Below are 55,947 nucleotides of genomic sequence, written 5' to 3' on the forward strand. Positions count from 1 at the left end.
CCACGCGCACATCGACTCGGCCTGGCTGTGGCCGCTGCGCGAGACCGTACGCAAGGTCGCCAGAACCACCTCCAACATGACCGCCCTCCTGGAGGACGAGCCGGACTTCGTCTTCGCCATGTCGCAGGCCCAGCAGTGGGCCTGGGTGAAGGAGCACCGGCCCGAGGTGTGGACCCGGGTGAAGAAGGCCGTCGCCGACGGGCGGTTCGTGCCCACGGGCGGCATGTGGGTGGAGTCGGACACCAACATGCCGGGGTCGGAGGCGATGGCCCGGCAGTTCGTGCACGGCAAGCGGTTCTTCATCGACGAGTTCGGCGTCGACAACGACGAGGCCTGGCTGCCCGACACCTTCGGCTTCGCGGCCGGACTGCCGCAGATCATCAAGGCGGCCGGCTCCAAGTGGCTGCTCACCCAGAAGATCTCCTGGTCGCAGACCAACAAGTTCCCGCACCACACCTTCCAGTGGGAGGGCATCGACGGCACCCGGATCTTCACGCACTTCCCGCCCGTCGACACGTACAACTGCTCCATGAAGGGCAGCGAGATCGCCCACGCGGCGAACAACTTCAAGGACAAGGGAGTCGCCCGGCACTCCCTCGCGCCCACCGGCTGGGGCGACGGAGGAGGCGGCACGACCCGGGAGATGGTCGCCAAGGCGGCCCGGCTCCGGGACCTCGAAGGCTCCGCGACCGTGGTCTGGGAGGCCCCGGAGAAGTTCTTCGAGAAGGCGGAGGCCGAATACCCCAACGCCCCGGTCTGGGTCGGCGAGCTGTACCTGGAACTGCACCGCGCCACCCTCACCAGCCAGGCGAAGACCAAACAGGGCAACCGCCGCAGCGAGCACCTGCTGCGCGAGGCCGAGCTGTGGGCGGCGACCGCGGCGGTCCGGGCCGGCTTCACCTACCCGCACGAGGATCTTGACCGGCTCTGGAAGACGGTCCTGCTCCACCAGTTCCACGACATCCTGCCCGGCTCGTCCATCGCCTGGGTGCACCGCGAGGCCCGGAAGACGTACGACGCGGTCGCCGAGGAACTGAACGGCGTCATCGACGCCGCCCAGCGCGCCCTGGCCGGCGAGGGGACGACCTCCCTCGCCTTCAACTCGGCGCCGCACACCCGCGACGGCGTGCCCGCGGGCGGCGCCCGCACCCCGGCCGTCGGCGGCGAGTGCACGCTCGTGCCGCGCCCGGCCGGCGGCTATGTGATCGACAACGGCCGGCTGCGCATCGAGATCGACGAGCGCGGACTCGTGGTCTCCGCGTTCGATCTCGCCGCCGACCGCGAGACCCTCGCACCCGGCGAGGCCGCCAACCTCCTCCAGATCCACCCGGACTTCCCGAACATGTGGGACGCCTGGGACGTCGACGAGTTCTACCGGAACACCGTCACCGACCTGGTCGACGCCGACGAGGTCGCCCCCGGCGACGACGGCGTCTCGGTCCGGATCGTACGGAGCTTCGGGGCGTCGAAGGTCACCCAGGTGCTGTCGCTGGCGCCGGGGGAGTGGCGGCTCGACATCGACACCGAGGTCGACTGGCACGAGACGGAGAAGTTCCTGAAGATGGCCTTCCCGCTCGACGTGCACGCCGAGCGGTACGCGTCCGAGACGCAGTTCGGGCACTTCTTCCGGCCGACGCACACCAACACGTCCTGGGAGGCCGCCAAGTTCGAGGCCTGCAACCACCGGTTCGTCCACCTGGAGGAGCCCGGCTGGGGTGTCGCCGTCGTCAACGACTCGACGTACGGCCACGACGTGACCCGTACCGTGCGCGACGACGGCGGTACGACCACCACGGTCCGGGTCTCGCTGCTGCGCGCCCCGCGCTTCCCCGACCCCGAGACCGACCAGGGTGTCCACCGCTTCCGGCACGCGCTGGTGCCCGGTGCCGCGATCGGCGACGCGGTGCGCGAGGGCTGGCGGATCAACCTGCCCGAGCGCAAGGTGGTCGGCGGGGCCTCCGAGGTGGCGCCCCTGGTGACCGTCCCGCAGGACGCGGTCGTGGTCACCGCGGTGAAGCTGGCCGACGACGACAGCGGCGACGTCGTCGTCCGCTTCCACGAGTCGCGCGGCGGCCGCAGCCAGGCCACGCTCACGGCGGGCTTCGACGTCGAGTCGGTCACGGTGACGGACCTGTTGGAACGCCCGCTCGCCGACGCCACCGAACCGGAGCGCGACGGCAACCGCCTGACCCTGAAACTCCGCCCCTTCGAACTGGTGACGCTCCGGCTCAAGCGCGCCTGAGACCGGGGCACGGCCCCGTCTTTCAGGGACGTGGGGATGTGGGCGCCCAGCCCTCACCTCCCCGAAGACTCACCACCGTCCGGCCTACGGGCCCGGTTCCAGCCGCTAAGGCAGGAGCTGGGCCCGGAGCCATTCCTCGACCTCACCCACGTGCGCCGCGGCAGCGGCCCGCGCGGCCTCCGGGTCACGCGCGACCAGCGCACGATGGATCGCGGCATGCTCCCGCCGCGTCCGCTCGAACGCCCCCTCCTCCTGATACCCCCGCCACACCCGCGCCCGGAACGTCCGCGAGGACAGCCCGTCCAGGATGGCCGCCATCGTCTCGTTGCCCGCGGCGCCCGCGATGACCCGGTGGAACGCCAGGTCGTGGGAGATGATCTCCTCCGGGTCGTCCGTGGCGTTCATCGCCGTCAAGTGCTTCTCCACCTCGGCCAGCTGGTCCGCCGAGATCCGCGCGGCCGCCAGTGCCGTCGCCGTCGACTCCAGGATCCGGCGTACTTCGAGGAGTTCGACCAGGCGTGGACCGCGGGACAGGTCCGCGACCACCCCGAAGGTCTCCAGCAGGTCACCGGCCTCCAGCTGGGTGACGTAGATCCCGGACCCGTGCCGGGCCTCCAGCACACCGAGGACCGTGAGCGCCCGGATCGCCTCGCGCGTCGAGCTGCGTGAGATGCCCAGCTGCGCGGCCAGCTCGCGCTCGGTGGGCAGGCGGGCGCCGGGGTCGAGGCGGCCCTCGCCGATCATCGCCTTGATCTCGTCGATGGCGCGCTGCGTCACGGTCCCCTTCGGCGGGGCCGCCACCGCCTCGGGCGGGGTCTCGTCCACGCCACGTCCTCCCGTCATCAGGTGCGCCGCAGTCTAACCACTCAGGTGGTCCGACCACTACGCGGCAAAACAGCGAAAAATCGCGACCGAGGGGTGTTGTGGAGGTGAAGTGGTCTGATAAATATGCCTGGCACCTGCTCGATCACGCTCAACGAGGAGCCGATAGATGACCGGCAGAACTGTGCGAAACAGGCGATACGGGAACGGGCGAATCATCTCGCGGGTGACGGGTGCGACGGCGGCAGCCGTCTGCGCCGCCCTCGCGCTCACTGCGTGCGGGAGCACCAAGGACTCCGTCGCTTCCGAGGACTCCGGCGGCAAGGGTGCCGGCGGCGGCAAGGTCGGCGTCATCCTGCCCCTGCTGACCTCGCCGTTCTGGCAGTCCTACAACGACTACGTGCCCAGGATGGCCAAGTCCGAGGACGTCGACGCGCTCAAGACCGTCAACTCCAACAGCGACCCCTCGCAGCAGATCACCGACATCAACAACCAGCTCAACCAGGGCGTGCGGGGCCTCGTCGTGGCGCCCCTGGACAGCGCCGCGATCTCCGCGGGGCTCGACCAGGCCGGACGCAAGGGCGTCCCCGTGGTCGCCGTCGACGTGGCGCCCGAGAAGGGCAAGGTCGCGATGGTCGTCCGCGCCGACAACGTCGCGTACGGCGAGAAGGCCTGCGAGTACCTCGGCGAGCAGATCCCCGCAGGCAAGGTCGTGCAGATCATGGGCGACCTCGCCTCGGTCAACGGCCGCGACCGCTCCGAGGCCTTCCGTACCTGCGTCAAGAAGAAGTACCCGAAGCTGAAGGTCCTGGAGATCCCCGCCAAGTGGGAGTCCGACACCGCGGCCGCCAAGCTGGACACGCTCCTCAACGCCAACCCCGACCTCAAGGGCATCTACATGCAGGCGGGCGGCGTCTACCTCGCGCCCACCCTGCAGACCCTCAAGTCCAAGGGGCTGCTGAAGAAGGCCGGCGAGAAGGGCCACATCTCGATCGTCTCGAACGACGGCATCCCGCAGGAGTACGACGCCATCCGCAAGGGCCAGATCGACGCCACCGTCTCGCAGCCCGCCGACCTCTACGCCAAGTACGGCATGTACTACATCAGGGCCGCGATGGAGGGGAAGACGTTCGAGCCCGGTCCGACCGACCACGACTCGGAGATCGTCGAGCTGCCCGGCGGCATCCTGGAGGACCAGCTGCCCGCCCCGCTGGTCACCGAGGAGAACGTCGACGACCCCGAACTGTGGGGCAACACGGTCGAATGAGCACCCCACGGAGCACCCCACTCGTCGAGGCGCGGGCCGTCGCCAAGCGGTACGGCCCCACCGTCGCCCTCGCCGACGGACGACTCGCCGTGCACGCGGGCGAGTCCCACGCCCTCGTCGGCCGCAACGGCGCGGGCAAGTCCACCCTCGTCACCGTCCTCACCGGCCTCCAGACACCCGACGAGGGCACGGTCCTCTTCGACGGAGAGCCCGCGCCCGCGCCGGCCGACCGCGACGCCTGGCGGCGCAAGGTGGCCTGCGTCTACCAGAAACCCACCGTCGTACCGGAGTTGACGGTCGCCGAGAACCTCTTCATCAACCGGCAGCCGCTCGGCCGCGGCGGCTTCATCAGCTGGCGCCGGCTGATGGGCGAGGCCGCCGAGGTCCTCGACACCTGGGACGTGCGGGTCGACCCGCGGGCGCGGACCGCCGACCTCAAGGTCGAGGACCGCCAAATGGTGGAGATCGCACGGGCGTTGAGCTTCGGCGCCCGGTTCATCGTCCTCGACGAACCGACCGCCCAGCTCGACAGCCGCGAGATCGAGCGCCTCTTCACCCGGATGCGCGCGCTCCAGGAGTCGGGCGTCACCTTCCTGTTCATCTCGCACCACCTCCAGGAGGTGTACGAGGTGTGCCAGACCGTCACGGTCCTGCGGGACGCCCGCTGGATCGTCACGGCGCCGGTGGCCGACCTGCCCAGGGCCGCCCTGGTCGAGGCCATGGCGGGGGAGCCCGTCGCCGCCGTCGAGGAGCGGGCGGCCCGCGGAAAGGCGGACACGGACGCACCCGTCGTCCTCGACGCGCACGGACTCACGTCGGAGGCGTACGAGGGCGTCGACCTGACCGTGCGCGGCGGTGAGGTCGTCGGCCTCGCCGGATCGAGCGGCAGCGGCAAGACGGAGCTGGCCGAGTCCTTCACGGGACTGCACACACCGACCGCGGGAAGCGCCCGACTGGAGGGCAGGAGGCTGCCGTTCGGCGATGTGACGGCGGCTCTGCGAGCCGGTGTCGGCTGCGTACCGCGCGACCGGCACGGCCAGGGCCTCGTCTTCGGCATGACGGTCGGCGACAACGCCACCCTGAGCGTCCTGGACCGCCTCGGCCGGTACGGGTTCGTCGGCACCGACCGCAGACGTGGCGTCGCCGGTGAGCTGATCGAGCGCCTCGACATCCACACCGAGGGGCCCGACCAGCCGGTGTCCGACCTGTCCGGCGGCAACGCCCAGAAGGTCGTCATGGCCCGCGCCCTCGCCTCGGAGCCCAGACTGCTGGTCCTGATCAACCCCACCGCGGGCGTCGACGTGAAGTCCAAGGAGTCCCTGCTCGCCCGCGTGGACTCGGCCCGCGACGACGGCACCGCCGTCCTCGTCGTCTCCGACGAACTCGACGACCTGCGCCGCTGCGACCGTGTCCTCGTCCTCTTCCACGGCCGCGTCGTCGCCGAGCACGCGGCGGGCTGGCGCGACCACGAGCTGATCGCCTCCATCGAAGGAGTGGACCACCATGGCTGACACGAAGGCCCCGTCGGCCTCGGCCGCCACACCCGTGCGGCCACCGAGGAGCAGGGCCGACGCCAAGGCCGTACTCCTGCGCAGGGCCCGCGAACTCGCCCTCGTACCGGCCCTGCTGCTGTTGCTCGTCCTCGGCGCGTTCGTCAACGACGCCTTCCTCACCGAGCAGAACCTGATCTCGGTCCTGGGCGCCTCGGCCGCGCTCGCGATGGTGGTGCTCGCCGAGTCGCTGGTGCTCATCACCGGCAAGTTCGACCTGTCCCTGGAGTCGGTCGTCGGCATCGCGCCCGCCGTCGGCGCGCTGTTGCTGCTGCCCGCCGCCCAGTCCGGCTGGGGCACCGAACTGCCGGCCCCGGTCGCGCTGCTCGCCGTCCTCCTCGTGGGCGCGGTCATCGGCGGGTTCAACGGCGTGCTCGTCGTGAAGTTCAAGCTCAACGCGTTCATCGTGACGCTCGCGATGCTGATCGTCCTGCGCGGTCTGCTGGTCGGCGCGACGAAGGGCAAGACCCTGTTCGGGATGCCCGACGCCTTCTACACGCTCGCCACCACCACGTTCCTCACCGTGCCCGTCTCGGTCTGGCTCGCGGCGGTGTCGTTCGGCGTGGCCGGATTCGTCCTCAAGTACCACCGCTGGGGACGGGCCCTGTACGCGATCGGCGGCAACGCGGACGCGGCGCGCGCGGCCGGTGTCCGGGTCGAGCGCGTGATGCTCGGTGTGTTCGTCGTCGCGGGGACGCTCGCCGCGGTCGGCGGTCTGATGCAGACCGGCTACGTCGGCGCGATCAACGCCAACCAGGGGCAGAACATGATCTTCACGGTGTTCGCCGCCGCGGTGATCGGCGGGATCAGCCTCGACGGAGGCAAGGGCACGATGTTCGGCGCCCTGACGGGCGTCCTCCTTCTGGGGGTGGTGCAGAACCTGCTGACCCTCGCACAGGTGCCGTCGTTCTGGATCCAGGCCATCTACGGCGGGATCATCCTCGTCGCTCTGATGATCGCTCGGGTGACCACCGGCCGTGCGCAGGACTGAGCGTGGCGCGCGCCCGCGGGTGCGCCGTGGCCGGCCGCGCAGTTCCCCGCGCCCCTGACGGGGCCCGACCGAAAGGCACCTCCGTGTCCTCACCCGCCGCCCGCATCACCGCGGTCGACACCTACGACATCCGTTTTCCCACCTCGCGCGAGCTCGACGGGTCCGACGCGATGAATCCGGACCCCGACTACTCGGCCGCGTACGTCGTCCTGCGCACGGACGGCGGCCCGGAGGGGCACGGGTTCACCTTCACCATCGGGCGGGGCAACGAGGTCCAGGTCGCCGCGATCGAGGCACTGCGCCCGCACATCCTGGGGCGGCCGGTCGAGGAGGTGTGCGCGGACCCGGGGTCACTGGCCCGCGACCTGACGGGCGACAGCCAACTGCGCTGGCTGGGGCCCGAGAAGGGCGTGATGCACATGGCGATCGGCGCCGTCGTCAACGCCGTCTGGGACCTGGCCGCCAGACGCGCAGGCAAGCCGCTGTGGCGGCTGCTCGCCGACGCCACCCCCGAATGGCTCGTCTCCCAGGTGGACTTCCGCTACATCGCGGACGTCCTCACCCCCGAGGACGCGCTCCGGCTGCTGCGGCAGGGCAGGGAGGGCCTGGCGGACCGCACCGCCCTGCTGGAGGAGCGCGGCTTCCCCGGCTACACCACCTCGCCCGGCTGGCTGGGCTACTCCGACGAGAAGCTCACCCGGCTGGCCCGCCAGGCCGTCGCCGACGGCTTCACCCAGATCAAGCTGAAGGTCGGCGCGGACCTCGCCGACGACGTACGGCGCTGCCGGGTGGCCCGCGCGGTCGTCGGGCCCGGCATCCGGATCGCCGTCGACGCCAACCAGCGCTGGAACGTGGACGAGGCCATCGAGTGGACCAGGGCGCTGGCCGAGTTCGACCCGTACTGGATCGAGGAGCCCACCAGCCCCGACGACATCCTCGGCCATGCCGCGATCCGCGAGGCGGTCGGGCCGGTCAAGGTCGCCACCGGCGAGCACGTACAGAACCGGATCGTCTTCAAGCAACTGCTCCAGGCGGGCGCCGTCGACATCCTGCAGATCGACGCGGCCCGGGTCGGCGGCGTCAACGAGAACCTCGCGATCCTGCTGCTCGCGGCCGAGTTCGGCGTGCCCGTCTGCCCGCACGCGGGCGGCGTCGGACTGTGCGAACTCGTCCAGCACCTCGCCATGTTCGACTACGTGGCGCTCGCCGGCACGACCGAGAACCGCGTCATCGAGTACGTCGACCATCTGCACGACCACTTCCTCGACCCGGTGGTGATCAGAGAGGGTCGCTACACGGCACCCGGCGCTCCGGGCTTCTCGGCGGCCATGCGGCCGGAGTCCATCGCCGAGTTCACCTTCCCCGACGGCACGTTCTGGGCCGCCGACCTGGCCCGTCAGAAGCAGGACCCGAAGAAGAAGGAGCAGGCGGTATGAGTGACTTCGAGGGGCTCAAGGCCCTGGTGACCGGCGGCGCCTCCGGCATCGGCCGGGCCACCGCGGAACTCCTCGCCGCCCGCGGCGCCCGGGTCGCCGTGCTCGACCTGGATCCCACGAGCGTGCGGGGACCCCTGCTCGGCTACCGGGCGGACGTCACCGACGACGCGTCCGTACGCCGGTCCGTCGCCGCCGCGATCGCCGACCTCGGCGGCCTGGACGTGCTGGTCAACAACGCGGGCATCGGCGCCCAGGGCACCGTCGAGGACAACGACGACGAGAACTGGCACCGCGTCCTGGACGTCAACGTCGTCGGCATGGTCCGCACCACCCGGGCCGCCCTGCCGCACCTGCGGACGTCCTCGCACGCGGCCGTCGTCAACACCTGTTCCATCGCGGCCACCGCGGGCCTGCCGCAGCGCGCCCTGTACTCCGCGTCCAAGGGGGCCGTCCTGTCGCTGACCCTCGCCATGGCCGCCGACCACATCCGCGAGGGCATCCGCGTCAACTGCGTGAACCCCGGTACGGCCGACACCCCCTGGGTCGGCCGGCTCCTGGACGCCGCGCCCGACCCGGCCGCCGAACGGGCCGCGCTCGAGGCCCGCCAGCCCACCGGGCGCCTCGTCACGGCCGACGAGGTCGCGGGCGCCATCGCCTACCTGGCGAGCCCGCTGTCGGGTGCGACCACCGGCACGGCCCTCGCGGTCGACGGCGGGATGCAGGGGCTGCGGCCGCGTCCGACGGGCCGGTGACCGGCGTGCGTACGCGTCCGCTCGGCCGAACGTCCCTCGACGTCACCGCGCTGGCCCTCGGCACCGCCGGTATCGGCAACCTCTACAGCGAGGTCGGTGAGGAACAGGCGCAGGAGACCGTGCACGCCGCCTGGGACGCGGGCGTCCGCTACTTCGACACCGCGCCCCACTACGGCATCGGCCTCTCCGAACGCCGCCTCGGCGCGGCCCTGCGCGGGCGCCCCCGGTCGGCGTACACCCTCTCGACCAAGGTGGGCCGCCGCCTGGAACCCACCGACGCGGGCGGCGACGACCGCGCCGACGGGTTCGCGGTGCCCGCCACGCACCGCAGGGTCTGGGACTTCAGCGCGGACGGGATACGCCGCACCCTCGACGCCAGTCTGCAGCGGCTCGGCCTCGACCGGGTGGACGTCGTCTACCTCCACGACCCCGACGACCACGCCGAAGAGGCCTTCCGCGAGGGATATCCGGCCCTGGAGAAGCTCCGCTCGGAAGGCGTCGTGGGCGCGATAGGCGCCGGCATGAACCAGGCCGGGATGCTCACCCGCTTCGTCCGTGACACGGACGTCGACGTGGTGCTCTGCGCCGGCCGCTACACGCTCCTCGACCAGCGGGCGCTCACCGGTCTGCTGCCGGCCGCTCAGGAGCGCGGCGTGTCCGTCGTCATCGGCGGTGCCTTCAACTCCGGCCTGCTGGCCGACCCGAGGCCGGGAGCCACGTACGACTACACCTCCGCGCCGCCCGAGGTACTGGACCGGGCGCTGGCGCTCAAGGCCGCGGCGGACCGGCACGGCACCACCCTGCGCGCGGCCGCCCTGGCCTTCTGCGCGGCCCACCCGGCGGTCGCGGCCGTCCTCGTGGGAGCCAGGTCGCCCCATGAGCTGCGCGACTGCGCCGAACAGTTCGGGGCGCCCGTGCCCGGGAGCCTCTGGCAGGAACTGCGGGACACGGGCCTGCTGCCCGCCGACGCCCCGGTACCGGGGGAGGAGCCGTCATGAGAGTCGCCCTGCACACCAAGGTCCGCGTGGACCGTGTCGCCGCGTACGAGGCCGCCCACCGGGAGGTTCCCGGGGAACTCACGGACGCGATCCGCGCCGCCGGCGCCACCTCCTGGACGATCTGGCGCAGCGGCCCCGACCTCTTCCACCTCCTGGAGTGCGAGGACTACCCCCGGCTGCTCGCCGAGCTGGAGAGGCTGCCCGTCAACATCGCCTGGCAGTCCCGGATGGCGCAGCTGCTGGACGTGGCGCACGACTACTCGGCCGAGGGCGCGGCGGCCGGGCTGCCGGTCGTCTGGGAGCTCCCGTGAGCGCCGCGACCGCCCCGACCGCGGCGACCGCCGGGACCGGCCCGAGCGGACGCACGGGCACCGTGGACGCCCACCACCACGTCTGGGACCTCTCCGTACGGGACCAGGACTGGCTCATCGGGCCCGAACTGGCGCCGCTCAGAAGGAACTTCACCGTCGCGGACCTGGAACCGCAGGCGCGTGCCGCCGGAGTCTCCCGCACCGTCCTCGTGCAGACGGTCACGGTGGCCGAGGAGACCCCGGAGTTCCTGGCCCTCGCGGCGGCCCACGAGCTGATCGGCGGAGTCGTCGGCTGGACCGACCTGACCCGCCCCGACGTCGCGGACGAGCTGGCCCGGCTGAGGGAGATGCCGGGCGGCCGGTACCTGAAGGGCATCCGTCACCAGGTCCAGAGCGAACCCGACCCCGAGTGGCTGTCGCGCCCGGACGTGCGCCGAGGACTCGCCGCGGTGGCGGCGGCCGGGCTCGTGTACGACCTGGTGGTGCGCCCCCACCAGCTTCCGGCCTGCACCGGGGCGGCGGCCGCCCTGCCCGGTCTCACCTTCGTCCTCGACCACCTGGGCAAGCCGCCCATCGCCTCGGGCACACTGGAGCCATGGGCCCAGGGCGTCACGGCGCTCGCCGCCCTGCCGAACACGGTGTGCAAGCTGTCGGGCATGGTGACGGAGACCGACCTGACGCACCGGCGTTCCGCGGCGTCGCGGCGGCGGGAGCTGAAGCCCTACGCGGACACCGTGCTGGCGGCCTTCGGCCCGGAGCGCCTCCTGGCCGGGTCCGACTGGCCGGTGTGCACGCTGGCGACGACGTACGCCGGAGTGTGGCTCATGGCCGAGGGGCTCACACTCGGACTGAGCGGCCCTGAACGCGCGCAGGTCTTCGGGGGCACCGCCGAGCGCGTCTACCGCCTCTGAGCCCTCGTCCCACGAGTCGAGGATTCGGGTAAACCCTGACAAGGTGGGCTCATGGCTGACCGGGGTGAGAGCGCTGTGTCGCTCCCGGACGACTGGCCCGCCCACCCGGACCCGATCCTGGCGCTCAACCGCATGGGCAGTTTCGACTGGGACCTGGACGCCGGTCTCATGCGCCTCGACGTCCTGGCCCACGAGATCTTCGACCTGCGCCCCGAGGAATTCACCGGCCGTCCGGAAGGCCTGGCCGTGCGGGTGCCTCCGGACGAGAGCCACCGCGTGGACATGCACGTCTCCCAGGCCCTGAAGAACGGCAGCGAGAACTACGGGGCGTACTTCCGGATCCGCCGCCGTGACGGCACCCTGCGCTGGACCCACACCCAGGGCTACATCCAGCGCGACGAGACCGGCCGGCCGCACCGCATCATCGGCATCGTCCGCGACGCGGCCCAGGAGCTGATCGAGGCACAGGACCGCCGTGAGCGGGCCGCCCTGGAGGACGAGGCGCGCCTGCGGCAGACGAACGTCGTGCAGATCACCACGGCGGCCCTCGCGCACGCCCGCACGGTCCAGGACGTCATCGACGTCCTGAAGAACAACCAGGGCGTCACCCATCTGGGGGCCACCAGCCTGGTCATGGGTCTGGTCGAGGCCGGCCGTGTCCGTCTGGTCGCGGAGGGCCCCAAGGGCAGCTTCGTACCCGGCACCCTGGTCACCGGCGTCGGCGAGGAGTACCCGATGAGCGAGGTCGTGCGCACCCTCGCTCCGCGGTTCATCGAGTCGCCGGAGGAGTTCGCCAGGTCGTATCCGCTGCTGTGGCCGCACATCACCGAGCTCGGCATCACCTCGGCGGCCTATCTGCCGCTCATCGCGCAGGCCCGGCCCATCGGGGCCATGGGGCTGCTCTACGACGACCGGCGCGGCTTCTCCGCCCAGGACCGCAACGTCCTCGTCGCACTCGGCAGCAGCATCGCGCAGAGCCTCCAGCGCGCCATGTTCTACGAGCAGGAGAAGGACCTCGCCCAGGGCCTCCAGCAGGCCATGCTGCCGCGTTCGATCCCGGACGTCCCCGGCGCCGAGGTCGCCGTGCGGTACCGCTCGGGCGCCCTCGGCCGGGAGATCGGCGGCGACTGGTACGACGTGATCCCGCTGCCCGGGGGCCGGGTCGGCGCCGTCATCGGGGACGTCCAGGGACACGACACGCACGCGGCCGCCGTCATGGGCCAGCTGCGGATCGTGCTGCGCGCCTACGCGGCCGAGGGCCACACCCCGGCGACCGTCATGGCCCGCGCCTCCGTCTTCCTGCACGAGCTCGACACCGACCGCTTCGCGACCTGTCTGTACGCCGAGGCCGACCTGACCACCGGGGTGGTCCAGGTCGTCCGGGCCGGCCACGTCGACCCGCTGGTCCGTGACACGGACGGCGGCTGCCACCGGCTGCCCGTCGAGGGAGGTCTGCCGCTCGGCCTGTCCGCCGAGTTCGGGAGCCTCGAATACCCGGTCAACACCCTCGAACTCGACCCCGGCCACACGCTGCTCCTGTGCACCGACGGACTGGTCGAACAACCCGGGATCGACCTCGACGAGGGCATGCGGACCCTGCGCGCCCTCGTCGCCACGGGCCCCGACGACGTCCGCGACCTCGCGGACCGGCTCATCGAGGTCGCGGACGAACGCGGTGGCGACGACGACGTGGCGCTGCTCCTGCTGCGCCGGCTGGGCACGGACGCGTGGCGCTCGGGGGAGCGGGTCCAGCAGCACGTCGGGCCCGCGGACCCCGAGGCGCTCACCGAGGCCCGGCACATGGTCCGGGCCGCCGTACGGGCCTGGGGCGCCCGTGCCCGCGCCGACGAGATCGAGCTGGTCGCCGACGAGCTGATCACCAACGCGCTGATGCACACGGAGGGCTCCGCGATCATCACCGTACGGGCCCTCGCGGGGCCCGACCGGCGGCTGCGCGTCGAGGTCGAGGACGCGTCCAGCGCGCTGCCCCGGCGCCGTGAGGCGGGGGAGGCGGGGGTCTCCGGGCGGGGCCTCCTGCTGGTGGACCGGCTCGCGGACGTGTGGGGCGTCGAGGCCCGGGGCGGCGGCAAGTGCGTGTGGTGCGAGTTTCTGGTGCCCGACCGGGAGTGACCGGAGCAGGCGTGACGGGGCAGGGGGACGAGAGGCCTGCGGGGCGCGCCGGTGGCACCCTGGATCCATGCCGGAACTGCCCGAGGTCGAAGCGTTGAAGGACTTCCTGGCCGAACATCTGGTCGGCCACGAGATCGTCCGCGTCCTGCCCGTCGCGATCAGCGTGCTCAAGACGTACGACCCGCCGCCCACCGCCCTGGAGGGCCACGAGGTGGTGGCCGTGCACCGGCACGGCAAGTTCCTGGACCTGGAGACCGCCGACGGTCCCCGCTTCGTCACGCATCTGGCGCGGGCGGGCTGGCTCCACTGGAAGGACCGGCTGCCCGACGGGCCGCCGCGCCCCGGCAAGGGCCCGCTCGCGATGCGTGTGGCCCTGGAGACCGGCGCGGGCTTCGACCTCACCGAGGCAGGCACCCAGAAGCGTCTCGCGGTGTACGTCGTACGGGACCCGATGGAGGTGCCCGGTGTGGCCCGCCTCGGCCCGGACCCGCTGGCCGACGACTTCGACGAGGCGCGCTTCGCCGGGCTCCTGGACGGCGAGCGCAGACAGCTCAAGGGCGCCCTGCGCGACCAGAGCCTGATCGCGGGGGTGGGCAACGCCTACAGCGACGAGATCCTGCACGCCGCGAGGATGTCGCCCTTCAAGCTCGCCGCCACCCTGACCCCGCAGGAGACCCGGCGCCTGTACGAGGCGCTGCGGACCACTCTCGCGGAGGCCGTCGAGCGCTTCCACTCGGTGGCCGCGGGCCGCCTGAAGGCCGAGAAGAAGAGCGGCCTGCGGGTCCACGGGCGGACCGGCGAGCCCTGCCCGGTGTGCGGGGACACGGTCCGCGAGGTGTCCTTCAGCGACTCCTCGCTCCAGTACTGCCCCACCTGCCAGACGGGCGGCAAGCCCCTCGCGGACCGCAGGACGTCCAAGTTCCTGAAGTAGCGGACCTCAGGGCGTCTTGAGCGTGACCAGCCGTTCCCCGGTCGACGTCCGTACCTCGTAGCGGACGATGTCGGAGGGGTGCATCGCGGCGGCGCCCTGCATGCCGTCGGAGGGCGCCGCGGACTTCTTGGGCACCGTCCAGCTCAGGATGACCTGCTCCGAGTCGTCGCGGCCGATCGCCACGAGCTCGCAGGACTGGTCGGCGGAGGCGTTCTTGACCTTCAGGTCCACCTCGCTGCCCCAGGCCCGGTCGAGCGTGGTGACCTCGGCCCACACTCCGGTCCCGGGGTCGGTCGCGGCGACCGAGCTGCTGTCGGAGCTCTCGTCCCCGGCGATGACCGCGATCGCGGGTCCGCCGACGGCGAAGACCACGGCGGCGGCGACCGCGAACAGCCAGCGCCTGCGCCCGCTCCTGCGGGCCGTGACGACATCCTCCAGGAGCCGGTCCAGCAGGCCGGGACCCGCCTGGGTCATGGGGTTCACCGTACGCGGCGTCGCCTGGGCGTAGGCCCGCAACGTCCGTGTGGTGGCGGACAGTTCATGTATCTGAACCGCGCACTGGGGACACTCCATGAGGTGGTCCTCGAAGCGGAAGGCATCCGCCTCGTCCAGCACGCCTAGCGCGTATGCGCCGACGTCGCGGTGGCGTTCCAGCGACCTCATACCAAATCCTCATGCCGTGCCGATGGGTGTGTGTGCGGGGAGTAGCTGCTTGCCCACCGGTACGCAGGAGACCGCCGAATCACTCAAGTCCCGACCGGAAACCAACCAGGAGATTCGGAGCGGTCGGGCTCCCGGATTGGTCGGGGTTGGAAAAAAACTGGTCAGCGGAGCCGGCCGCGGGACCCGGGCACGGGATCGGCCGGAAAAAATCAGAAAAGGTGGATCGCCAGATGCCCGAGCGGCAGACCCAGTTGCCAGGCGGGGGTCCAGACCTTCGGGCCGTCGTCCTCTCCGACGACGGAGCCGCCGCCCGGCACCGCGTCCAGGTCGGGCGCCAGTAACTCGGTCTCCTGCAGCCAGCGCCAGGCCGCCGTCGCCAGATCCGCGTCGGGCGACGGACCGCCCGCCTCGGCGGCCTCGGCCACGAGCCCGGCCATGCGCTCGCTCACCCAGTCCTGCCACGGCTGGTCGTACGCCGTCAGCGACAGCCACGTCTCCAGCTGGGTCACCACCCGGATGCCGGAGAGCTCGCCGGTCGTGTCCGACAGGAAGATGGTGAGCGCCAGGGCGTCGCGCCCGGCGCGGAACTCGAAGGACGTGGGTGGCATCAGGTCGCCGGTCCGCAGCAGTTCGTCGGCGATGTACTCGGCGTACAACCAGGCCATGGGGACGGTGAGTTCACCGCCACCTGTACCGTCCGTGCTCTCTTGACCTCTGTGCAGCATCCCTTCCTGCCTCCTCCGGTGCGTGCGCGTGGCCCGAACCCGGGCCCCACTCGGGAACACGGATGAGGACAGCTGATTGCTCAACCGTGATCCTCAGCAAGGCGCTTTACGGAGGCTTGACCCGGCCCTCGGTTTCACCGCAGGTCGGCCGCGTATCCCGGAAGAACCCGGCGCAGGGCGCGCAGCGCGTAGTACGCGCGGGACTTCACCGTACCGGGCGGGATCCCCAGGGCAGCCGCGGCCTCCGCCACACTCGCCCCCCGGAAATACACCTGCACCAGGACTTCGCGGTGCTCCGGAGTGAGAGTCTTCACAGCCTCCCGCACATCGAGGGTCGCCACGGAGCGTTCCGCGTGGTCGGCCGAGACCCGGGCGCTCTCCAGCACCGCGTCCCCGACCTCGGCCGGGCGTGCCTGCCGGGCCCGTCGGGCGTCGATGGCCAGCCGCCGCGCCACGGTCAGCAGCCAGGGCCGTACGGAGTCGAAGTCGTCGGCGCGCAGAGCCTCGGGATGCTGCCAGGCGCGTACGAATGTCTCCTGCACCAGATCCTCGGCGCGCTGGCGGTCTCCGTCGGAGAGCCTCAGCAACAGGGCGAAGAGCGGTGCTCCGTGCTCCCGCTGCAAATCGGCCAGCTCGTGCTCGGCGGTCGTCCTGCTGGTCATGGTGATGGCGGCCGTCATGGCCGTATGCCAACGCAGGGCGCCCTGCCGGGACAGGGGCACGACACCGCTCGTCGGCAGACGGTCGAACCCGTCGACGAACGGTACGACGAACGGTCAACCGGGACGTAACACTCCGCCTCTGCGTCCCGGCGCACCGCAACGGGCCTGCACCCCGTGGGCGGCAGCCCCTACGGGACCACCGTCACCGGCCAGCGTCCCGCCTTCACCAGCCGGATCGCGACGGAACCGATGATCCGGTGCCCCGCCTGCTCCGAGGCGCCCACCACGACGGCGTCCGCCGTCAGCTCCTCGGCCGCCTGGACGAGCCCGTTGTACGGGTCGCCGCGGAAGGTGTGGAACTCCCAGCGCACATCGAATATGCCCTTGACCTGCTCGGCCGCTTCCTGGATGTCCCGGACCAGCTCCTCGGCGATCTGGTCGGTCGTCTCGGCGACCGGGACCCCGAGCGCCGCACCCGCGGCCATGACCGGCTGCACGTACACCAGGGTCAGCAGAGCCCGCTGCCGCCTGGCCAGCCCTCCGGCATAGGAGGCGGCGCGGAGCGAGGACTCGGAGCCGTCCACACCGACCATGATGACCTTGGGCCCGTCGGTGCCACGTTCGAACTGGTGGGAGTGCTTTTCCGTCACGGCCTGAGGCTATCGGACCCGGCGGATCCGCCCGACCCCGCCGCCGGACCGTCCCACGGATGCTCTCAACGGGTGCTTTCATACGTCCGCACCGGTGGAATCGTGCGGGGGATCGCCACCGCCGGGCGACTGATTAGTCATGAATAAGGATCAGATCATCACGCGGCGCCGGGCGTTGCTCGCCGGTGCCGCCGTCCTGGGCGCGACGGGCACGGCGGGCGCGGTACACCTGTTCACCGGCGACCCGGGCCCCCCGGTCCGCTCCGCGCCCGCTCCCGCCGCCGGGGCCCAGGCGAACGGAGCGCTCCGCAAACCCTCCGCCTTCCGGCTCCAGCCCATCGCCGGCTACGGACCGGCCCGCGCCGCACCGGCGCCCACCCTCGTACGGCACGAGCCGTTCCTGCGGATGTCGGGACGCGGCCGCAGCATGGTGCTGACCTTCGACGACGGCCCCGACCCCCGCTACACCCCGGACATCCTGCGGGTCCTCAAGGCCCACGACGTGCGCGCCATGTTCTTCGTGTGCGGCGAGATGGCCGTCGACAACAAGGACCTGCTGCGCCGGATGTCGGACGAGGGGCACATCGTCGGCAACCACACCTGGTCCCACCCGCTCCTGACCAAGCTGAGCAGGTCCGCGATCCGCTCCCAGATGGAGCGCACCAGCGATGTCGTCGAGGAGGCGTACGGCGAGTGCCCCGGCTGGTTCCGCGCGCCGTACGGGGCCTGGAACCGGGCCACCTTCCAGATCGGCGCCGACCTCGGCATGGAGCCGCTCGCCTGGACCGTCGACACGCTGGACTGGACGACGCCGGGCGTCCGCGCCATCGAGCGCCGGGTGGTCCGCGGCGCGGCGCCGGGGGTCGTGGTCCTCGGGCACGACGCGGGCGGCAACCGCTCGCAGAGCGTGCAGGCGCTGCGCGACTATCTGCCGCGCCTGCTGGACTCCGGCTATCAGCTCACCGTGCCCCGCCGGCGGCCCGCCTAGAAACACGGACCTCCGTGAAATCAGACGGGGGCAGACGGAGGTGGGTGGAGGCAGGAGAAAAGCAGGCCGAACGGAGCGGGGCCCGTGGAATTCCACGGGCCCCGCTCCATTCGGCCGATTCCGTACCGGCTCAGCGGACCTCTACCAGGCGGGCGAACGTGACGACGTTCCCGTCGTAGCCGTTCTGCTTGGAGAAACCGCCTCCGCAGGTGATGACCCGCAATTCGGGGCCACCGGTGTTCCCGTAGACGCGGTCGCCCGGGAAGTTGTTCTTCTCGAACACCTCGACGCCGTAGATCTCGAACACGGCGGTCTTTCCGTCCTTGCGGTCGATCTCGACGCGGTTGCCCTTCTTGAGGGCCCCGAGACCGTAGAAGACGGCGGGCCCCTGCTGGTTGTCGACATGGCCCACGATGACGGCCGTGCCCTTCTCGCCGGGCGAGACCGCGCCCGAGAACCACCCCGCGAGATTCGGGTCCTCCGGGGGCGGCGCGTCCACCCAGCCGTCCATGTCGAGGTCCACCGGCACGGCGGGGGCGTCGACCTGGATCGCCGGGATTCTGACGCGGTCCACCACGGAGAACGACAGGGGAGCGGGCGCGCCGGGCCGGGACCTGTCCACGAAGGCGCTGTCCGCCGCCGCGGCCGTCGCGGGCTGCGGGGGCCCCACGTCGAACTCCCCCGAGCCGTTGCGAATGAGAGCGAGGCCCGTCAGCAGAACAAGAGCTATGACACCCCACGGAGCGCGCTTCCTGGGGCGCTCTTCCTCTTCGGTCAGCTCGGACACGGACATTCGCAAACCCCTCTCGACGCGGCCGTCGCCACGTCCGTCGCGCATACGAGAACGCTAAGCGCACGATGCGCGCGGGGCGACGGGAGAAGCGCGAACGGGTGGTGGACAGGCGTGCCGTGCGCCATCCGAGTCGCCACCGGCAGGAAATTTCTGACGGTGCGTGACCTGCGGCAATATCCGATTGTGTTCCTTTCTGTCGGCGTGTCCCCTCACCAGGACGGACCATTCTCGAAATGCGGCCCTGTGCACGACAACTGAGTGTCTGTCTGGGAGGCGTTCTCTCGCCGATCGACCCGGGGACGTTCCCGGGGGCGCCTTCCGCGGAGGATCACATGCGTAGCACTCGTGCCCTGGCGGTCTCTGTGACAGCGGTCGCCGCCCTCGGACTCATCGCTCCCCAGGCCGTGGCCTGGGACAGCGCCAGCAACATCGTCGCCATGCCCAGCGCCATCGCGCGGGGCGGACAGCTGACCGTGACCGTCGACGGGTGCCCGAGCGGCGGCACCATGACGAGCAGGGCCTTCCCACAGGCGTATCTCTCACCGATCAAGAACCACAGCGAGACGTCGAAGGGGACCGCGACCGTCAACAGCTCGGCCACACCGGGCGCGTACGACATCACGGTCCACTGCCACGGCAGGCCCGCGCTGTCGAAGTCCGCCGCCTTCACCGTCATCGGCGGTGTCCGCGGTGGTCTCGGCGGCAGCAGCTCCATCGGCGCCACGTCGACCGACATGGCGATCGGCGGCGGTCTCGTCGGTCTCGCGCTCGTCGGCGGCGGGGTGTTCTGGATGCGTCGCCGCTCCGAGAGCAGGATCTGAGCCCGCCCCCGGCACACGGGTCCCACCGGCACGGGCGCCTCGCGGGACGGGCGCCACGAAGGCCGGCTCCTCCCTTCGGAGACCGGATCGCACTGGAACGGCCCTTCGGCCCGGACCCTCACGGGTTCCGGGGCGAAGGGCCGTTCCTGGCGCGTCAGCCGCCGTGTTCGCCGGTGCGCCTGCGCGACCAGTGGTACGCCGCGCCGACCGAGCCGGCGATGAGCGCCGCCCCGAGGCCGATCTCGCCCAGGTCGAAGCCGCCGGCGGTGCCGCCGACGCCCGCCTTGACGCCCCGGTGGACGGGGTTGTGCGTCGGATCGTCCGGGCGTCCGCCGGCGATGGTGAGGTCCGTGTGGCCGGATTCGCGCCCGCACCGGAACGTCACCTCGTACACGGCGCCGGGCTTGGCGTCCCAGTCGACGGTGGCCGAGGCCCTGGACTGCCCCTTGTGGAGCGTCACCGTGTCGAAGACCCCGGAGGTGACCTTGGTCTCCGACTTGCAGCCGTTGACCGAGAGCGTGACGCGCCCGCCCGCCGCGATGGTCGAGGGTGTGACGTCGAAGCCGAACGAGGTGATGTTGTGGTTCTCGTCCTCGTCGTCCCCGGCGAAGGCGACGGATGGAGCGAGGGCCAGGGCGGTCATGCCCAGCAGTGCGGCCGAGGCGACGCGTATCGCGCGCATGGTGAGTCCTCCGGGTCCCCGAGGAGCAGCCCGCGGACCTTTTCCGCTGCGCCGTACATGCACCTCGATGTCCGAAACGCTAGGAAGGTGCGGGGCCGGGCGCGATCTCAGTCGCGCGAATGGGGCAACCGAGTGGGCCGAACCGGGGAACGCGTACCCGCGACCGGGGGACGGGCACGGCGTGGCGCCCGCCCCGGAGGGACGGGCGCCCGAGCGGGTCCGTCACTTGCCTGCGTCGGGGAAGTGCGTCAGGAACGGCTCGGTGGTCGCCGCGATCCCTCGGCTGTAGGGCGCGTCGAAGTCCCAGATCAGGAAGAGCAGGAAGGCGATCAGGGAGGCGAACAGGCCCGCCAGGATCACCTCGCGTGGCGTACGGCGGATCTGCAGCGCGAAGATCAGCCCGACGGTCACCGCCGCTCCGATGATCAGCCCGAACCACACGACGCCCGGCATGGTCGGCGACGTCGAGTCGGCGCGGGCGGTGCGCGCGACGTCCACCGCGGTCACCTGGTCGAGGAGGGGCTGGTAGGCCTGGGCCTCGAAGTCCGTCTTCGGCTCGTAGTCGGTGACGTCGTGGCGGATCCGGCTCAGCAGTTCCTCCCCGCGCTCGGTGACGTGGCCGTGGTCGGCCATGGTCTTCCACTCGGTGGTGACGACGTGGCCGACATACGCGTCGACGTCGGCCCGGATGCGGTCACGCACGTCGGGAGGGTAGACGCGGACGCGCTCGGAGATCTCGTGCAGCGCGTGCGCCTCCGCCTGGACGTGGTCCTCGGCGACGCCCCGTGCCTCCCACACGCCGGCGATGGCCAGACCGAGCACGATGGCGTAGACCACGCCGATCATCATCGTCATGTACTCGATGACGTCCGGGGTGTCGGACGGGTCGTCGTCGTCGGCGACCGTGCGGTTCCGTACGTAGGTGACGATGAGGACGACGACAGCGGCAGCCGCCATCGCGAGGGCGAGAACAAGCCATTCCGACAAAGGTTCCTCCAGGGGTCAGCGCGGGCGCAGCGCGGCGGCGGCGAGCACGGCGGGCGCGGTGATGAGCAGGGCGTACGACACCAGGGACTGGCCGCCGCGGGGCGGGGCCTTGTGCGCCTTGACGCGGTAGGGCGGATAACTCACCGGAGCAGGTGAGGGACTCGGCCGCGCACTGGGAGTCGGAGTCGGAGTCGGTGTCGGGGACGGTGCGGGAGGCGCCGGGCGGGGCGCTGCCGTGACCGGCCGAGGCTGCACGGGAGCGGGCGGTGCGACGGCCGGCGGGGCGGGCCGTGGCCGGGGAGGCGGTTTCGGCGCGGGCGTCGGGGTGGGGGTCGGCTCGGGCGGAGGCTTCGGCGGGGGAGGGGGCTTCGGCGTCGGACTGGGGGGCGGCGGAGGCGGCGGAGGGGGCGTGGGCGTCGGGGGCGGGCAGGTGCCCGCCACCGACACCGCGGCGCTCCCACCGGAGCCGGCGGAGGCGTACGCGCACGCGTCGGCGGTCGCGGGGGCCGGTGCGCCGCTCGCCAGCCAGGTCAGGGTCAGCAGCGCCAGCAGCCGTATGCCGAGGGCGAGTCGGAGTGGCGGAGAGGTTCGTCGTGATCCAGGCACGATCGCGATCATCGGCCCTCGGACGCTCATATATATGGGATTGACGGTGTAATTGCCCCGAAGGAGGGACAAGTGGGCTTCATGCCGTTACCGTCCGGCGCCGGACGGCGTTTGGACCCCTTCCTGAGCAGGTCTCCCGGGCGTTACCGGAAAGAAATATGTGCACCCTTTGAACACTCACCGCACCCCCGCCCGTACCTAGGGCCATACGCGGTGCTGAGGAGTGCCGCAACACCTATGCAAACAGCGGGAGTTACCAATGAAGACCTCCTGGCGGAGCGCCTCACTCGTAGCGTCAGCTGCGGCAGTGCTGGTGCTGACGACGGCGTGCGGTCAGGAAGAGGCGGCCGATACCGGCAGCCAGAACGTGGGAGCGGCACCCGCCGCCAACGGCTACGGCACGGCCGGGGCGGGGGCGGCCGAGACGGGTGCCGCCGCCGCTGACGGACAGGGTGCCGTGGCGCAGAGCGCCGGCCAGCTTGCCGTGTCGGACATCGCGAAGCTCGGTGAGGTGGTCACGGACAGCGCGGGCATGACGCTGTACCGCTTCGACAAGGACACGGCCGAGCCGCCGAAGTCGGCCTGTGACGGCGACTGCGCCACGGCCTGGCCGCCGGTGCCGTCCTCCGGTGCCGCGGCTCCGGTGGGTATCGACAAGGCCCTGCTCGGTGAGGTGACCCGTACCGACGGTACGAAGCAGCTGACCATCGACGGCTGGCCGCAGTACCGGTTCGCGAAGGACACCAAGGCCGGTGACGTCAAGGGCCAGGGCGTGGGCGGTACTTGGTACGCGTCGGCCCCCACCGGGAAGAAGGCGTCCGCCGCCGGGAGCGGCGCGGCAGCCGCCGACCTGCCCGGTCTTTCGACCCGTAACGACCCGGAGCTCGGTGAGGTCGTCGTCGACAAGAACGGGATGACGGTCTACCGCTTCGAGAAGGACACCCCGTGGCCGATGAAGTCGGCCTGTGTCGGTGCCTGCCTCACGAAGTGGCCGGTCGTCGAGCCGGTGGACGCCGCCGACACCAAGGGCATCGCCAACAAGAACGACGGCAAGCGCGGCTACGTCGTCCTGAACCGCCCGGACGGACTCAAGCAGCAGAGCATCGACTGCTGGCCGCTCTACACCTTCGCGGGTGACAAGAAGGCCGGCGACACCAACGGGCAGGGCGTCGGCGGCACCTGGTACGCCATCTCCCCGGAGGGCAAGCCGCTCGGCAAGCCGAAGTAGCCCCACGGGACGACCACTTCGTACCGCCACTTCCTCTTCCTGCGTCACTTCGACCTATCGCTTCGTACGGCCACTTCGTACAACCACTTCCCCCGGTGGCTCACCGAGTTGTGAACGCGCCGTACGGAAACCGCCGTTTCGCCCCCTCCGCACCGCACGGAGAGGGCGAAACGGCTTTTTCACATCCGGGGCCACCGCTGTCGTGGCTCTTCGTCACCCTGCGCAGTTCCCGCGGATCTCTTTGGAATGCTTCAGGGTGATTTCGTCAGGCATTCCCTTACGTGAGTGACAGAGGGGCCGGCCTTGAACGGACGGTCAATTTCCGTTTCCACTCGCTCCATTGGCAGGCGATCAGTAGCCTCAGCTCGAACACCGGATCGTCTACGCCTTGGAGAGACAGATGGAGCGTCCCGCCTGGGCCCCGCGCGGCATCGACATCTCGGTGCCCAGTGTGAGCCGGGTCTACGACTACTACCTGGGCGGTTCGCACAACTTCGAGGTCGACCGGGAAGCCGCGCGCAGGGCCATGGAGTTCGTGCCGGGCCTCCCCAAGATCATGCAGGCGAACCGGGCGTTCCTGCGCCGCGCGGTGCGCTTCGCGGCCGAGCAGGGCGTCACCCAGTTCCTGGACATCGGCTCGGGCCTGCCCACCTTCGGGAACGTCCACGAGGTGGCCCAGAGCGCACGCCCCGGCGCACGCGTGCTCTACGTCGACCACGACCCGGTGGCCGTCGCGCACAGCGAGGCGGTCCTGGCCGGCAACGAGGACGCGGACGCCGTCGTCGGCGACCTGCGCAAGCCCCGGGACATCCTCGTGCATCCCCGGCTGCGGGGTCTGATAGACCTGAATCAGCCAGTGGCTCTTCTTCTCGTTGCCATACTTCACTTCGTGGAGGACGAGGACGACCCGTACGGTGCTGTGGCAGAGCTGAGGGACGCGCTGGCGCCCGGCAGTCTGTTCGTCGTCACGCACGCCTCGTACGAGGGGATTCCGGTCCCCCCGGAGCGGGTCCGGGGCATCTCCGACGTCTACAAGGACATCCGAAACCCGCTGATCATGCGCTCGCGCGAAGACATCGCGCGGTTCTTCGAAGGGTACGACATGGTGGAACCCGGACTGGTGCCGATGCCGAACTGGCGGCCCGACCCGGCGTCCGAGGACGAGGATCCCTATTCCTACTCGGGTTTCGCGGGCGTGGGGCGCGCGGCGTGACCGCGGAGCCGGACGGGCCGGAGGACAGACTGCGCAGGTTCGCGACGATCTGGAGCCGGGCGGTCTTCCCGGTGACCGCCACGTCGCTGACCCGGCCGGAGTTCGAGCAGCGCCTGGTGCCGCTCGCCCGGCGGCTCAGCGAGGCGCTGCGGGCCAGGACGTTCGAGGCGGCCGAGGGACAGGCCGTGGGCGCCGCGCTCATCGAGGCGCACTGCACGGAGCCCGAGGCGCTCAGCGCCACCCTCGACTGCGTCGACGCCTACCTGGTGCTCTACTGCGGCGGGGACGGGGCCCAGGACGCCCTGCGCGCCCGCTCCGCACGCCTGCAGCACGCCATGGCCGCCGGGTTCGCCAGGGCGCTGCGGGAGCGGACGCTGGCCGAGCAGGAGACCATCGCACGCGCCGCCCTCCAGGCCCAGGGCATCGTCGCGGACGCGCTGCACGCGACCGAGGCACGCTTCCGCGCGGTCTTCGAGGGCGCGGCGATAGGCATCGGCGTCGCCGACCTCGACGGCAACATCCTCCAGGTGAACAACGCCCTGCTGCGGATGTTCGGCGGCACCGAGCAGCTGATGCGCGGGCGGAACGTCACCGAGTGGACCCACCCCGAGGACGCCCCCCAGGTCTGGCGGCTCTACGAGGAACTGGTGCGCGGCGACCGCGAGCACTACCACGTGGAGAAGGCCTTCTACCGGCCTGACGGAACGGTTCTGTGGACCAACCTCACCGTCTCGCTGCTGCGGGGCGCGGACGGCCGGCCGCAGTTCCAGCTTGCCCTCATGGAGGACACCACCGAGCGCCGGCTGCTCAACCTCCGGCTGCGGTACGAGGCGACGCACGACGCGCTCACCGGGCTGCCCAACCGCACCCTGTTCTTCGAGCGGCTCGACAAGGCACTCTCCGCGGGTGACGGCATGCGCTTCGGCCTCTGCTACCTCGACCTAGACGGCTTCAAGACCATCAACGACAGCCTCGGGCACGCGGCGGGGGACCGGCTGCTCGTCGAGGTCGCGGACCGGCTGCAGTCCTGCGCGACCGCGCCCGGCGAGATGGTGGCCCGGCTCGGCGGTGACGAGTTCGTGGCGCTGACCACCGGGCCCGACACCGAGAGCGAGGTCGACGCGCTCGCCGACCGCATCATGAACGCCCTGATCACCCCGGTCCGTATCGACGGCCGGGAGCTGACGGTCCGCGGCAGCATCGGCATCGTCGAGGGCCCGGCGGGCGAGCGGGGCCCCGCGGAGGTGCTGCGCAGCGCCGACATCACGATGTACCGGGCCAAGTCGGCGGGCGGCAACCGCTACGAGCTCGCGGACGCCGAGGCCGACGCGCGGGCCATCACCCGGCACGGGCTCACCACGGCGCTGCCGGCCGCGCTGGACCGGGGCGAGTTCTTCATCGAGTACCAGCCGCTCGTGCACCTCGGCGACGGCAGTGTGCACGGCGCGGAGGCCCTGGTGCGCTGGCTGCACCCGCAGCACGGGGTGCTCGGGCCCGACCGGTTCATCCCGCTCGCCGAGCACACCGGCCTGATCGTCCCGCTGGGGCGGTGGGTCCTGGAGCAGTCGGTCCGGCAGGCCCGGATCTGGCAGGAACGTCACTCCGGCGCCGGGCCCCTGCGGATCAACGTCAATCTCTCCCCGTGCCAGCTGACCCACCCCGGGCTGGTCTCCGACACGGTCGACATCCTGGAGCGGGTCGGCCTCGAACCGAACTCGCTGTGCCTGGAGGTCACCGAGTCCGCGCTGATCGGCGCCGACGACGATCTCCTCAAGCCGCTGCGGCGGCTCGCGGAGATGGGGGTGGACATCGCGCTCGACGACTTCGGCACGGGGTACTCGAACCTGGCCAATCTGCGGCGCCTGCCGGTGAGCATCCTGAAGCTGGACCGGTCCTTCACGCAGGGCATGCAGCAGTTCCCGGCGGACCCCGTCGACCTGAAGATCGTCGAGGGGATCGTCTCCCTGGCCCACAGCCTGGACCTCGCGGTCACGGTCGAGGGCGTGGAGACGGGGGCGCAGGCGGAGCAGCTGCGGCTGCTGGGCTGTGACACGGCGCAGGGCTGGTACTACGCCCGCCCGGGTCCGCCGGACCGGCTGCACGATCTGGCGCTGGTGGACGCGACGGGGTGATCGAGCGGGGATGCGCGGCCGCGGGCACGTCGTGGCCGAGCGCGCAGTTCCCCGCGCCCCTTTTGGGTGCTGGTGTGCGGGGTGGATCGTTGGTGCGGGTATCTCGTGGCTGGCCGCGCAGTTCCCCGCGCCCCTGAAAGACAGGGCTGCGCCCCTGTCTTTCATCAGCGGGGCGCAGCCCACGCTTTTCAGGGGCGCGGGGAACTGCGCGCTCAGCCCTCACCGGCCCGCACGACACTCCCGGCCCAAGCCCCGCAGAGGGTGTCACCGTTCCAGGAGCATCCGCTGGAACTCCCGTGCCGCTCGCGGCGGAGCCACATCGCTGCGGTGCGCCAGCGCGACGGTCCGGTTCAGTCCGGGCCGAGCCAGCGGCGTCACCCGCAGCCCCCGCCCCACCCGGGTGGCCACCATCCGCGGCACCACGGCCACCCCGAGCCCCGCCCGCACAAACCCCAGCACGGCGTCCATCTCCCCGCCCTCCACCGCGAAATCCGGCTCGAACCCGGCGGAGCGGCACGCCGCGACGGTCAGCTCGCGCAGGTCGTAGCCGTGCCGGAACATCACCAGGCGCTCCCCCTCCAGATCGGGGATGCCCACGGTCCGCCGGCCCCGCCCCGGCGCCGGGGCCTCCGGGGACGACACCACGACCAGGTCCTCCCGCAGCACCTCCACGGTGGTCAGCGCGGGTGACGGCGTGGGCAGCGGCAGGACGACCAGGGCGAGGTCGAGCGCCCCGCGGGCCAGCTCCCGTACGAGGTCGTGCGAGCCGCCTTCCTCGATCAGCAGCCTGATGCCCGGATACCGGTCGTGGAAGGCCCGCAGCACGTCCGGCAGCAGGCCCGTGCACAGACTCGGCGTCGCGCCCAGCCGGATCCGGCCACTGCGCAGCTGGGCCAGCTCCTGCACCTCGTGCCGGGCCGTGTCCGCGTCCGCGAGGATGCGCCGGGCCAGCGGCAGCAGGGCCTCCCCGGCGTCCGTCAGCGTGATGTTCCCGCGCGCCCGGAGGAAGAGGCCGGCTCCCAACTCCCGCTCCAGCGCCTTGATCTGCTGGGAGAGCGACGGCTGGGCCACATGGACCAGCTCGGCGGCCCGGGTGAAGTGCCGGGTCTCGGCGACCGCCACGAAGTACTGGAGCTGTTGGAACTGCATCCGCCCATCGTACGTCCACGATAGGCGTTGCCTATGGAATCGAGCCGTGGCATGTCTTGGACCGATCGTGCCTGGTGGGCCTAGCGTGCTGTCCCATGGCTCTGGCAACGCGGACGGACCGAAAACCGTCCTTGACGCGCACCATGTGGGACTCGTCCGTCGGCAAGAAGACCGTGATGGCCGTCAGCGGCCTGATCATGCTGGCGTACCTGGTCGTCCACATGCTGGGCAACCTCAAGATCTTCTTCGGCTCGGACGACTTCAACCACTACGCGCACTGGCTGCGCACCATCGGTGAGCCCTTCCTGCACTACGAGTGGGCGCTGTGGATCATCCGCGTGGTCCTGGTCGCCGCGGTCGTCGCGCACGCCGTCTCCGCCTACCAGCTCAGCCGCCGTGACATCAGGGCGCGCCCCACCAAGTACGTGCACAAGAAGCCCCGGGCCAGTTACGCGACCCGCACCATGCGCTGGGGCGGGATCATCCTCGGCCTGTTCATCGTCTGGCACATCCTGGACCTGACGACCGGCACCGTGCACCCGGACGGCTTCCAGTCCGGACACCCGTACCAGAACGTGATCGACACCTTCTCCACCTGGTACGGCAGCGTCATCTACATCGTCGCGATGCTCGCGCTCGGCCTGCACATCCGGCACGGCTTCTGGAGCGCGGCACAGACCCTCGGCGTGGGCAGCCGCACCCGCGACCGGGCCTTCAAGACCATCGCCGACGTGCTCGCACTGGTGTTGACGGTGGGGTTCGTCGCCGTACCCGTGGGCGTGATGACCGGAGTGGTGAGCTGACATGACCGCACAAGCCGACACGGCCGCTGGACTCGCCGAGCCCACGACCTACGCCGAGTACACGACCGGAGAGCCGGTCGCCGACACCAAGGCCCCAGGGGGGCCGGTCGACGAGCGGTGGGACACCCGCCGTTTCGAGGCCAAACTGGTCAACCCCGCGAACCGCCGCAAGCACACCGTGATCGTCGTCGGTACCGGGCTCGCGGGCGGCGCCGCCGGGGCCACGCTCGCCGAACAGGGCTACCACGTCGTGCAGTTCTGCTACCAGGACTCACCGCGGCGGGCCCACTCGATCGCCGCGCAGGGCGGTATCAACGCCGCGAAGAACTACCGCAACGACGGTGACTCGGTGCACCGGCTGTTCTACGACACCGTCAAGGGCGGCGACTTCCGGGCGCGGGAGTCGAACGTCCACCGGCTCGCCCAGATCTCGGTGGAGATCATCGACCAGTGCGTGGCCCAGGGCGTGCCCTTCGCCCGTGAGTACGGCGGCCTCCTCGACACCCGTTCCTTCGGCGGCGTCCAGGTGTCCCGCACCTTCTACGCCCGCGGCCAGACGGGCCAGCAACTGCTGCTGGGCGCCTACCAGGCGCTGTCCCGCCAGATCGCGGCCGGCACCGTCGAGATGCACGCCCGCACCGAGATGCTGGACCTGATCGTGGTCGACGGGCGGGCGCGGGGGATCGTGGCCCGCGACCTGATCACCGGGAAGATCGACACCTACTACGCGGACGCCGTCGTCCTGGCGAGCGGCGGGTACGGCAACGTCTTCTACCTGTCGACCAACGCCATGAACTCCAACGCCACCGCCGTCTGGCGGGCGCACCGGCGCGGCGCGTACTTCGCCAACCCCTGCTTCACCCAGATCCACCCCACCTGCATCCCGCGCACCGGCGAGCACCAGTCGAAGCTGACCCTGATGAGCGAGTCGCTGCGCAACGACGGCCGGATCTGGGTCCCGAAGGCCAAGGGCGACGACCGCCCGGCGAACGAGATCCCCGAGGACGAGCGCGACTACTACCTGGAGCGGATCTACCCGGCCTTCGGCAACCTCGTACCGCGTGACATCGCCTCCCGGGCCGCCAAGAACGTCTGCGACGAGGGCCGCGGGGTCGGCCCCGGCGGGCAGGGCGTCTACCTGGACTTCGCCGACGCCATCGGCCGCATGGGCCGCAAGGCCGTCGAGGAGAAGTACGGCAACCTCTTCGACATGTACGCGCGGATCACCGCCGAGGACCCGTACACCGTGCCGATGCGGATCTACCCCGCCGTGCACTACACGATGGGCGGACTCTGGGTCGACTACGACCTCCAGACCACCGTCCCGGGCCTGTTCGCCATCGGCGAGGCCAACTTCTCCGACCACGGGGCGAACCGGCTCGGCGCGTCCGCGCTGATGCAGGGCCTCGCCGACGGCTACTTCGTCCTGCCGTCGACGATCAACGACTACCTCGCCCGCAACCCGCACCACGAGGAGGTCACCGACGAACACGCGGCCGTCCAGGAGGTGCTGGCCGACACCGAGGACCGGCTGCGGCTGCTCCTCGCCGTCGACGGAGACCGCACCCCCGACTCCTTCCACCGCGAACTCGGCGAACTGATGTGGGAGTTCTGCGGCATGGCCCGTACCGAATCGGGGCTGCGCAAGGCCCTGGAGCGCATCCCGCAGATCCGAGCGGAGTTCTGGCGGCGCATCAAGGTCCCCGGCACCGGCGAGGAGTTCAACCAGTCGCTGGAGAAGGCCAACCGGATCGTCGACTACCTGGAACTCGCCGAGCTCATGTGCCTGGACGCACTGCACCGCGACGAGTCCTGCGGCGGCCACTTCCGCGAGGAGTCCCAGACCCCGGACGGCGAGGCGGCCCGCCGGGACGAGGAGTTCACCTACGCGGCCGCCTGGGAGTTCACCGAGACCGGTGACGCGCCCGTCCTGCACAAGGAAGACCTCGTCTTCGAGTACGTCCACCCCACCCAGCGGAGCTACGCATGAAGCTCACCCTGCGCGTCTGGCGGCAGAAGAACGCCGACGCCGACGGAGCGATGTCCACGTACGAAGTGGACGAGATTTCTGAGGACATGTCCTTCCTGGAGATGCTGGACACCCTCAACGAGGAGCTCATCCTCCAGGGCGACGACCCCGTCGCCTTCGACCACGACTGCCGCGAGGGCATCTGCGGCGCGTGCTCGCTCGTCATCAACGGCGACGCGCACGGTCCCGAGCGCACGACCACCTGCCAGCTGCACATGCGGTCCTTCTCGGACGGCGACACGATCGACATCGAGCCGTGGCGCGCCTCGGCCTTCCCGGTCGTCAAGGACCTCGTCGTCGACCGGACCGCCTTCGACCGGATCATCCAGGCCGGCGGATACGTCACCGCGCCGACGGGCGCCGCGCCGGAGGCGCACGCGACGCCGGTGCCGAAGCCGGACGCGGACTTCGCGTTCGAGAACGCCGAGTGCATCGGATGCGGCGCGTGCGTGGCCGCCTGCCCGAACGGTGCCGCGATGCTGTTCACCTCGGCGAAGGTGAACCACCTCAACGTGCTGCCGCAGGGGGCGCCCGAGCGGGAGACGCGGGTGCTCGACATGGTGGCGCAGATGGACGAGGAGGGGTTCGGCGGGTGCACGCTCGCGGGGGAGTGCGCGACCGCCTGCCCCAAGGGGATCCCGCTGATGTCCATCACGGGGATGAACAAGGAGTGGCTGCGAGCCACCCGTAAGGCGGGGAAGCGGTAGCAGTTCCCCGCGCCCCCTACAGACGTTCGCCGAGGGTGCGGACGGGCGGGACCGTCGTGGTGCTCAGCCCCGGTCCCGCCAAGCACCCCTGGCATTCAGCAAGCTCACACCCGGTCTCTCTCCGCGGGTTACTCGCCGGTCAGCCGGCGTCGGAAGAACAGGAACGCACGGACCGGTACGCGACGGTCCGCGCCGCTCCGCCGCATCCGGCCCGTGACCAGGAGAGAGCCATGACCGGCGTTTCCACGCTCGACAGCCCCCCACTGTCGACCGCACCCACCCGCTACACCGTCACCCTCGCCCGCGACGCGTCCGACGTCCGGGACGCGCAGCGACTGCGCCACGACGTCTTCGCCGGGGAGATGGGCGCTCGGCTGGCCACCCTCCGGCCGGGCCTCGACATCGACGCCTTCGACGCGTACTGCGACCACCTGCTCGTGCGCGACACCACGACCGGGCAGGTCGTCGGCACCTACCGGCTGCTGCCGCCCGAGCGCGCCGCGGTCGCCGGACGGCTCTACTCGGAGAGCGAGTTCGACCTCGGACCCCTCGCCGGGATCCGCTCAGGGCTCGTCGAGGTCGGCCGCTCCTGCGTCCACCCGGACCACCGCGACGGCGCCGTCATCGGCCTGATCTGGGCCGGCATCGCCCGCTACATGACCGACGGCGGCCACGAGTGGCTGGCGGGCTGCTGCTCCATACCGCTCGCCGACGGCGGCACGCTCGCCGCGGGCGCCTGGGACCGGGTGCGCGACAAGCACCTGGCGCCCGCGGAGTACCGCGTACGGCCGCTGCTGCCCTGGAGCGCCGAGGGCGTCGCCCGTCCCGACCGCGCCGAACTGCCCGCGCTGCTGCGCGGCTACCTGCGCCTGGGGGCCTGGGTCTGCGCCGAGCCGGCCCACGACCCGGACTTCGGCGTCGCCGACCTGTACGTGCTGCTGTCGATGCGCCGGGTCAACCCGCGCTATCTGCGGCACTTCCTCTCCCTCGTGCCCGCGTGATGAACGCGCCCCGCGCGGCGCTCCTGGGCGCCGTGAAGATCCCACGCCCGCGTCGCGGCGGCGGCGTGCCGGGCCTCACCCGCCCGGCCGCCTCCGGCCCGGCCGCCTCCCGTCGGGCCGGGGCGCCCCCGGCCCCGGCCACCACCGCGGCCGGCGCTCCGGCGAGCGCCTGGCTGCCCAGCGCGCCCTGCACCCCGGGGACCTGCGTGGAGTCCGTGCGGGCGGCCACCGCCGTCCCGCGTGCCGCGCTGCGGCTGGTCTCGCTGCTCGTCGTCGTCGCCACCGGGGTCGTACTGATCCCGGTCGTCGCGCGGGTGCCCGCGGACCGGCGCGAGAGGCTCATCCGGACGTGGTGCCGGACCATCGTGCGCACCGCGGGCGTGGACGTCCGCACCACCGGCGCCGCGCCGCCCACCGGCGGCCTGCTGCTGGTGGCCAACCACATCTCCTGGCTCGACATCCCCCTGCTCGCCGCCGTCCGCCCCGGCCGGATGCTCGCCAAGGCGGAGATCAGGCAGTGGCCCGTGGCCGGGGTGCTCACCGCGAGCAGCGGCGCGCTGTTCATCGAACGCGACCGCCTGCGCGCGCTGCCGGGCACGGTCGCGCGGATCGCCCAGACCCTGCGCGACGGCGCCGCGGTCGTCGTCTTCCCCGAGGGCAGCACCTGGTGCGGGCGCGCCCAGGGCCGGTTCCGCAGGGCCGCCTTCCAGGCCGCCCTCGACGCCGGCGCGGCCGTCCAGCCGGTGCGCCTGCGCTACCGGCACGACGGGGGCGCGGTGAGCACCGCACCCGCGTTCGTGGGCAGCGACTCGCTGCTGACCTCGGTGTGGCGGGTCGTGTCGGCCCGCGGCCTCGTCGCCGAGGTGCACGTGCGGCCGGTGCTCCCGCCGGGCGCGGCCCCCGACCGCCGGGCGCTGGCCCTCGCCGCCGAGACGGCGACCGGGCACCGGCCGCGCGCCCAGGACACGACGTGCGCGAACCCGGAAGCCGCCGCACACCTCTGACGCACCGTCACACACGCGGGGTACCGTCCCCGCATGTATCCCGGAGCGTACGACCCGGCAAGGACGGCCGTCGTCACCGCGGACGGCGGCCGTACCCTCACCTACGGCCAGTTGGAGGACCGCTCGCTGCGGCTCGCGGACCATCTGCGGTCCGCGGGACTGCGCGTGGGCGACCATCTGGCGCTCCTCGCCGACAACGACCCGCGCGTCCTGGAGGTCTACTGGGCGGCCCTGCGCTCCGGCCTGTACCTGACCGTCGTCAACCACCATCTGACCGCCGACGAGGCCGCCTACATCGTCCGCGACTGCGGCGCGCGGGCCCTCATCGTGTCCGCGCCGCTCGCCGGACTCGGCCGGTCCGTACGGGAGTCGGTGCCGGAAGCCGCGCTGCACCTGGACTTCGACGACGGCTCGTACGAACGGGCCCTCGCCGCCGCCTCGCCCCGGCCGCCCGAACACCAGCCGCGCGGCGTCGACATGCTCTACTCGTCCGGCACCACCGGACTGCCCAAGGGCATCGCGCCCACGCTCCCCGACGGCGACGTCCGCGAGGAGATGAGCATGTACCAACTGCTCTTCCAGCCCATGTACGGCTTCGACGAGGACAGCGTCTACCTCTGCCCGGCCCCGCTCTACCACGCCGCGCCCCTGCGCTTCTGCTTCGTGGTCACCGCGACCGGCGGCACGGTCGTCCTCATGGACTCCTTCGACCCGCGAGGGGCGTTGGCGGCGATCGAACGGCACCGGGTCACGCACAGCCAGTGGGTGCCCACCATGTTCGTACGGATGCTGAAGCTGCCGGACGAGGTGCGCGCGGCGTACGACGTGTCGTCGCTGAAGGTCGCCATCCACGCCGCCGCGCCCTGCCCCGTCGAGGTCAAACGGCGGATGATGGACTGGTGGGGGCCCATCCTGTACGAGTACTACTCGGCGACGGAGGCCAACGGGATCACCTTCATCGGGCCCGAGGAATGGCTGCGCAAACCGGGGTCCGTGGGGCGCGGCGGCTTCCTCGGCGAACTGCGGATCTGCGACGACGAGGGCAAGGTGCTGCCCGTCGGCGAGACGGGCACCGTCTACTTCGAGCGCGACGAACTCCCGTTCCGCTACCACCACGACGAGGACCGCACCCGCCAGGCGCAGCACCCCGAGCATCCCCACTGGACGACCACGGGCGACATCGGGCACGTCGACGAGGACGGCTACCTCTTCCTCACCGACCGCAGGGCGTTCACCATCATCTCCGGCGGCGTGAACATCTATCCGCAGGAGATCGAGGACTGTCTGACCCTGCATCCGCAGGTCGCCGACGTCGCGGTGGTCGGGGTACCGGACGCGGAGATGGGCGAGGCGGTCAAGGCGGTCGTCCAGCCCGCCCCCGGCGCCGTGCCCGGACCCGGGCTCGAACGGGAACTCCTCGCGTTCGTCCGCGCCCGCATCGCGCACTACAAGGCGCCCCGCAGTGTGGACTTCACGGACTCGCTGCCCCGTACGCCCACCGGGAAACTGGCCAAGTCGCGCCTCCGGAAAGCCTACTGGCCCTGATCCGGCAGGTCGCCCAGGTGCGCGACCCGCGCCAGCCGCCGGTACGAGTCCAGCAGGGCGTCCCGGTCGTACGTGCTGGTCGTGACCAGGACCTCGTCGGCGCCGGTCTCCTTGATCACCGTCTCCAGCTCGTGCGCGACCTGGTCCTCGGTGCCGGCGATCTGGCCGGTGAGCCCGGACTCGTGGAAGCCGCGCTCCCGGTCGGTCATCGACAGGGCCTCGACGCGCTCGGCGGGCGGCAGCGGCGGGAACGTGCCGTGCGTGCGCGAGTACGCCATCGACCAGGCCTCCGGAAGCAGCAGCCGGCGGGCCTCCTCGGGGGTCGCCGCGACCGCGACCGTGCCCGAGACGACGACGTACGGCTCGCTCGCCCACACCGAGGGCCGGAACGTCTCGCGGTAGTGGTCGACGCCGCGCCGCATCTTCTCGCGGTTCCGGAGGTCGCCGATCACCATCGGCAGGCCGGACCGGGCGGCGATCGTGGCGCCCTCACCCATGGCGAGGACGAACGGCGGCACGGTCAGACCCTCCGCGGGCCGCGCGTGCACCCCGGTCGGGGACGTGCCGCGGAACCAGCCGAGCAGCTCGTCGAGCTGCGCCGCGAAGTCGTCGGCGACGTCCTTGTCCCGGCCCAGCGCTCTGCGTACGCCGTCCGTGAACCCGACGGAGCGGCCCAGGCCCATGTCGATGCGGCCGGGGAACAGCGACTCCAGGACGCCGAACTGCTCGGCCACCACCAGGGGCTGGTGGTTGGGCAGCATCACCCCGCCCGTGCCCACCCGGATCGTGCGCGTCGCGGCGGCGACCGCGGCGGCCAGCACGGTCGGCGCGGAACCGGCCACGCCCGGCACACCGTGGTGCTCCGAGACCCAGACCCGGTGGTAGCCGAGCCCCTCCAGGTCCTGGGCCAGCCGCACGGTGTCCCGCAGCGCCTCGGGGACCGAGTGCCCCTCACGGGTACGGGACCGGTCAAGAACGGAGAATCGAGTCGACGAGATCACAGAGCTCACACCGGTACAACACCCGGCACCCCCCAGGATTCCCACGGCCCCCGAAAGGTCCACCACGTCGGACCGCCCCGTCCCCCGCAGGGCGCGCGGGGAACGGCGCGCCCAGCCACGACGCACCCGCACCTGTCAGGCTGTCCCGGGCCCCGTAAGGGGCGCGGGGAACGGCGCGCTCAGCCACGACATACCCGCACTCGTCGGGCTGTCCCGAGCCCCGTAAGGGGCGCGGGGAACGGCGCGCTCAGCCACAAGGCACCCGCACTTATCGGGCTGTCCCGGGCCCCGCAGGGGGCGCGGGGAACGGCGCGCTCAGCCACAAGGCACCCGCACCTGTCAGGCCGTCCCGAGCCCCGCAGGGAACGGCGGGCCCGGCCAAGGCGCACCTCCGGCCGGACCAGAGGGCCCAGGCCCCCAGATCCGGCCGGCCCGCCGGCAGGCGCCACGCGTCAGGCCGAGTCCTCCAGGCGGAAGCCGACCTTCAGGCCGACCTGGTAGTGCTGGACCTGCCCGTTCTCGATCTGCCCGCGCACCTGGGTGACCTCGAACCAGTCGAGGTTGCGCAGCGTCTGCGAGGCTCGGGCGACCCCGTTGCGGATCGCCTGGTCGATGCCCTCGTGCGAGGTCCCGACGATCTCGGTGACCCGGTAGGTGTGGTCGGACATGCGGGTGGTCCTCTCCGCCGTGGCCCGTGTGCCACGCGTCATTCCACGGTGCCCCAGGAGACGGGGGAGCGCGAGACGTGGCCCCGCGCTCAGCTCAGCTCAGCACCGCTCAGCTCAGCACCGCTCAGCGAACCGTGCTCAGCGACAGCGCGAACCTCCCCTCGGAGTCCGTCCACCAGTGGGTGAGTTCGAGCCCGGCCGCGGCCAGTTCCGCGCGTACGCCCCCCTCGCGGAACTTCGACGACACCTCCGTCCGCATCTCCTCGCCCTCGGCGAACTCGACGGCGAGGTCGAGCGCGGGAATCTTCACGGTCAGCGCGGAACCGGCGCGCAACCGCATCTCGACCCACTCCCGCTCGGCGTTCCACAGGGCGACATGGGTGAACTCGTCGAGGTCGAAGTCCGCGCCCAGCTCACGGTTGACGACGGTCAGCACGTTCTTGTTGAACGCGGCCGTCACCCCGGCCGCGTCGTCGTAGGCCGGGACGAGGACCGACTCGTCCTTCACCAGGTCCGTGCCGAGGAGCAGCGCGTCACCGGGCGACAGCAGGGACCGTACGGACGCCAGGAACGCCGCACGCTCGGCGGGCAGCAGATTGCCGATCGTGCCGCCCAGGAACGCCACGAGCCGCGGCCCGGGGGTGTCCGGCAGGGCGAGACCGCCGGTGAAGTCGGCGATCAGCGCGTGCACGGCGAGCGAGGGCCGCTCGGCGAGCAGCGCCTCACCGGCCTGGGTGAGCGCGCTCTCGCTCACGTCCACCGGCACATAGGTGTGCAGACCGGCCAGCGCGTCGAGCAGATGCCGGGTCTTCTCGGAGGACCCGGAGCCCAGCTCGACCAGCGTGCGGGCCCCGCTCGCCGCGGCGATCTCGGCGGCCCGGACGGCGAGGATCTCGGCCTCGGCGCGGGTGGGGTAGTACTCGGGCAGTGCGGTGATCTTCTCGAACAGCTCGCTGCCGAGCGCGTCGTAGAACCACTTGGGCGGAAGCGTCTTCGGCGAGCGGGTCAGCCCGTGCAGGACATCGGCGCGCAGCGCGGCCTCCGTCGCGTCCTCGGGCAGGGTGCGGGTGACGCGGAACGGACTCACGTACGGGGCTCCTCGGTCGGTGCGGATGCCGGGTGTTCGTCGACGTCCTTGAGCGGGGTGAGCAGGACGTCCGTGCGGCTCGCGGTGAGCAGGGTGCGGTCCGGCACCTCCTGCCAGCGCGGATCGTCGTCGTACGGCTCGGAGGCGACGACGGTGCGCCGGCCCGGTTCGGTCAGGTGCCAGAGCGTGTCGCCCCAGGCGGTGGCGGCGATCACCTCGCCGTCGGTGAGCAGCAGGTTGAGGCGCGAGCCGGGGGCCGCCGCCGCGACGTCGAGGACCGTGTCGGCGAGGGCCTGCCCCGCCTCGTCGCCGCCGCGCAGCCGGCCGAGGACCAGCGCCCAGAGGAGCGCCGAGTCGCAGCGGGCCTCCATCGACAGCAGGTCCGCGGCCGGCAGCGTACGGGAGAGGGGGGCCAGCGAGCGCGGCCAGCCGGCGACCGCGCCGTTGTGGCTGAACAGCCAGGTGCCCGCGGCGAACGGCGCCGCCGCGGCCTCCCCGTCCGCGCCCGACAAGGTCGCGTCACGCACCGCGGCGAGCAGCGCGCCCGAGCGCACCACCCGCGTCAGGTCGGCGTACGACTGGTCGCCCCAGACGGGCCCGGCACGCCGGTACCGCGCGGGCACCGGGTCCCCCGCGGCGTACCAGCCGACCCCGAAACCGTCGGCGTTGACGGTCCCGTGCCGCTGGCGCCGGGGCGCCCACGACTGCCGGTACAGACTGTGCGCCGGGTCCACGAGGAGCCGCCCGAGCGGCTCCTCGGGACCCAGATATGCCAGGTGTCGGCACATCAGACGCTCTCCGGAGCGGCGTCCCGGGCGGTACGGAAACCGGAGAAGATCTGCCGCCGGACCGGATAGTCCCAGTTGCGGAACGTCCCCCGGCAGGCCACCGCGTCCACCGCGAACGAGCCGCCGCGCAGCACCTTGTGCTCCGGGCCGAAGAACACCTCCGAGTACTCCTTGTAGGGGAAGGCGCCGAAGCCCGGGTAGGGGAGGAGATCGCTGGACGTCCACTCCCACACGTCACCGATCAACTGCCGTACGCCGAGCGGTGACTGCCCGGCCGGATAGCTGCCGGCCGGCGCCGGGCGCAGATGGCGCTGGCCGAGGTTGGCGTGCTCGGGCGTGGGGTCGGCGTCGCCCCACGGGTAGCGCGTCGAGCGGCCCGTCTCCGGGTCGTGCCGGGCGGCCTTCTCCCACTCCGCCTCGGAGGGCAGCCGCCGCCCCGCCCAGCGCGCGTACGCGTCGGCCTCGTACCAGCTGACGTGCAGGACGGGCTCGTCGGGCGGTACGGCCTCGGTGGCGCCGAAACGCCGCCGCAGCCACTGCCCGCCGTCGCGGCGCCAGAACAGCGGCGCCTCGATGGAGTGCGCCCGGACGTGGGACCAGCCCTCCGGTGCCCACCAGCGTTCGTCGGTGTAGCCGCCGTCCGCGATGAACGCCTGGTACGCCTCGTTCGTCACCGGGGTGGTGTCGATGAAGAACGGCGGCACCACGCGCGCGTGCGCCGGCCGTTCGTTGTCCAGCGCCCACAGCTCGGTGGACGTGCCCATCGTGAACGGGCCGCCCGGGACCAGCACTTCGGCCGGACCCGGGAACGCGGGCGCGGGCATCGGGTCCGGAGCCGTCAGGGCCACCGGCCCCCTGCGGAGCTGATGGGTGATCAGCATGGTCTCGTCGTGCTGCTGCTCGTGCTGGGCGACCATGCCGAAGGCGAAGCCGGCCTCGGTCAGCGGGGCGCCGGTGCCCTGGAACGCGGTGCTCTCCAGGACGTCGAGCGCCCGTCCGCGTACCTCGGCGGCGTAACTGCGGGCCTCGGCGGGCGGCAGCAGGGGCAGGGACGGCCGTTCGGCGCGCGGGTGCTCGAACGCGTCGTACAGGCCGTCGATGTCGGGCCGCATCGCGGCGCGGCCCGCGACCGTCCGCAGCAGCCACAGCTCCTCCTGGTTGCCGATGTGCGCGAGGTCCCACACCAGCGGGGACATCAGCGGCGAGTGCTGTGCGGTCAGCTCGGGGTCCTCGACACAGGAGGTGAGCAGTGCCGTGCGCTCGCGGGCCCTGAGCAGCGCCGCCAGCGCACGCTTCCTGAGCGTCTCCGGATCGTCGAGCGAGGTGTCCGTACCGGGGTCGGTCATGAGCGGATGTCCTTTTCGTGCAGCAGGTGTTCCGTGCCGTGGAGCGGACGACCCGAGTCGGCGGCGCGGTCGAGCACGTCGTCGGCCGGGCAGCGGCCCCTGGCCACATAGCGGTCGGTGAACTCCGCGACCGCCCTGATGACCTCGGGACCGGCGCCGAGCCGGGGCAGGGCGTCGGCCGCCGCCGCGAAACAGGTGACGGCCGCCTCCCGCAGCTCCGGGTCGGCCAGGCCCGAATGGGCGGCGGTCGTCCACAGCGCGTTGGTCGGAGCGGGCAGCGAGCCGGTCCGCTCGGCGAGCGGCTTCACCGTCCGGTAGGCGGTCTCGGCGGCCTGCGCGTCGTCGAACAGCGCCGCCGTCACGGCCAGGGGCACGATCCAGCCGTCGTCACCCGGCTGCGCGTCGATCATGCGCAGCTCCAGATGGCCGCGCGGGCGCACCGGCGGGAACAGGGTCGTCTGGTGGTAGTCGAGGTCCTCGCGGCCCGGCGGTGTGCCGGACCGGGTCCAGTCGCGGAAACTCATCCCCTCCGGCACCTCCCAGGGTCCGCTGGGCGCCCGTACGCACATCACCGGTGCGTCCAGGACGTGCCGCGCCCAGGCGGTCCGCGGGTCGACGTCGAGAGGCGGGGCGCTCGAGCGGCCCGGATCCATCGCGGCCCACAGGGACTGCCGGGTGGAGCGCCAGCCCGTGGGCCTGCCCCGGGCCATCGGGGAGTGGGCGAACGCGCCGACCAGCACCGCGCCCAGATGGTGGGCCAGCCACCAGCGCCGCCCGAGACCGAGCGGTCCCGGCTCCTCGTGACCGGCGTCCACACAGACCTGGACGGAGGCGGAGGAACACATCATGGCGCGGCCCTCGGGACCGGTGCGGTCGAGACAGGCCTCCATGGCGTCGTAGCGCGGCTCATGGAGGAACCGGGTGGGTTCGTTCCAGGGGTCCTGGCCGAGGCCGCTGAGGGCCAGACCCGACTCGCGCAGTACCGCGCGTACGGCGTCGAGGTCGGCGGAGACGGAGTCGATGCACTCCATCAGGGAGGCGGCGGGTGCGGAGCTGAGCTCCAGCTGGCCGCCCGGTTCGACGGTGAACGCCGAACTCAGGGGCAGGGCCCGCACTGCGGCGTAGGCCGCGTCGCGCTGTTCAGGTGGTACGGGGAGCCGCGGGGAGCGCGGCTCGTGGACAAGCCATTCGAGTTCCACACCGAGGTAGCGGGGCGGTCCGGTCTTGAAGCAGATGCCGCGGACCAGTGCCTCCACTTCGGCCTCGGTGACGGTGGAGCGCCGTGGCTCCGTACAGTCACTCGCCGAATCGGACATGTCGGGATCCTCCTGAGATCTCATCCATGCCGCCGGTCCGGCTTCGGGTGGGCCGGGCCGACAGTCGCTCGTCCCACCCAAGCTTCTTGTGCCCGTTCGCACAAGGGTGCGTATTTACGCTTTTGAGGCCGGGAAACTCCGTTGCGGCGCAGTACCAGGATCGCTCACCATGCGTTCATGAGCACGACGGGGGAGCACGACGCAGGATGTGACAGAAGTATGACGGGGGCGCCGGGGGAGGTCGCGCGGGACGCGATCATGGCACCTACAGGGGTGGCGCCATGAGCGCCCGGCTGCGCGCGATCGCGCGGCGGACGGAGGAGATCGTCGCGGCGGGTTCGTACCGCGCGTCCGACGGGCGCGCGGTGTCGATCGCCGCGGCGGTGGCCGCCGCCCGGGAGGGCACGCGGATGTACGGGCCGGAGCCGGTGGAGCCACCGGGTGCCGGCGCCGGCACCGCTCCCGTGGACACGTCGTTCGAGGTCACGGGCGAGAGCAGCCTGGAAGCGGCGCGCCGGATGGCGCAGGCCGGACCGGTCGCGGTGCTGAACTTCGCGTCGGCCCGTAACCCGGGCGGGGGATACCTGAACGGCGCACAGGCCCAGGAAGAGGCCCTGTGCCGGGCCTCGGCGCTCTACACGTGCGTGGTGGAGGCCAGGGAGTTCTACGACCACCACCGCACACACCGCGACCCCTTCTACACCGATCGGGTGATCCACTCGCCGGCCGTCCCGGTCTTCCGCGACGACCGGGGAGCGTTCCTCGACGAGCCGTACACCGCCGGATTCCTGACCGCCGCCGCACCCAACGCCGGCGTGATCGCGCGCACGGCGCCGGAGCGCACCCCCGAGCTGCCGCGCGCCCTCGCCTCCCGCGCCGAGCGCGTGCTGGAGACGGCCGCGGCCCACGGCTACCGGCGGCTGGTGCTGGGGGCCTGGGGCTGCGGGGTCTTCCGACACGACCCCGCGCAGGTGGCGAGCGCGTTCCACGGGCTCCTGGCGGACGGCGGCCGGTTCTCGGGCTCGTTCGAGCACGTCGTGTTCGGCGTCCTCGACCGCACCGGGGGAGCGGTGGTCAGGGGTGCCTTCGAGCGGACGTTCAGGGCCGCTCAGCGCCAGCCGTAGCGCTCCCGCAGCCGGTGCACCACGAGGTTGAACCGCATCCGGTCCAGCGCGCACGCCTCCCGGCGCATCCCCTGGTCGTGCAGCCGCAGCACGCGGTCCACGTCCACCCACGAGTCGCGTCCGGACCGGTCCCACGGGCCGCTGCCGATCGGCACCCACTCGCGGTCGCCGTCGTGCCGCTTGCTGGACAACTGCACGGCGAGGAACGTACCGGCGGCCTCCCGGGCGACCACCAGCACCGGGCGGTCCTTGCCCCGCCCGTCGTTCTCCTCATAGGGCACCCAGGTCCAGACGATCTCGCCGGGGTCCGGGTCGCCGTCGTGCGCGGGCGAGTACTCGGTCCGTACCCGTCCCACCTTGAGGGCGTCGGCCTCGGTGGTCGCGTAGGGCCCGTATCGCCCAGGAACATCTTGCTCGGCAGAAGCAGTCACGGCGACACGTTAACCCGCGCCCTTCCCCGGCAAGCGCCCGCACCCCTTCCGACCAGGGGCACGGGCCACCGCCTCCTTCCAGAGGCACGGGTGACCGCCTTCTTCGAGGGGCGCGGGCAACCGCGCGCCCAGCCACAGGCGGCCCGCACCCGACCGCTCACCGTCCGTCCTACGACTCCCCGTCCACCGGCACCCGCCGCGAAGCAGCCCCTGGCGCGCCGACCCCGTTCACCGCCGAACCGTCCGTACCCGCCTGCCCGTTCGTGTTCATGGACGCGAGCAACTGCCGGGCCAGCCCGAGCCCCGTCCCACCCATCGTGAGCGCCTTGGCGAACATGTCGGACATCCCCTCGGCACCGTTCAGCAGCACCATGTGCTCCACGTTCCCGAACGCCCCCGCCCCGGCCTTGACGATCTCCGGCCAGTTCTCGGCGAGTTGCTGTGCGACCACGGCCTCCTGGTTCTCGGCCAGCGCGGCCGCCCGCGCCGCGATGGCCTCCGCCTCCGCGAGCCCCTTCGCCCGCGTCGACTCCGCGACGGCGAGCCCCCTGGCCTGCTGGGCGGCGGCCTCCGCCTCACCCGTGGCCCGGGTCGCGGTCGCCGTGGCCGCGCCCCGCGCCTTCGTCGCCTCGGCCTCCGCCCCCGCGGCCGTCGTGACCCGGGTCGCCTCGGCCGCCGCCGCCAGCTCCGTCTCCCTCGCCTTGGCCTGCGCGGCGGAGATCCGGACATCGCGCTCCGCCTCGGCCAGCGTGCGCTTCTCGTACGCCTTCGCGTCCGCGGGCTTGCGGACGTCCGCCTGGAGCTGCTGCTCACGCCGGTGCGCCTCCAGTTCGGAGACCCGCGTCTCCTGGACCACGACCTCCTGGCGGGCCTGCGCGTCGGCGAGCGGCCCGGCCTGCCGTGACGTGGCGGCGGCGTTGTCGCGCTCCGCCTGATAGCCGGCCTGGAGGATCTCGCTGTCCCGGGTCGCCTCCGCCATCCGCGCGGAGGCCTGCTGCTCGGCCTCGGTGGCCCGCCGGTTGGCCTCGGCCTGCGCGATCCGGGCGTCCCGCTGGACGGCCGCCGCGTGCGGCATGGCCAGGTTCTTGATGTAGCCCGTCGGATCCTCGATCTCGTGGATCTGCAGCGAGTCGACGATCAGACCCAGCTTCTCCATCTCCGTACCGCACGCGGCCCGGGTCTGCCCGGTGAGCTTCTCGCGGTCGCGGATCATGTCCTCGACGGTCAGCCCGCCGACGATGGACCGCAGATGACCGGCGAACACGTTGTGCACGCGCTCCGCCATCAGCTTCTGCTGGTCGAGGAAGCGGCGGCCCGCGTTGGCGATCGACACGAAGTCGTCGCCCACCTTGAAGATGACCACGCCCCGCACCTTGAGCGGAATGCCCTGATGGGTCACGCAGTCCACGGACAGCTCGGTCTCGTTGAGGTCGAGCGAGAGTTTGCGCACCGCCTGGACACCCGGCATCACGAGCGTGCCGCGCCCTGTGACGATCCGGAACCCCATGCCTTCCTCAAGGCCCTCGGTGCGGTGTTTCGAACCGGAGATGATCAGAGCTTCGTTGGGCTCAGCGACCCGCCACATGAGCTTGAAGACCACCACGACGAAAATGAGCGCGAGGACCGCTGCCCCCGCCACGACGCCGACGACCATCGGCATTCGCCCCCTGTCGGATGGTGCCCTCTCGGCACCGAACGAAGGGAGTGTGCGCCCGAGCGGACCCGTGGGGACAGAGTCCGACGCGTCCTTGGGACATCCTTGATACGCACGACACGCTCACCTGACACAGCCGTCCCTGACGTGGTCCGTGAGGGGCAGCGGGGTCAACTGTCGTACGCGGGCGACACGTACACCGTCCGGGGCGGCAGGTACTCCACCACCATCACCACCGTGCCCGACTCGATACGGTCCTTCGGGGCGGCGGGGTACGCGAGGAAGTGCTCGGCGCCGCCACGGACCCGGACGATCACCTCGCCGACGAGCCCGGGTCCCACCGTGCCGGTGACCCGCCCCATGAGCCCCACCATCGACGCGTCGTCCATGGCCCCAAGCCTACGGCCCGGCGGCCGGCCACCGTTCGTACCACCGCTGGTCCGCCTCCAGCCGAGCGGCGAGCGAGACGAGGAGCGGCTCGCTGTGCGCGGGGCCGAGGAGTTGCGCGCCCACGGGCAGCGAGCCCTCGACGAACCCGGCGGGCACGTTCACCCCGGGCCAGCCCAGCACGTTCCACGGCCAGGCGTACGGACAGGCGGCGATCATGGCCCGGTCGGTGCCGAAGCCGCTCAGCGGGTGCAGGGCACCGATCAGCGGTGGCGGGGCGGCCGTCGTCGGCGCCAGGACCACGTCGTACGTCCCGAAGAACGCGCCGATCCGCCGGTGCAGCCGTGCCTCGGCGTGCCGGGCCGCCCGCAGCGGGGCACCGCCCAGCAGCCGCCCCAGCCGGGCCGCCGCACGGGTGCGCCGGTCCAGCAGACCGGGGTCCGGCACCTCCCGTACCCGCTCGGCGATACCGGCGGTGGCACGGGGAACGAAGGCCAGTCCGATCTGCCCGTACGGCGGGTCGGCCTCCTCGACCTCGTGCCCGAGCGCGGCCAGCCGCTCCGCGAGGGCGACGACCCGGGCCCGTACGTCGGGGCGCAGCCGCGCGGGCAGCGCCGTGAACGGAGGCTTCAGCGAGAGCGCGATCCGCAGCCGCCCCGGCTCCCGGCCCACCGCGTCCGACACGCACAGCGCGGGCGGTCGGTGCAGATCGCCCGCGTGGCCGCCGCTCGCCGCGTCCAGGAGCAGCGCGGCGTCCGCGACCGTACGGGCCAGCGTGCCGTTGAGCGTGATGCCCTGGAAGGACTCCGGGCGCGGCCAGGTCGAGATCCGGCCGCGCTGCGGCTTGATGCCGATCAGATGGGTCCAGGACGCCGGTATGCGCACCGAGCCCGCCCCGTCCGAGCCGAGCGCGGCGGGGACCAGGCCCGCCGCGACGGCCGCCGCGGAACCGCCGGACGAGCCGCCCGGGGTGTGCCCGGTGTGCCACGGGTTGCGGGTCTCGCCGAAGGCCGGGCCCTCGGTGAAGGGCCACTGTCCCAGCTCGCAGGTGTTGGTCTTGCCGACGATCACGGCGCCGGCCGCCCGCAGCCGGCGCACCGCCTCGCCGTCCTGGGCCGCCGGCGGGAACTCGCCGCGGCAGCCGAAGGCCGTGGGCTCGCCCGCCACGTCCGTGTCGTCCTTGACCGCCACCGGCACCCCGAGCAGCGGCCGGTGTCCGCCTGCCGCCCGCTCCGCGTCCGCGGCGTCGGCCTCGGCGAGCGCCGCCTCGGCGCGCACCAGCCGGAAGGCGTTCAGGGTGCCCTGGGTGGCCTCGATCCGGGCGAGGGCCTCCTCGACGAGCGTCCGCGAGGACACCGTGCCCTCGGCCAGGGCGCGGGCGTGCTCCACGAGCCCTGCGGCACGGTCGGATGTCATGCGGGCCACCTCCGGAAGCACGATGTCTACCGCACGGTAACCTCCGGATGGCCCATGCCGTGGCCGATGCGGCAAGGGAGGATCAACCTCCGTCACGGGAAAGGCGGTTGGCTCCTCGCGCGGGTCGGCGCGGTGTGCGGGGGCTTGCCTTCGAGTGCTCTCCAAGTTCTACCGTCACGGGAGTCGGCGACGGTTCGACGGTGATCACAGGCGACGGAGACGGACATGCGGGTCGGCGTACACATCAACCGGTTCAACCACCCCGGCGGCGCGGCGGCGCTCGGCCCGGAACTGGCCGCGGCGGGTGCCGCCGCCGAAGCCGCGGGTGTGAGCTGGATGTCGGTCATGGACCACTACTTCCAGATGGAGGGCAACGGCGGCGCCGAGGACGCCATGCTGGAGGCCTACACGACCCTCGGCTTCCTCGCGGCCCACACCTCCACCGTCGAGCTCGGAGCGCTGGTGACCGGGGTGACCTACCGCCACCCCGGGCTGCTAGCCAAAATCGCCACCACGCTCGACGTGCTGTCCGGCGGCCGGGGCACGCTGGGGATCGGGGCGGCCTGGTACGACCGTGAGCACGAGGGGCTCGGCGTGCCGTTCCCGGCGCTCGCGGAGCGCTTCGAACGGCTGGAGGAGACGCTGCGGATCTGTCTGCAGATGTGGGACCCACAGGCGAACGGGCCCTTCGAGGGCACGTACTACCGGCTCGCCGAGACCCTCTGCGTACCGGCTCCGGTGAGCGTCCCGCGCCCGCGGATCATGATCGGCGGCAGCGGCGAGAAGAAGACGCTGCGGCTGGTGGCCCGGTACGCGGACGCCTGCAACCTGTTCGCCTCGTCCCCGGCGGAGGTCGGCCACAAGCTGGACGTCCTGCGCGGGCACTGCGACGCCGAGGGCCGTGAGTACGCCGACATCCGCAAGACGATGATCCACTCGGGCGACCCCCGGAGCGCGGCCGAACTCGACGCGTTCACCCGGGACATGGCGGAGTACGCGAAGCTCGGCATCGAGACCGTGATCCTCGCCCCGCGTGTGGACGAGCCCGCCGAGTGGATCGAGCGCGGTGTCGCCCCGGTGGTCGAGCGGCTCGCCGGACTCGGCTGAGCCAGGCGCGGTTCTCGACGGGGGCTACGTGGCCCGGTGGCGCGTCAGCCGGACGAACCGCTCCAGCATCACGGCCACGCCGTCCTCGTCGTTCGACCCGGTGTGGAACCGGGCCGCCCGCTTGACCTCCGGATCCGCGTTGGCCATGGCGTAGGAGCGGCCCACCGCCCCGAGCATGGGCAGGTCGTTGGGCATGTCGCCGAACGCGGCGATGTCCTCGGGGCCCAGGCCGAGTTCGGCGCTCCACGCGGTGAGCGCGCTGGCCTTGGTGACGCCCGGCGCGCTGAACTCGACCAGCGCGAGCCCCGTGGAGTGCGTGGTCTCCGCGTCGGCGCCCGCGGCGAGGTGCGCCCGCTCGTGGAAGTCGCGCAGCGACAGCGTCGGGTGATGGGCGAGGACCTTGAAGACGGGCCGGCCGACGGTCCGCGTGAGCAACTCCTCCGCGCCGCCGATCAGTTCGACCGCCGACTCCCCGTACGACCAGGCGGGGTACGCCTGTTCGTGGCCGAAGTCCTGCTCGTACTCGAAGGCGAAGGACACCCCGGGCACCGCGGCGCGGACCCGTGCCACGAGCGCGGTGAGCGGGTCCTTCGAGAACGGTGACAGCCGTACGGCCGTGCCGTCGGGCGCGTACACGGCGGCGCCGTTGGCGGTGATCGCGAAGTGACGCCCGATGTCGGAGTACAGGACGGGCAGGCTCCGCGGCGGGCGCCCGGTGACCAGCGCGAGCCGGATGCCCGCCGCTTCGGCCGCCGCGAGCGCGGCCGCCGTCCGTGCGGACACGGACCCGTCGCTGCGCAGCAGCGTCCCGTCCAGGTCGGTGGCCACGAGCTTCGGCGCGGTGGCGGGGGCGGACGTCGGCATGGCGGACCGGCACCTTTCGGAGGGTCGGAGGGGTCCGGTGGCGGCGGTACGGCGCCCACCGGGCGGGGTGCCCTGACCGGCCGCAGGGGGCCGGAGCGCTCGGCTCCGGCCCCCTGCCGGTCACCTGCGACGTTGGTACGGGTCGCAGGACGTGAGGAACGTGGCGTGGTCAGGCGGCGACGGGCGCGGTGACCTGGCCGCGCAGCTGCTCGATGACCTCGGTGAGCTGAGCGGTGACCTCGGCGTCGTCGGAGGGGTGCGTCTCGGCGAAGCGGACGACCGAGCCGGGAATGGAGAGCTTGACGTCCTCGAGGACCTTGGCGCCGGCGATGCCCGCGGCCTTACGGGTCTCGTCCTGCGCCCAGACTCCGCCGAACTGGCCGTAGGCGGTGCCGATCACGGCGAGGGGCTTGGCGCTGATGGAGCTGGCGCCGAAGGGCCGGGACAGCCAGTCGATGGCGTTCTTCAGGACGGCCGGGATGGTGCCGTTGTACTCGGGGGAGACGAGCAGCAGGGCGTCGGCGCGGCCCGCGGCCTCACGCAGCAGGGTGGCGGCGGCCGGTACGTCGCCCTCCACGTCGATGTCCTCGTTGTAGAAGGGGATGTCGGCCAGGCCCTCGAACAGCTCGATCTCCGCGCCCTCGGGGGCGAGCTTGACGGCGGCCTCGGCGAGCTGGCGGTTGTGAGAGCCGGCGCGAAGGCTGCCGACGAGCGCGAGGATGCGAACAGACATGGAGAACTCCAATGGGGGTGAAACATTGCCGTTACGATCCGGACCAAGGTCCGTTTACGTTGTATCAGTCAAACGGACCAGGGTCCAGTTTTCTTCCCTGGCGTTACGCTGTCTTCATGTCCGCCTCCCTGCCGCCCTTTCCGAAGCACCTGGAGCCGACCGACGAGCCCGTCCTCCTGGAGCTGACCTCCGGGGCGGACGAGCCCTGCCTGCGCGCCGACGCCGCGCGCAACCGGGCCCGGCTCCTCGAAGCGGCCACCGTCCTGGTCGAGAAGCACGGCGCGGCCGGCGTCACGATGGAGGCGGTGGCCGCGGCGGCCTCGGTCGGCAAGGGAACCGTCTTCCGCCGCTTCGGCGACCGCACCGGGCTGCTGATGGCACTGCTCGACCACTCCGCCAAGCAGCTCCAGGCCGCCCTCCTCAGCGGCCCGCCGCCGCTGGGCCCCGGCGCGCCGCCCGTCGAGCGGCTGGAAGCGTTCGGGCATGCCGTCCTGCGCCAGGCGGTCGACCACCTGGAGCTGCAACTGGCGGCCCAGCCGGAACCGGCCCGCCGTTTCTCGTTCCCGCCCCAGCGCCTGCTCACCAGCCACGCCACCCTGCTGCTGCGGCAGGCGGCACCGGACGCCGACGGTGTCCTCCTCGCCCAGACGCTGATGGGCTACCTCGACCCCGCGCTGATCCACTACCTGACCAAGGAGTGCGGCATGCCGCTGGAGCGCCTCGAAGCGGGCTGGACCGACCTGGTCGCCCGCCTGACCCGTACGGAGCCGCCCCGGACGGGTGCGGAACTGCCCCGGTAGGAAGGCGACTTGGGCCGCGCGGCGCCCCGGGTCCCGCGGAGCCGCAGGTCCGGCGCGCGCGGCGCCCCCGGCCCCGGGTCCGTGCGCGGCTTCTGCGAAGATGCCGTACGTCATGGTGCAGATACAGAAAACATCCGCCCCTGCGTCGCCCGTGCAGCCCTCCGTGCCGACGAGTGCCGATGTGGCCCGTCTTGCGGGTGTGTCACGCGCGACCGTCTCCTACGTCCTCAACAACACCAGTGCCGTCCGGATCAGCGAGCCCACCCGCCGCCGGGTCCACGCGGCGGCCGAGGAACTCGGCTATGTGCCGCACGCCGCGGCCCGCAGCCTGCGCGCCGGGCACAGCCGCATGGTCCTGATGCCCGCCCCTGACGTGCCCGTGGGCCCGCTCTACAGCCAGTTCTTCAACGAACTCCAGTGGGCGCTCAGCCGTCTGGAGTACACCGTCGTGCAGTACGGCGGCCTCGGCCTCCAGGGCGACGAGGCGGCCCGCGCCTGGGCCGAACTGCGCCCGGTCGCCGTACTGGTGCCCGGCGACGGCCTCGGTGCGCGGGGCGTGTCCGTGCTCAAGCGCTCCGGCGCGCGAGCCGTCGTCACCCTCGGCCCCGAACGGGTCGAGGGCGCGCACGCGCTGCTCCTGGACCACCACGGGGTCGGCCGGAGCGCCGGCGAGCACCTGCTGGCCCGGGGCTATCGCCGGGTCGGTGTCCTGGTGCCCGAGGATCCCGGCCTGGAGGTGTTCTCCCGACCCCGGCTCGACGGCGTACGGCAGGCCCTGGCCGGCACGGACGCCACGGTGACCGAGGTGCCGCTCGCCTACGACGAGAAGGCCGCGGCCGACCTCGCGGGGCGCTGGCGCTCCCTCGGCCTGGACTCCGTGTTCGCGTACAACGACGAGTTCGCGATGCTGCTGATGCGCGCACTGCAGGACGAGGGCGTGGGTATACCGCAGGAGACGGCTGTCGTCGGCGCCGACGACCTGATGCTCGGCCGACTGCTGCGGCCCCGGCTGAGCACGGTCCATATCGAGCTCCCGTCGGGGCGGGAACTCGCCGCGCTGGTCGACCGCGCGGTGCGCGAGCCCTTCGGGCAGCCCGAGGTGTACGAAGTACTGGGAGCGAAGGTCGTGCACCGGGAATCGACCTGAGCGTCGCCGGGTGCCGGGACCCGGGTGGCGGGACCCGAACGTCAGGGAGGCGTGTCATGCGGACCACGGTCGGCATCGTCGGCGGGGGCCCGGCCGGGCTCCTGCTGGCCCGCTCACTGCACCGGACGGGGATCGACTGCGTCGTCCTGGAGAGCAGGACCCGCGCGTACGTCGAGCAGCGGCAGCGAGCCGGAATGCTGGAGCAGGGCACGGTGGACGCCCTGCGCGAGTGCGGCGCCGCCGACCGGCTGACGGCCGAGGGGCTGGTCCACCACGGCATCGAACTGCGCTTCGACCGCGAGCGGCACCGCGTCGACTTCCCCGTGCTCACCGGCGGCCGTACGGTCACCGTCTACGCCCAGACGGAGATCGTGAAGGACCTCGTCGCGCTCCAACTCGCCGACGGGCCGCCCCTGTTCTTCGAGGCGAAGGCGCTCGCCGTCGAGAACGCCGCCGAGGAGGCGGGGCGCGGCGCACCCCTCGTACGCTTCGTGCACGAGGGCCGTGAGCAGACGCTGACCTGTGACTACGTGGTCGGCTGCGACGGCTTCCACGGCGTGGCCCGCGATGCCTTCCCGGCCGCCGTCAGTCGCACGTACGCCCACGAGTACCCGTACTCCTGGCTCGGGATCCTGGCCGATGTGCCGCCCTCCTGCGAGGAGCTGATCTACGCGCGCGGTCCGGGAGGCTTCGCGCTGCACAGCATGCGCTCGACCTCCGTGTCACGGCTGTACCTGCAGGTCCCGAACGGCACGAGGGCCGAGGACTGGCCCGACACCCGTATCTGGGACGAACTCGACGCGCGCTTCGCGATCGACGGCGACTGGCGGCTGGAGCGCGGCCCGATCACGGCCAAGTCCGTCACCCCGATGCGCAGCCACGTCCATGAGCCGATGCGCCACGGCCGGCTGTTCCTCGCCGGGGACGCCGCGCACATCGTGCCGCCGACGGGCGCCAAGGGGCTGAACCTCGCGGTGTCCGACGTCCGGGTACTGGCCCGCGGCTTCGCCGAACTGCACCGCTCCGGTTCGACGCGGCTGCTCGACGCGTACTCGCAGGTGTGCCTCGACCGGATCTGGCAGGCGACGCGCTTCTCCTACGAGATGACCACGATGCTCCACACCCGACCGGACGCGTCACCGCACGGGGAGACCTTCGAGGACCGGATCCAGCTGGCCCGGCTGCGCCGGATCACCGAGTCCCGTGCCGCGGCCGCCGAACTGGCCGCCAACTACACGGGACTCCCGCTCGCCGCCGCGGTCGACGACCCGGGCCGAAGCGGCGGCCACTGACCGGCCCGTAGAACCGACGAGCCGGGGGACACCCCTTCCGGGGCACCCCGGTCATCGCTCGTACCGCTCCGGGACTACTCGGCCTTCGCCTGCTCCTCGGCGACGGACTTGCGGACCTCGTCCATGTCGAGCTCCCGGGCCTGGCCGATGACGTCCACCAGCGCGGACTCGGGCAGCGCACCCGGCTGGGCGAAGATCGCCACCTGGTCACGGATGATCATCAGCGTCGGGATCGACTGGATGTTGAAGGCCGCGGCCAGCTCCGGCTGCGCCTCCGTGTCGACCTTGGCGAACACCAGGTCGGAATTGGCCTCCGCCGCCTTCTCGTAGACCGGGGCGAACTGCCGGCACGGGCCGCACCAGGACGCCCAGAAGTCGATCAGGACGAATTCGTTGTCCGTGACCGTCTGGTCGAAGTTCTCCTTGGTGAGCTCCACGGTGCTGCTCATGGCGTTGATTCCCACTTCCTGGGGTCGGTGCGTGGCCGTTGTGCACAACGGCGCCGTCCGGCGCCGTATTCCGCGCACGTACCCGTGTGGCCACGACCCACACCAACGACCAGACTGACCCCATGACGGATACGGAGACCAATGTGTACGACGTGGTGGTGCTGGGCGCCGGGCCCGTGGGCGAGAACGTCGCGGACCGCGCCCGCGCGGCGGGCCTGTCCGCCGCGATCGTGGAGAGCGAGCTCGTCGGCGGCGAGTGCTCGTACTGGGCCTGCATGCCGAGCAAGGCCCTGCTGCGCCCGGTGATCGCCCGTGCGGACGCACGCAGGGTGCCCGGTCTGCGCCAGGCCGTGCAGGGCCCCCTCGACGCGGCCGCGGTCCTGGCCCACCGGGACGAGTACACCTCGCACTGGAAGGACGCCGGCCAGGTCCAGTGGCTGGAGGGCGTCGGGGTCGACCTCTTCCGTGGACACGGCAGGCTCGACGGGACACGCCGGGTCACGGTCGAGGGCCCCGACGGGGAGCGGCACGTGCTGACCGCCCGGCACGCCGTGGCCGTCAGCACCGGGACCCGCGCCGTGCTGCCCGACCTGCCGGGGATCGCCGAGGTCAAGCCCTGGACCAGCCGCGAGGCCACCAGCGCGCAGGCCGTGCCGGGCCGCCTCGTGGTGGTCGGCGGCGGGGTCGTGGGCGTGGAGATGGCCACCGCCTGGCAGGCCCTCGGCTCCCAGGTCACCCTTCTGGTGCGCGGCAAGGGACTGCTGCCCCGGATGGAGCCCTTCGCCGGGGAACTGGTCGCCGAGGCGCTCACGGAGGCGGGCGCCGACGTGCGGACGGGTGCCTCGGTCGCGTCGGTGACCCGGGAGGGCACGACGGTCGTCGTCACGACCTCCACGGGGGAGCGCATCGAGGCCGACGAGATCCTCTTCGCCACCGGCCGCGCCCCGCGCACCGACGACCTCGGGCTGGAGACGGTCGGCCTCACGTCCGGTTCCTGGCTGGAGGTCGACGACAGCTGCCGGGTCACGGGCAGCGACTGGCTCTACGCGGTCGGCGACGTCAACCACCGCGCCCTGCTCACCCACCAGGGCAAGTACCAGGCCCGGATCGCGGGCGCCGCCATCGCCGCCCGCGCCGCCGGTGTCCCGCTCCTGGAGACCGACCCCTGGGGCGCCCACGCCGCGACCGCCGACCACGCCGCCGTCCCCCAGGTCGTCTTCACCGACCCGGAGGCCGCCTCCGTGGGCCTGTCCCTCGCCGAGGCCGAACAGGCCGGCCACCGCGTCAGGGCGGTCGACGTCGACCTGGCCTCGGTCGCGGGCGCCGGCCTGTACGCCGACGGCTACCGCGGCCGGGCCCGGATGATCGTCGACCTGGACACCGAGACCCTGCGCGGCGTCACGTTCGTCGGCCCCGGCGTCGGCGAACTGATCCACTCGGCCACGATCGCGGTCGCGGGCGAGGTCCCGGTGAGCCGGCTGTGGCACGCGGTCCCGTCCTACCCGACGGTGAGCGAGGTGTGGCTGAGGCTGCTGGAGGCGTACCGCGACGGGAAGTAGCGGCGCGACGGCGGGGAGCTGAGGCCGTTCAGAGCGGGAAGCCCAGCTCCTTCGCCGCCTCCGCCGGGGTCGGCTGGGTCCATCGCTCCGCCATCGCCTCGGCGGAGGACAGCGAGCGCGGTTCCGCGCGGTCCAGGTAGAGCGTGCCGTCCAGGTGGTCCGTCTCGTGCTGGACGATCCGCGCGGGCCAGCCCGTGAACACCTCGTCCACCGCGTTCCCGTGCTCGTCCAGCGCCAGCAGCCGCACCTCGGTGGGCCGCGCCACCACCGCCTGCCAGCCCGGCACGCTCAGACAGCCCTCGAAGAACGTGGCACGGGCGGGGCCCACCGGCTCGTACACCGGGTTGACCAGCACCCGGAAGGGCAGCGGCACCCGGCCGCGTACCTCGCGGATCTCGTCGGGGACCGGCGCCGGGTCCTCGATGACCGCCAGGCGCAGGGAGACACCCACCTGAGGTGCGGCAAGACCGACCCCGGGCGCCGCGTGCATCGTGTCGCGCAGGGCCGCGACGAAACGGGCCAGGAGCGACGCGTCCAGCTGGCCGTCGAACGGCTCGGCCGCCCGGCGCAGCACCGGGTCACCGGCGGAGACGATCGGCAACGGGCCGGTACGGGAGAGGAGTTGCTCCACTCGCTCACCGAGGGGCGCGAGATCATTGGATGATGCCATCGCGCCAGCATGCCAAGTCCCGGGCCCGTGGTGCGAGTCGGCGCCCCGGCGGAAGCAGGGGCTTCCCCCGTGGCATCGGCCACCCCTCGACGCACGCGTGACCCACGCCACACCCGTCTCCGGGAACTCGACGACCCGGCCCGCCGACTAATGCACCGCAACGGCCGTGTACGGCCCCGTCGTCCCCTGCCCGACCGGAGATGCCAGCCGATGTCCACCGCTCCCACGACCGAGACGGACGAGTCCCCGCAGTCCGTCACCCCCGCTCCCGCCTCCAGACGCGGCGGCTGGGCGCCGCTGCGCCCGCTGGTGCTGCGGCTGCACTTCTACGCCGGAGTGTTCGTCGCCCCGTTCCTGCTGGTCGCCGCCACGACCGGATTCCTGTACGCGGCGTCGTTCCAGGCCGAGAAGGTCCTGTACTCGCACGAGACGACCGTCCCCGTCGGCGACGGGAAGCTGCCGGTCTCTGAACAGGTCGCCGCCGCCCGCAAGGCCCACCCGGAGGGAACGGTCTCCGCGGTACGCCCCTCACCCGAGGACGACGCGACCACCAGGGTGATGGTGTCCGGCGTCGCCGGCATCGGGGAGACCCACACCCTCGCGGTGTTCGTCGACCCGTACACCGCCGAGGTGCGCGGCGCGCTCGAACAGTACGGCTCCACCGGCGCCCTGCCGCTGCGCACCTGGATCGACGAGTTCCACGCGAACCTGAGGCTCGGCGACGACGGCCGGCTCTACAGCGAACTCGCCGCCAGCTGGCTGTGGGTGATCGCGGGCGGCGGTCTGGTGCTCTGGTTCAGCCGCCGCCGTACACAGCGCAGGATCCGCGGCACCAGCGGTCGCCGGCGCACCCTCGGGCTGCACGGCTCGGTCGGCGCGTGGGTCGCGGTCGGCTTCGTCTTCCTCTCGGCGACCGGCCTGACCTGGTCCACGTACGCCGGGGCCAACATCGACGAACTGCGCACCTCGCTCCGCCAGGCGACCCCGTCGGTGTCGGCCGCCGCGGGCGGCGAACACGCGGGCCACGGCTCCGGCGCGGCCGAGGGCGGCGTGGAGCACGGCGTCGGCCTCGACAAGGTGCTGGCCGCCGCGCGCGCGAAGGGACTCGGCGACCCGGTGGAGATCGTCCCGCCCGCCGACGCCTCGTCGGGCTATGTCGTGAGCCAGGTCCAGCGCAGCTTCCCCACCAAGCAGGACGCGGTCGCGGTCGACCCGACGACCGGCGAGGTGACCGACACGGTGCGCTTCGCCGACTACCCGGTGCTCGCGAAGCTCACCCGCTGGGGCATCGACGCGCACACCGGGGTCCTGTTCGGCCTCGTCAACCAACTGGTGCTGATGGCCGTCGCCCTCAGCCTGATCCTGCTGATCCTGTGGGG

General features: G+C 72.1%; 53 protein-coding genes (2 of these 53 cut by a window edge). 29 read left to right on the top strand and 24 right to left on the bottom strand.

All coding sequences use genetic code 11. The annotated features are described in order from the left end of the window. On the top strand, positions 1 to 2,242 hold the 3' portion of the coding sequence (locus tag ACLVWQ_RS03345; protein WP_414106601.1) for an alpha-mannosidase. 776 nt of this gene lie to the left of the window's left edge; 2,242 of the gene's 3,018 nt are visible here — the last part of the coding sequence; the start codon falls outside the window, past its left edge; it ends in the stop codon at positions 2,240 to 2,242. A gap of 105 nt (positions 2,243 to 2,347) precedes the next feature. Here ACLVWQ_RS03345 and ACLVWQ_RS03350 read toward each other — a convergent pair whose 3' ends face one another. Then, complete coding sequence (locus ACLVWQ_RS03350; protein WP_414106602.1) at positions 2,348 to 3,085, bottom strand: FadR/GntR family transcriptional regulator; 738 nt, start codon at positions 3,083 to 3,085, stop codon at positions 2,348 to 2,350. Between the two features lie 148 nt (positions 3,086 to 3,233). Between ACLVWQ_RS03350 and ACLVWQ_RS03355 the strand changes: the two genes are divergently transcribed. From ACLVWQ_RS03355 to ACLVWQ_RS03400, 10 genes are all read left to right on the top strand, one after another. Next, complete coding sequence (locus tag ACLVWQ_RS03355; protein ID WP_414106603.1) at positions 3,234 to 4,331, top strand: sugar ABC transporter substrate-binding protein; 1,098 nt, start codon at positions 3,234 to 3,236, stop codon at positions 4,329 to 4,331. Beyond that, entirely contained in the window at positions 4,328 to 5,842 is a 1,515-nt protein-coding gene (locus ACLVWQ_RS03360; protein ID WP_414106604.1) for a sugar ABC transporter ATP-binding protein, read from the top strand. The genes ACLVWQ_RS03355 and ACLVWQ_RS03360 overlap by 4 nt, the downstream gene beginning before the upstream one ends. Then, positions 5,835 to 6,872 carry an ABC transporter permease gene (locus ACLVWQ_RS03365; protein ID WP_414106605.1) on the top strand — a complete coding sequence of 346 codons (1,038 nt, stop codon included), beginning with the start codon at positions 5,835 to 5,837 and terminating at the stop codon, positions 6,870 to 6,872. The genes ACLVWQ_RS03360 and ACLVWQ_RS03365 overlap by 8 nt, the downstream gene beginning before the upstream one ends. Positions 6,873 to 6,955: 83 nt before the next feature. Next, positions 6,956 to 8,308, top strand: coding sequence for an L-fuconate dehydratase (locus tag ACLVWQ_RS03370; protein WP_414106606.1), 1,353 nt, complete (start codon positions 6,956 to 6,958; stop codon positions 8,306 to 8,308). After that, a complete protein-coding gene (locus ACLVWQ_RS03375; RefSeq protein WP_414106607.1) occupies positions 8,305 to 9,060 on the top strand; it encodes an SDR family NAD(P)-dependent oxidoreductase in 756 nt (251 codons plus the stop codon). Before ACLVWQ_RS03370 ends, ACLVWQ_RS03375 begins: the two co-directional genes overlap by 4 nt. Before the next feature lie 5 nt (positions 9,061 to 9,065). Further along, on the top strand, positions 9,066 to 10,058 hold the full coding sequence (locus tag ACLVWQ_RS03380; protein WP_414106608.1) for an aldo/keto reductase: 993 nt from the start codon (positions 9,066 to 9,068) through the stop codon (positions 10,056 to 10,058). After that, positions 10,055 to 10,369, top strand: a complete 315-nt coding sequence (locus ACLVWQ_RS03385) for an L-rhamnose mutarotase (RefSeq protein ID WP_414106609.1) — start codon at positions 10,055 to 10,057, stop codon at positions 10,367 to 10,369. Before ACLVWQ_RS03380 ends, ACLVWQ_RS03385 begins: the two co-directional genes overlap by 4 nt. Positions 10,370 to 10,431: 62 nt before the next feature. Then, positions 10,432 to 11,280, top strand: coding sequence for an amidohydrolase family protein (locus ACLVWQ_RS03390; protein WP_414107375.1), 849 nt, complete (start codon positions 10,432 to 10,434; stop codon positions 11,278 to 11,280). A 51-nt stretch (positions 11,281 to 11,331) separates the two neighbouring features. After that, positions 11,332 to 13,410: a SpoIIE family protein phosphatase gene (locus ACLVWQ_RS03395; RefSeq protein ID WP_414106611.1), complete on the top strand. Its 2,079-nt coding sequence runs from the start codon at positions 11,332 to 11,334 to the stop codon at positions 13,408 to 13,410. Between the two features lie 67 nt (positions 13,411 to 13,477). Further along, on the top strand, positions 13,478 to 14,341 hold the full coding sequence (locus tag ACLVWQ_RS03400) for an Fpg/Nei family DNA glycosylase (RefSeq protein WP_414106612.1): 864 nt from the start codon (positions 13,478 to 13,480) through the stop codon (positions 14,339 to 14,341). A gap of 6 nt (positions 14,342 to 14,347) precedes the next feature. Here the strand turns inward: ACLVWQ_RS03400 and ACLVWQ_RS03405 are convergent, their stop codons facing one another. The 4 genes from ACLVWQ_RS03405 to ACLVWQ_RS03420 form a co-directional block, all read right to left on the bottom strand. Then, positions 14,348 to 15,004, bottom strand: a complete 657-nt coding sequence (locus ACLVWQ_RS03405; RefSeq protein WP_414106613.1) for an anti-sigma factor family protein — start codon at positions 15,002 to 15,004, stop codon at positions 14,348 to 14,350. A 209-nt stretch (positions 15,005 to 15,213) separates the two neighbouring features. Further along, the gene (locus ACLVWQ_RS03410; RefSeq protein ID WP_414106614.1) at positions 15,214 to 15,729 is read right to left on the bottom strand and encodes a hypothetical protein; all 516 of its coding nucleotides are present in this window, start codon (positions 15,727 to 15,729) and stop codon (positions 15,214 to 15,216) included. Positions 15,730 to 15,863: 134 nt separating this feature from the next. Continuing rightward, a complete protein-coding gene (locus ACLVWQ_RS03415) occupies positions 15,864 to 16,409 on the bottom strand; it encodes a sigma-70 family RNA polymerase sigma factor (protein ID WP_414106616.1) in 546 nt (181 codons plus the stop codon). Positions 16,410 to 16,579: 170 nt separating this feature from the next. Next, the gene (locus ACLVWQ_RS03420) at positions 16,580 to 17,041 is read right to left on the bottom strand and encodes a universal stress protein (protein WP_414106617.1); all 462 of its coding nucleotides are present in this window, start codon (positions 17,039 to 17,041) and stop codon (positions 16,580 to 16,582) included. Positions 17,042 to 17,180: 139 nt separating this feature from the next. Here ACLVWQ_RS03420 and ACLVWQ_RS03425 point away from each other — a divergent pair, with 139 nt between their 5' ends. Beyond that, positions 17,181 to 18,029, top strand: a complete 849-nt coding sequence (locus ACLVWQ_RS03425; protein WP_414106618.1) for a polysaccharide deacetylase family protein — start codon at positions 17,181 to 17,183, stop codon at positions 18,027 to 18,029. Between the two features lie 130 nt (positions 18,030 to 18,159). Here ACLVWQ_RS03425 and ACLVWQ_RS03430 read toward each other — a convergent pair whose 3' ends face one another. Further along, positions 18,160 to 18,822 carry a class F sortase gene (locus tag ACLVWQ_RS03430; protein WP_414106619.1) on the bottom strand — a complete coding sequence of 221 codons (663 nt, stop codon included), beginning with the start codon at positions 18,820 to 18,822 and terminating at the stop codon, positions 18,160 to 18,162. Positions 18,823 to 19,154: 332 nt separating this feature from the next. On the opposite strand from ACLVWQ_RS03430, the gene ACLVWQ_RS03435 reads away from it, so the two are divergent. Then, on the top strand, positions 19,155 to 19,643 hold the full coding sequence (locus tag ACLVWQ_RS03435; protein WP_414106620.1) for a hypothetical protein: 489 nt from the start codon (positions 19,155 to 19,157) through the stop codon (positions 19,641 to 19,643). 154 nt (positions 19,644 to 19,797) lie between these two features. Here the strand turns inward: ACLVWQ_RS03435 and ACLVWQ_RS03440 are convergent, their stop codons facing one another. The 3 genes from ACLVWQ_RS03440 to ACLVWQ_RS03450 form a co-directional block, all read right to left on the bottom strand. Then, positions 19,798 to 20,325 carry a hypothetical protein gene (locus ACLVWQ_RS03440; RefSeq protein WP_414106621.1) on the bottom strand — a complete coding sequence of 176 codons (528 nt, stop codon included), beginning with the start codon at positions 20,323 to 20,325 and terminating at the stop codon, positions 19,798 to 19,800. A 222-nt stretch (positions 20,326 to 20,547) separates the two neighbouring features. Further along, entirely contained in the window at positions 20,548 to 21,312 is a 765-nt protein-coding gene (locus ACLVWQ_RS03445) for a hypothetical protein (protein ID WP_414106622.1), read from the bottom strand. Between the two features lie 15 nt (positions 21,313 to 21,327). Further along, on the bottom strand, positions 21,328 to 21,456 hold the full coding sequence (locus tag ACLVWQ_RS03450) for a hypothetical protein (RefSeq protein WP_414106623.1): 129 nt from the start codon (positions 21,454 to 21,456) through the stop codon (positions 21,328 to 21,330). 721 nt (positions 21,457 to 22,177) lie between these two features. Between ACLVWQ_RS03450 and ACLVWQ_RS03455 the strand changes: the two genes are divergently transcribed. The 3 genes from ACLVWQ_RS03455 (at position 22,178) to ACLVWQ_RS03465 (ending at position 26,491) form a co-directional block, all read left to right on the top strand. Next, a complete protein-coding gene (locus ACLVWQ_RS03455) occupies positions 22,178 to 23,146 on the top strand; it encodes an SCO0930 family lipoprotein (RefSeq protein WP_414106624.1) in 969 nt (322 codons plus the stop codon). Positions 23,147 to 23,546: 400 nt separating this feature from the next. Then, positions 23,547 to 24,359, top strand: a complete 813-nt coding sequence (locus ACLVWQ_RS03460; protein WP_414106625.1) for an SAM-dependent methyltransferase — start codon at positions 23,547 to 23,549, stop codon at positions 24,357 to 24,359. Beyond that, positions 24,356 to 26,491, top strand: a complete 2,136-nt coding sequence (locus ACLVWQ_RS03465) for a putative bifunctional diguanylate cyclase/phosphodiesterase (protein ID WP_414106627.1) — start codon at positions 24,356 to 24,358, stop codon at positions 26,489 to 26,491. Before ACLVWQ_RS03460 ends, ACLVWQ_RS03465 begins: the two co-directional genes overlap by 4 nt. Positions 26,492 to 26,755: 264 nt before the next feature. On the opposite strand, the gene ACLVWQ_RS03470 is transcribed toward ACLVWQ_RS03465, so the two are convergent. Continuing rightward, on the bottom strand, positions 26,756 to 27,640 hold the full coding sequence (locus ACLVWQ_RS03470) for a LysR family transcriptional regulator (protein ID WP_414106628.1): 885 nt from the start codon (positions 27,638 to 27,640) through the stop codon (positions 26,756 to 26,758). Between the two features lie 131 nt (positions 27,641 to 27,771). On the opposite strand from ACLVWQ_RS03470, the gene ACLVWQ_RS03475 reads away from it, so the two are divergent. From ACLVWQ_RS03475 to ACLVWQ_RS03500, 6 genes are all read left to right on the top strand, one after another. Further along, on the top strand, positions 27,772 to 28,443 hold the full coding sequence (locus ACLVWQ_RS03475; RefSeq protein ID WP_414107376.1) for a succinate dehydrogenase: 672 nt from the start codon (positions 27,772 to 27,774) through the stop codon (positions 28,441 to 28,443). A 1-nt stretch (position 28,444) separates the two neighbouring features. Further along, positions 28,445 to 30,433 (top strand): fumarate reductase/succinate dehydrogenase flavoprotein subunit, encoded by a 1,989-nt coding sequence (locus ACLVWQ_RS03480; RefSeq protein ID WP_414106629.1) that lies wholly within the window; start codon positions 28,445 to 28,447, stop codon positions 30,431 to 30,433. After that, positions 30,430 to 31,179 (top strand): succinate dehydrogenase/fumarate reductase iron-sulfur subunit, encoded by a 750-nt coding sequence (locus ACLVWQ_RS03485; RefSeq protein WP_414106630.1) that lies wholly within the window; start codon positions 30,430 to 30,432, stop codon positions 31,177 to 31,179. The genes ACLVWQ_RS03480 and ACLVWQ_RS03485 overlap by 4 nt, the downstream gene beginning before the upstream one ends. Before the next feature lie 230 nt (positions 31,180 to 31,409). After that, positions 31,410 to 32,180: a GNAT family N-acetyltransferase gene (locus ACLVWQ_RS03490; protein ID WP_414106631.1), complete on the top strand. Its 771-nt coding sequence runs from the start codon at positions 31,410 to 31,412 to the stop codon at positions 32,178 to 32,180. Continuing rightward, entirely contained in the window at positions 32,177 to 33,184 is a 1,008-nt protein-coding gene (locus ACLVWQ_RS03495; protein ID WP_414106632.1) for a lysophospholipid acyltransferase family protein, read from the top strand. The genes ACLVWQ_RS03490 and ACLVWQ_RS03495 overlap by 4 nt, the downstream gene beginning before the upstream one ends. Positions 33,185 to 33,217: 33 nt before the next feature. After that, the gene (locus ACLVWQ_RS03500) at positions 33,218 to 34,729 is read left to right on the top strand and encodes an acyl-CoA synthetase (RefSeq protein WP_414106633.1); all 1,512 of its coding nucleotides are present in this window, start codon (positions 33,218 to 33,220) and stop codon (positions 34,727 to 34,729) included. On the opposite strand, the gene ACLVWQ_RS03505 is transcribed toward ACLVWQ_RS03500, so the two are convergent. From ACLVWQ_RS03505 to egtA, 6 genes are all read right to left on the bottom strand, one after another. Then, positions 34,717 to 35,739, bottom strand: coding sequence for an LLM class flavin-dependent oxidoreductase (locus tag ACLVWQ_RS03505; RefSeq protein ID WP_414106634.1), 1,023 nt, complete (start codon positions 35,737 to 35,739; stop codon positions 34,717 to 34,719). The genes ACLVWQ_RS03500 and ACLVWQ_RS03505 overlap by 13 nt on opposite strands. 443 nt (positions 35,740 to 36,182) lie before the next feature. Continuing rightward, the gene (locus ACLVWQ_RS03510; RefSeq protein ID WP_414106635.1) at positions 36,183 to 36,398 is read right to left on the bottom strand and encodes a dodecin; all 216 of its coding nucleotides are present in this window, start codon (positions 36,396 to 36,398) and stop codon (positions 36,183 to 36,185) included. 124 nt (positions 36,399 to 36,522) lie between these two features. After that, positions 36,523 to 37,485, bottom strand: a complete 963-nt coding sequence (gene egtD / locus ACLVWQ_RS03515) for an L-histidine N(alpha)-methyltransferase (RefSeq protein ID WP_414106636.1) — start codon at positions 37,483 to 37,485, stop codon at positions 36,523 to 36,525. Next, the gene (gene egtC / locus ACLVWQ_RS03520; protein ID WP_414106637.1) at positions 37,482 to 38,273 is read right to left on the bottom strand and encodes an ergothioneine biosynthesis protein EgtC; all 792 of its coding nucleotides are present in this window, start codon (positions 38,271 to 38,273) and stop codon (positions 37,482 to 37,484) included. The genes egtD and egtC overlap by 4 nt, the downstream gene beginning before the upstream one ends. Further along, the gene (gene egtB / locus ACLVWQ_RS03525; protein WP_414106638.1) at positions 38,273 to 39,619 is read right to left on the bottom strand and encodes an ergothioneine biosynthesis protein EgtB; all 1,347 of its coding nucleotides are present in this window, start codon (positions 39,617 to 39,619) and stop codon (positions 38,273 to 38,275) included. Before egtB ends, egtC begins: the two co-directional genes overlap by 1 nt. Then, positions 39,616 to 40,935, bottom strand: a complete 1,320-nt coding sequence (gene egtA / locus ACLVWQ_RS03530; RefSeq protein ID WP_414106639.1) for an ergothioneine biosynthesis glutamate--cysteine ligase EgtA — start codon at positions 40,933 to 40,935, stop codon at positions 39,616 to 39,618. Before egtA ends, egtB begins: the two co-directional genes overlap by 4 nt. A gap of 281 nt (positions 40,936 to 41,216) precedes the next feature. On the opposite strand from egtA, the gene ACLVWQ_RS03535 reads away from it, so the two are divergent. Then, positions 41,217 to 42,059 (top strand): TIGR02452 family protein, encoded by an 843-nt coding sequence (locus ACLVWQ_RS03535; protein WP_414106640.1) that lies wholly within the window; start codon positions 41,217 to 41,219, stop codon positions 42,057 to 42,059. Here the strand turns inward: ACLVWQ_RS03535 and ACLVWQ_RS03540 are convergent. From ACLVWQ_RS03540 to ACLVWQ_RS03555, 4 genes are all read right to left on the bottom strand, one after another. Beyond that, positions 42,044 to 42,490, bottom strand: a complete 447-nt coding sequence (locus ACLVWQ_RS03540; RefSeq protein ID WP_414106641.1) for a type II toxin-antitoxin system PemK/MazF family toxin — start codon at positions 42,488 to 42,490, stop codon at positions 42,044 to 42,046. The genes ACLVWQ_RS03535 and ACLVWQ_RS03540 overlap by 16 nt on opposite strands. A gap of 169 nt (positions 42,491 to 42,659) precedes the next feature. Continuing rightward, positions 42,660 to 44,150 carry an SPFH domain-containing protein gene (locus ACLVWQ_RS03545; RefSeq protein WP_414106642.1) on the bottom strand — a complete coding sequence of 497 codons (1,491 nt, stop codon included), beginning with the start codon at positions 44,148 to 44,150 and terminating at the stop codon, positions 42,660 to 42,662. A 164-nt stretch (positions 44,151 to 44,314) separates the two neighbouring features. Further along, positions 44,315 to 44,533, bottom strand: a complete 219-nt coding sequence (locus ACLVWQ_RS03550; RefSeq protein ID WP_414106643.1) for a hypothetical protein — start codon at positions 44,531 to 44,533, stop codon at positions 44,315 to 44,317. A gap of 10 nt (positions 44,534 to 44,543) precedes the next feature. Beyond that, a complete protein-coding gene (locus ACLVWQ_RS03555; RefSeq protein ID WP_414106644.1) occupies positions 44,544 to 45,947 on the bottom strand; it encodes an amidase in 1,404 nt (467 codons plus the stop codon). A gap of 225 nt (positions 45,948 to 46,172) precedes the next feature. Here ACLVWQ_RS03555 and ACLVWQ_RS03560 point away from each other — a divergent pair, with 225 nt between their 5' ends. After that, complete coding sequence (locus ACLVWQ_RS03560; protein WP_414106645.1) at positions 46,173 to 47,054, top strand: LLM class F420-dependent oxidoreductase; 882 nt, start codon at positions 46,173 to 46,175, stop codon at positions 47,052 to 47,054. 24 nt (positions 47,055 to 47,078) lie between these two features. Here ACLVWQ_RS03560 and ACLVWQ_RS03565 read toward each other — a convergent pair whose 3' ends face one another. Together ACLVWQ_RS03565 and ACLVWQ_RS03570 are read right to left on the bottom strand one after the other, a co-directional pair. Beyond that, positions 47,079 to 47,918, bottom strand: coding sequence for an HAD family hydrolase (locus ACLVWQ_RS03565; RefSeq protein ID WP_414106646.1), 840 nt, complete (start codon positions 47,916 to 47,918; stop codon positions 47,079 to 47,081). A gap of 169 nt (positions 47,919 to 48,087) precedes the next feature. Then, complete coding sequence (locus tag ACLVWQ_RS03570; protein ID WP_414106647.1) at positions 48,088 to 48,651, bottom strand: NAD(P)H-dependent oxidoreductase; 564 nt, start codon at positions 48,649 to 48,651, stop codon at positions 48,088 to 48,090. Between the two features lie 116 nt (positions 48,652 to 48,767). Between ACLVWQ_RS03570 and ACLVWQ_RS03575 the strand changes: the two genes are divergently transcribed. The 3 genes from ACLVWQ_RS03575 to ACLVWQ_RS03585 all read left to right on the top strand — a co-directional run bounded on the left by ACLVWQ_RS03575 (position 48,768) and on the right by ACLVWQ_RS03585 (position 51,890). Further along, positions 48,768 to 49,451, top strand: a complete 684-nt coding sequence (locus ACLVWQ_RS03575) for a TetR/AcrR family transcriptional regulator (protein WP_414106648.1) — start codon at positions 48,768 to 48,770, stop codon at positions 49,449 to 49,451. 100 nt (positions 49,452 to 49,551) lie between these two features. Continuing rightward, a complete protein-coding gene (locus ACLVWQ_RS03580) occupies positions 49,552 to 50,598 on the top strand; it encodes a LacI family DNA-binding transcriptional regulator (RefSeq protein WP_414106649.1) in 1,047 nt (348 codons plus the stop codon). 56 nt (positions 50,599 to 50,654) lie between these two features. Then, on the top strand, positions 50,655 to 51,890 hold the full coding sequence (locus tag ACLVWQ_RS03585; protein ID WP_414106650.1) for a 4-hydroxybenzoate 3-monooxygenase: 1,236 nt from the start codon (positions 50,655 to 50,657) through the stop codon (positions 51,888 to 51,890). 74 nt (positions 51,891 to 51,964) lie between these two features. On the opposite strand, the gene trxA is transcribed toward ACLVWQ_RS03585, so the two are convergent. Continuing rightward, positions 51,965 to 52,339 carry a thioredoxin gene (gene trxA / locus ACLVWQ_RS03590; RefSeq protein WP_414106651.1) on the bottom strand — a complete coding sequence of 125 codons (375 nt, stop codon included), beginning with the start codon at positions 52,337 to 52,339 and terminating at the stop codon, positions 51,965 to 51,967. Between the two features lie 122 nt (positions 52,340 to 52,461). Here trxA and ACLVWQ_RS03595 point away from each other — a divergent pair, with 122 nt between their 5' ends. Then, complete coding sequence (locus ACLVWQ_RS03595; protein ID WP_414106652.1) at positions 52,462 to 53,898, top strand: dihydrolipoyl dehydrogenase family protein; 1,437 nt, start codon at positions 52,462 to 52,464, stop codon at positions 53,896 to 53,898. A gap of 28 nt (positions 53,899 to 53,926) precedes the next feature. Here the strand turns inward: ACLVWQ_RS03595 and ACLVWQ_RS03600 are convergent, their stop codons facing one another. Beyond that, on the bottom strand, positions 53,927 to 54,568 hold the full coding sequence (locus tag ACLVWQ_RS03600; protein WP_414106653.1) for a peptide deformylase: 642 nt from the start codon (positions 54,566 to 54,568) through the stop codon (positions 53,927 to 53,929). Positions 54,569 to 54,778: 210 nt separating this feature from the next. Here ACLVWQ_RS03600 and ACLVWQ_RS03605 point away from each other — a divergent pair, with 210 nt between their 5' ends. Continuing rightward, positions 54,779 to 55,947 carry the 5' portion of a PepSY-associated TM helix domain-containing protein gene (locus ACLVWQ_RS03605; protein ID WP_414106654.1) on the top strand. The gene runs 268 nt beyond the window's last position, so 1,169 of the gene's 1,437 nt are visible here — the first part of the coding sequence; the start codon lies at positions 54,779 to 54,781; its stop codon lies off the right edge, out of view.

Source organism: Streptomyces sp. CWNU-52B, from assembly GCF_047444975.1.
Lineage (GTDB): Bacteria > Actinomycetota > Actinomycetes > Streptomycetales > Streptomycetaceae > Streptomyces.

Coding starts and splice junctions, on each gene's coding strand:
- ACLVWQ_RS03350 (WP_414106602.1), bottom strand. CDS start 3,085: ATGACGGGAGGACGTGGCGTGGACGAGACCCCGCCCGAGGCGGTGGCG.
- ACLVWQ_RS03355 (WP_414106603.1), top strand. CDS start 3,234: ATGACCGGCAGAACTGTGCGAAACAGGCGATACGGGAACGGGCGAATC.
- ACLVWQ_RS03360 (WP_414106604.1), top strand. CDS start 4,328: ATGAGCACCCCACGGAGCACCCCACTCGTCGAGGCGCGGGCCGTCGCC.
- ACLVWQ_RS03365 (WP_414106605.1), top strand. CDS start 5,835: ATGGCTGACACGAAGGCCCCGTCGGCCTCGGCCGCCACACCCGTGCGG.
- ACLVWQ_RS03375 (WP_414106607.1), top strand. CDS start 8,305: ATGAGTGACTTCGAGGGGCTCAAGGCCCTGGTGACCGGCGGCGCCTCC.
- ACLVWQ_RS03385 (WP_414106609.1), top strand. CDS start 10,055: ATGAGAGTCGCCCTGCACACCAAGGTCCGCGTGGACCGTGTCGCCGCG.
- ACLVWQ_RS03395 (WP_414106611.1), top strand. CDS start 11,332: ATGGCTGACCGGGGTGAGAGCGCTGTGTCGCTCCCGGACGACTGGCCC.
- ACLVWQ_RS03400 (WP_414106612.1), top strand. CDS start 13,478: ATGCCGGAACTGCCCGAGGTCGAAGCGTTGAAGGACTTCCTGGCCGAA.
- ACLVWQ_RS03405 (WP_414106613.1), bottom strand. CDS start 15,004: ATGAGGTCGCTGGAACGCCACCGCGACGTCGGCGCATACGCGCTAGGC.
- ACLVWQ_RS03410 (WP_414106614.1), bottom strand. CDS start 15,729: ATGCTGCACAGAGGTCAAGAGAGCACGGACGGTACAGGTGGCGGTGAA.
- ACLVWQ_RS03415 (WP_414106616.1), bottom strand. CDS start 16,409: ATGACGGCCGCCATCACCATGACCAGCAGGACGACCGCCGAGCACGAG.
- ACLVWQ_RS03425 (WP_414106618.1), top strand. CDS start 17,181: ATGAATAAGGATCAGATCATCACGCGGCGCCGGGCGTTGCTCGCCGGT.
- ACLVWQ_RS03430 (WP_414106619.1), bottom strand. CDS start 18,822: ATGTCCGTGTCCGAGCTGACCGAAGAGGAAGAGCGCCCCAGGAAGCGC.
- ACLVWQ_RS03435 (WP_414106620.1), top strand. CDS start 19,155: ATGCGTAGCACTCGTGCCCTGGCGGTCTCTGTGACAGCGGTCGCCGCC.
- ACLVWQ_RS03440 (WP_414106621.1), bottom strand. CDS start 20,325: ATGCGCGCGATACGCGTCGCCTCGGCCGCACTGCTGGGCATGACCGCC.
- ACLVWQ_RS03455 (WP_414106624.1), top strand. CDS start 22,178: ATGAAGACCTCCTGGCGGAGCGCCTCACTCGTAGCGTCAGCTGCGGCA.
- ACLVWQ_RS03460 (WP_414106625.1), top strand. CDS start 23,547: ATGGAGCGTCCCGCCTGGGCCCCGCGCGGCATCGACATCTCGGTGCCC.
- ACLVWQ_RS03470 (WP_414106628.1), bottom strand. CDS start 27,640: ATGCAGTTCCAACAGCTCCAGTACTTCGTGGCGGTCGCCGAGACCCGG.
- ACLVWQ_RS03480 (WP_414106629.1), top strand. CDS start 28,445: ATGACCGCACAAGCCGACACGGCCGCTGGACTCGCCGAGCCCACGACC.
- ACLVWQ_RS03485 (WP_414106630.1), top strand. CDS start 30,430: ATGAAGCTCACCCTGCGCGTCTGGCGGCAGAAGAACGCCGACGCCGAC.
- ACLVWQ_RS03490 (WP_414106631.1), top strand. CDS start 31,410: ATGACCGGCGTTTCCACGCTCGACAGCCCCCCACTGTCGACCGCACCC.
- ACLVWQ_RS03500 (WP_414106633.1), top strand. CDS start 33,218: ATGTATCCCGGAGCGTACGACCCGGCAAGGACGGCCGTCGTCACCGCG.
- ACLVWQ_RS03510 (WP_414106635.1), bottom strand. CDS start 36,398: ATGTCCGACCACACCTACCGGGTCACCGAGATCGTCGGGACCTCGCAC.
- egtC (WP_414106637.1), bottom strand. CDS start 38,273: ATGTGCCGACACCTGGCATATCTGGGTCCCGAGGAGCCGCTCGGGCGG.
- egtB (WP_414106638.1), bottom strand. CDS start 39,619: ATGACCGACCCCGGTACGGACACCTCGCTCGACGATCCGGAGACGCTC.
- egtA (WP_414106639.1), bottom strand. CDS start 40,935: ATGTCCGATTCGGCGAGTGACTGTACGGAGCCACGGCGCTCCACCGTC.
- ACLVWQ_RS03535 (WP_414106640.1), top strand. CDS start 41,217: ATGAGCGCCCGGCTGCGCGCGATCGCGCGGCGGACGGAGGAGATCGTC.
- ACLVWQ_RS03545 (WP_414106642.1), bottom strand. CDS start 44,150: ATGCCGATGGTCGTCGGCGTCGTGGCGGGGGCAGCGGTCCTCGCGCTC.
- ACLVWQ_RS03550 (WP_414106643.1), bottom strand. CDS start 44,533: ATGGACGACGCGTCGATGGTGGGGCTCATGGGGCGGGTCACCGGCACG.
- ACLVWQ_RS03555 (WP_414106644.1), bottom strand. CDS start 45,947: ATGACATCCGACCGTGCCGCAGGGCTCGTGGAGCACGCCCGCGCCCTG.
- ACLVWQ_RS03560 (WP_414106645.1), top strand. CDS start 46,173: ATGCGGGTCGGCGTACACATCAACCGGTTCAACCACCCCGGCGGCGCG.
- ACLVWQ_RS03565 (WP_414106646.1), bottom strand. CDS start 47,918: ATGCCGACGTCCGCCCCCGCCACCGCGCCGAAGCTCGTGGCCACCGAC.
- ACLVWQ_RS03570 (WP_414106647.1), bottom strand. CDS start 48,651: ATGTCTGTTCGCATCCTCGCGCTCGTCGGCAGCCTTCGCGCCGGCTCT.
- ACLVWQ_RS03575 (WP_414106648.1), top strand. CDS start 48,768: ATGTCCGCCTCCCTGCCGCCCTTTCCGAAGCACCTGGAGCCGACCGAC.
- ACLVWQ_RS03580 (WP_414106649.1), top strand. CDS start 49,552: ATGCCGTACGTCATGGTGCAGATACAGAAAACATCCGCCCCTGCGTCG.
- ACLVWQ_RS03585 (WP_414106650.1), top strand. CDS start 50,655: ATGCGGACCACGGTCGGCATCGTCGGCGGGGGCCCGGCCGGGCTCCTG.
- trxA (WP_414106651.1), bottom strand. CDS start 52,339: ATGAGCAGCACCGTGGAGCTCACCAAGGAGAACTTCGACCAGACGGTC.
- ACLVWQ_RS03595 (WP_414106652.1), top strand. CDS start 52,462: ATGACGGATACGGAGACCAATGTGTACGACGTGGTGGTGCTGGGCGCC.
- ACLVWQ_RS03600 (WP_414106653.1), bottom strand. CDS start 54,568: ATGGCATCATCCAATGATCTCGCGCCCCTCGGTGAGCGAGTGGAGCAA.